We start from the raw sequence: 57,671 nt of genomic DNA on the forward strand, positions 1-57,671 counted from the left end.
TTGGCACCGATGCATTCCAAGAAGCAGACATTACAGGCATCACCATGCCGATTACGAAGCATAGCTATCTGGTACGCGATGTGAAGGATCTGCCGCGTGTCATTCACGAGGCATTCCACATTGCGAACACAGGACGCAAGGGGCCGGTTCTCATCGATATTCCGAAGGATGTATCGGCGGCGAAGACGCTGTTCGAACCGGTATCAACTGTAAATATTCGCGGCTATAACCCTAACGTTCAGCCGAACAAATATCAAGTCGATAAAATGCTGAAAGCGATCGAAGAGTCGAAGTCACCTGTGATTCTCGCGGGAGCTGGAGTTATCCATTCTGGAGCGCATGAAGAACTGTATGAATTCGTGAGCAAGACACAAATTCCAGTAACGACAACGCTGCTGGGACTTGGCGGATTCCCAAGCGGTCATGATCTGTGGATGGGCATGCCTGGCATGCATGGAACCTATACAGCGAACAATGCGATTCAGCAGGCGGATTTGCTCATTAACATCGGGGCTCGCTTCGATGACCGAGTGACGATGAAGCTTGAAGGTTTCGCGCCACATGCGAAAATCGTCCATATCGATATCGATCCGGCAGAAATCGGCAAAAATGTCCCAACGGACATTCCGATTGTAGGCGATATCCGTACTACATTGGAACTAGCCAATAAGACAGCAGCACGTGCAAACCATGCGGATGAATGGCGCGCTCGCATCATGCAGATGAAGGCGGATAAACCGCTTCAATTCATCGATTCGGATGAAGAACTGAAGCCGCAATGGGTCATCCAGCTGATCAATGATACGACCAAAGGGGAAGCCATCGTTACGACAGATGTCGGACAACACCAGATGTGGTCAGCGCAATATTATCGCTTCAATCATCCGCGCTCCTGGATTACTTCTGGCGGCCTTGGAACGATGGGATTCGGATTCCCATCCGCAATCGGAGCACAAATGGCCTTCCCGGATCGTACCGTTGTATCGATCAATGGCGATGGCGGCATGCAAATGTGTGCGCAGGAACTTGCAATCTGTGCGATTAACAATATACCGGTCAAGGTAGCGATCATCAATAACCGCGTGCTGGGGATGGTTCGCCAGTGGCAAGAAATTATTTATGACAATCGCTACAGCCATATTGACCTTGCTGGAAGCCCAGACTTCGTGAAGCTCGCGGAAGCTTACGGGGTAAGAGGATTCCGCGCGACGAACAAAGAGGAAGCAGAACAGGCATGGCAGGAAGCACTGAATACACCGGGGCCAGCGGTTGTGGAATTCGTTGTTCGCAAGCACGAGAATGTGTACCCGATGGTAACGCAGGGCTGCACGATTGACCAAATGATAATGGGGGATTGTGAATGATGAACATAACCAAACATACCATTGCCGTCATCGTGAACGATCAGCCAGGTGTTCTGCAGCGTGTCTCCGGTCTATTTGGCCGCAGAGGATTCAACATTGAGAGTATTACTGTAGGTGCTTCTGAGGAGCAAGGTCTCTCCCGCATGGTCATTGTGACCACGGGAGATGACCATATGCTGGAGCAGATCGAGAAGCAGCTGTACAAGATCGTTGACGTGATCAAGGTACTCAACTTAAGCTCCCAGCCAATGGTTGCTCGTGAACTTGCACTCATTAAGGTGAAGGCTGAGCCACACGTACGTCCAGAGATTCTTGGCGTCGTGGAGACGTTCCGCGCTTCCATCGTCGACATTGGACCAAGCACGCTTATGGTGCAGGTTGTCGGCGAATCGCAGAAGATCGAAGCGATGATTCAATTGCTGGAGCCATACGGAATTCGTGAGGTTAGCCGCACAGGAGTTACAGCCTTGATTCGCGGTCAAGTAACAGATAAGTAAGGAAGCGTCTGGACTTATTCCTACACGTATGGATTGAATCGAATAACGGCCTTCGAATGAGGGGGTATCTCAGGGGACAAGCGGAAGCTGTAAGAGGCCCGTGATTGTCACTTGAAATACCCGCCTCATTCGGGGGAGATTACTACACACTATTTATATAGGAAGAAAGAGGAGGACTCATACTTATGCCAGTTACAATGTACTATGAAAATGACGCTGAATTTAACGTACTGCAAGGAAAAACGATCGCCGTTATCGGTTATGGAAGCCAAGGACATGCTCAAGCGCAAAACCTGCGTGACAGCGGTCTTCAAGTGGTAATCGGTCTTCGTGAAGGCAAATCTGCAGACAAAGCTCGTCAAGACGGCTTCGAAGTGTTGTCCGTTGGCGAAGCTACTTCCCGTGCTGATGTGGTTCAAATCTTGATGCCGGATGAAACGCAAGCATCTGTATACAAAAATGAAATCGAGCCGAACTTGAAAAAAGGCGCAGCCTTGATGTTCTCTCACGGCTTCAACGTACATTTCGGTCAAATCGTAGCACCGAAAGACAACGATGTATTGCTCGTAGCTCCTAAATCCCCAGGACATCTTGTACGCCGTACGTATGTAGAAGGCTTCGGCGTTCCAGGTCTTATCGCAATCGAGCAAGATGCAACTGGCAATGCGAAGGCTATCGGCCTTGCATACGCGAAGGGCATCGGCTGTACACGTGCAGGGGTTATCGAGACTTCCTTCAAGGAAGAAACAGAGACAGACTTGTTCGGCGAGCAGGCAGTATTGTGCGGCGGTGTAAGCGCATTGATCAAAGCAGGCTTCGAAACATTGGTAGAAGCAGGCTACGCTCCTGAAATGGCATACTTCGAGTGCTTGCATGAGCTGAAGCTGATCGTTGACCTCATCTATGAAGGAGGCCTGGCTACAATGCGCGACTCCATCAGCAACACGGCTGAATACGGCGACTATGTTACAGGTCCTCGCATCGTAACCGAAGAGACGAAGAAGGCGATGAAGGAAGTATTGTCCGACATCCAACAAGGCAAGTTCGCACGCGACTTCATCTTGGAGAACCAAGCGAATCGTGCATTCCTGACAGCAACTCGCCGCAACGAAGCAAACCATCCGATCGAAGTGGTTGGCGGTCAATTGCGTGAATTGATGCACTGGATCAAAAAATAGGAAGTAAAAAGTAAGATTTAATCTCATATATATAGTTCAAAAAGTCCATACTGCAGCCTTTTCGGTGCTATTCATGGGCTTTTTGAACATAAACTGATACTTGTAAAGCTCCACAGACTACAGAAGGAGGTGCAGCCGGTGCGCAAAATTTATATTTTTGACACGACGCTTCGGGATGGAGAGCAGTCCCCTGGCGTGAACCTGAATACGAAGGAGAAGCTTGAAATCGCGCTTCAATTGGAGCGCCTAGGCGTCGACCGCATCGAAGCGGGATTCCCTGCGGCATCTCCTGGTGACTTGGCAGCCGTGAATGCAGTGGCAAAAGCGGTGAAGCAATCTACGATTGTCGGCCTGTCCCGTTCCCGTATTCCGGATATTGATGCAGCTTATGAAGCGCTGAAGGGTGCAGAGGATGCTTGCTTGCATCTCTTCCTTGCCTCTTCGCCAATTCATCGCAAGCATAAGCTCCGCATGGAGAAGGAGCAGGTACTTGAGACAGCTGAAGCAGCTATTCGCTATGCGAAGAAGTATTTCAGCAAAGTTGAGTTCTCTCCAGAGGACGCGGGCCGTACGGAGATCGACTTCTTATGCCAAATGACAGAGATGGCGATTAAAGCAGGCGCTACCGTTGTGAACATTCCGGATACGGTTGGATACTTGTCGCCGTATGAGTACGGCAACATATTCAAGACGCTGAAGGAGAATGTACCGGGAATCGAGACGATTCAGCTTAGTGCACATTGCCATGACGATTTGGGAATGGCGACTGCTAATGCGCTCGCTGCAATCTTGAACGGTGCAGATCAGATCGAAGGGACGATCAACGGTATTGGGGAGCGTGCAGGCAATACTGCAATTGAAGAGGTTGCGATGGCGCTTGATACGAGATCGAGCTTCTATGAGGCGAAGACTTCGCTCGTCTTGTCTGAGATTGCGCGTACGAGCCGACTCGTCAGCAAGCTGACAGGCATGCCGATCCCAGGCAACAAGGCGATCGTGGGTGCCAATGCCTTCGCGCATGAATCCGGCATTCATCAAGACGGCATGCTGAAGGAACGGTCAACGTATGAGATTATTACGCCAGAGACGATCGGACTTAAGGAAAGCAAACTCGTGCTCGGCAAGCACTCCGGCCGTCATGCCTTCCGTGAGAAGCTGATTGATCTTGGCTATGACTTGGATGAAGAACAGCTGAACGGAGCTTTCGCCAAGTTCAAGGAATTGGCAGATAAGAAGAAGGAAGTATCGGATGAGGACATCCGAGCCATACTCGAGGAGAAACTGATCGATACGCCTGAGGTGTACTCGCTCGAGACGATATACGTCGCTTACGGGAACCAAGCAATTCCGGCTGCGAAAGTGCGTATCGTAACATGGGAAGGCAGTGTTCTTGAGGAAGAGTCGGAAGGCAATGGCTCTGTTGATGCGATTTATAAAGCAATCGACAAGGCTACGCAGGAAGATGTTGAGCTCGTTGACTATTCCATTAAGTCGGTCACGCAAGGCAAGGACGCGCTCGGTGAAGTGCATGTCGTTCTCGCACAAAATGAAATATCTGTGCTTGGCCGTGGTGTAAGTACAGATATACTCGAAGCGAGTGCACGTGCTTATGTCGATGCGCTCAATCGACTGATTGAGAAACGCAAGCAAGGTACAGCCAGTCGTCGCGACAAGATCGGCCTCGTATAATGGACGACAGCTAATAAGCAAAGCTTCCACGACGATTAAAACAAGTGGTATAAAGTATGCGATTAGTTAGCCATACTTTCCCGTGAAGCGACAAAAGACAAAAGTGTTTTTGTTATTGTAGAACAGAGAGAGTGCCTGATTGAAGGGCGCTCTCTTTTATTTTCGTAAAAATAGATTTTATCGTAGATTACTTGATGTAAATATGTTACATTAATAACAACATAATGTATATTACATAAGAATAATCCAAATATGAAGGGAGTTTCTAAAACATGAAACAAATTCGTACATGGAAAATTGTTCTTGCTTGTGCTATGGTATTTAATGTATTTGCACTTTCGGCAGGTGCAGAAGCAGCTCCTAATGCTGCCATTTCTTTGTCGTCACAAGTGTCTGTGCATGATGTTGTGCCGTCTGAGTATTTTGCTAAATACGCTGGAAAGTACAAGTCTTACGAAGAAGCAGCAAACGCAGCAGGATTTGCGGTAAGCCAGGTATCGCAGACAAGGCAAGGAGTGCTTTCTGACACAGTCGCAAATTATGTCAAAATCAATACGGTCGATGAATATGCTGCTCTGTTAAATTATTACAATGAATTCTCTTCTGCAAAAAATACTGCCACAACAAGTATTTCAAGCGAATTTGCTACCATGGCTGACGGCGATTACACAATTAAACATGAGAAAACGTGGAATGACAACAAGATTTCATGGATGAAAGCATATGTTATTGCAACATATAATAAAGACAGAAAAATTATTGGCACTCCAACTACTGATAGTGGTTTGTACGGATTCCACCCTGGAAATTCATGGGAGCATAAAAGTTCGAGATCAAGTGTTAACGTCAACAGTCAGCGAACTGGTGGAAGTGCTACAATTGTCGGAGAGTTATCTTTGTACATCATTATTGACGGCATTGGAAGAGTGGCAACCAAAGAGCTTGAGTGCTACATGAGCTTCTAAATCTAAAATATCTTGAATATCTGGTTATTACTGTAAATTAAATAACGGGCAACTCATAATGTTGTCCGTTATTTAATATATTTAATGTAGGAGGTGTCCTTATGAATGAGCAGAACGATAACAAAAAAAAATCAAGGAAGAAAGTTATCATCGGTGCCATAATAGCTATTGTTGTCATTTCGGTTGTTATTGGTATAGTTACATATGTCAACAGTACAAGTTCATTTTCTTCGTAAGCAGTCGATAGATAACACAAGGTAATTTAAATGACCATGGAATTATAGCTTTGGCGCTTAACAGGCCAAAGTTATTTTTATTATAATCAAGCCAATATTTTATAGGTGATATCCAATGCTGTTGCCAATGGTTCTAAAGTTGAGAACTCGGGTCGTTTTATTTCACTGCGTACTATTCTCGATATCGTACTTTTGTTAATGTCTGATAATTTCGAGAATGACGTAATTATTATAATCGATGCACATCTAGTGTCTTGGATGAGTTCTCCGATTATTTTTATGATCGCTGCTGCCTGTAATATCAGCGCTCCTCCCAACAAATTAATATATTTTGGTTGCACATCTCATTCATCATTGGCCAAATGGACAGCTTTTGCTTTGCTAGCGAATGGACGAATTTACAGAACCAGCTTTTGCGTCCGTATGGACGATCGCATTGTCCGGATATGTTACAATAAAAGAGTTATGTATGATACGCACGAATGGAAGAAATTCGCCTTATGCGATGGGAGGATAAAGTGATGGATCAACAACAACCAACGGTTCGATTGACAACCTTGTCAAGCAAAGGAGGATGCGGCTGCAAAATAGGGCCGTCCGATCTGTCTCAAGTATTGCGCATGTTACCGCAGACAGAGAAGCATCCGGATTTACTCGTAGGATTGGATACAAGCGATGATGCGGGTGTGTATCGGTTGAATGACGACATGGCATTAGTGCAAACGGTTGATTTCTTTACGCCGATTGTCGATGATGCTTATTCGTTCGGTCAAGTTGCCGCTGCGAATGCACTTAGCGATATTTACGCAATGGGAGGCAAGCCGCTCACGGTATTGAATATTGTGGCCTTCCCAATTTCGAAGCTGGACAAGTCCATCTTGGCAGACATTTTGCGCGGAGCGGGAGATAAAGTGAAGGAAGCGGGAGCAACACTCGTTGGCGGTCATTCCATTGATGACGCGGAACCGAAGTTCGGCATGGCCGTAACGGGCATCATTCATCCGGACAAGGTGCTGACGAATGCGGGGGCTGAACCTGGCGACAAGCTGGTGTTGACGAAGCCGATTGGTGTCGGCATCATGACAACTTCCTTGAAGCGTGAGCTGCTTCAGCCAGAAGAAATTGAGCTGGTAACACGGACGATGACGACACTCAATAAGACAGCAGCTGAAGTAATGGCCGGATACGAGATCCACGCATGTACCGATGTTACGGGATTCGGCTTGCTCGGCCATAGTACAGAGATGGCAGCAGGCAGCGAGGCAGGACTTGTTATTCACGCGGAGAACGTACCATTCTTGCCACGAGTTCGTGAACTGGCTGAGAACGGTGCTGTACCGGGCGGAACGAAGAATAACTATAATCATGTGAAGGATCAAGTTGTATTCGACGAGCGACTTGATGAGATCGCACAGTGGATGCTGTGTGATGCAGTCACATCAGGTGGACTGCTCTTGTCTGTTGCAGCTAGTGATGCGGAAGCGATGATTCATGAGATGCAAGCTCGTGGTGTAGAAGCGGTGTGCATCGGTGAAGTGGTGGCCGAGCATCCAGGTAAGATTCATGTAGTGGGCAGCTTCGTCGGTAGATAACAACAATCAGAGTTAAATAGAGAATACATGTACCAAATACCGCCAGGAGAAGAGGAGAGGTTATCCTCCATTCCTGGCGGTATTTTTGATGTAAGCAAGTGAATTCGGCAAGGCGCCAACGGAAATGGCAACTTACTTTAGAGCGAAGGATGCTGCTGTAGAAAGTGCTGTGCAAGCTGTGACAGCTGTACAGAGTTAATCTGCTGATGAGACGAATTCCAAACGACTTTCTGCTTGTAAACAAGCAGAATTTGCGGGGATTTATGGGGAGTCTGCAATAGTTCCGCTACTTTGCCAGACAGCGCCTTCTCTTCGAGGACACGAACGACAGCGTAGGAGAAGCGGGAAGATACATGCGGATAACGAGTCAAAAATTGATTCAGTGCGAGGTGAGCTACTCTGCTCGAACCGCAGTTTGTATTGTGCTTATAGAGCCACAACGGCCGTTCATCTGTCTGTTGAATCAAGCTGATAAGCTGCTCCTCAGTAGCGATGATGGGGAGTCCCTGCATATATCTTCTTCCTCCTTCTGATTTTTGTTCCCGCTGCAAGGGAGGGTGGCGCTATGTAATGTCCAAGGCAGTGATAGGGAACAGTTCTATCCTTGTCAAGAAGTCCATACAATGAATCTGATCGAAAGAGTATACGAGCGGCTAAGGAGGACTGTTATGCATAACATATCCTGGTTGTCATTGACATTGCTTATTTTGGCGAGCTATCGCCTAACTAGACTCATCGTATTCGATGAAATTACTTCTTTCATTCGCAAACCCTTTGTAGAGGAGCGATATCATACGGATGAGAATGGAGCTATATTTGCGGTGATCGAAGAAAAAGGCGGCCGTTTTCATGCCTTTATGCGCAAACTGCTTACTTGTTATTGGTGTACGGGGGTATGGTCTGCCGCATTTATAACAGTATGTTACCTTCTCATCCCCACTTATGCATTTCCGGTTATTCTCCTGCTTGCTATTGCGGGTGCGGCCGGGATTATGGAGTCTTTTGTCAAAGGCTAAAAGCACCCTCTTCTATATGCTAGGTTTCTATCCACGGGCTTGTTGCACATTTCCTCGTCTATCAGGCTGTTGTCTCTCAAGATTTCGAAAGCCGCATCATAAGATATAGCAGAGCTGATAGAAAATGCGGAACTTGCTAATCGAAGTGGTGAACAAGTTATTCCAGTTCCCGCACTCTACTCAACAAATGCTCCAGACGCTTCGAAAATGTATGCTCTGACCGAGTTCGTTCATAGCCTTGAGAGGCGATGGAGCTCCGCTTGGCATCTTCGTAGAGGTACGTATGAATGAGCTCGGCACATTCCTTCGGCGATTCGAAGCATAGCAATTGCGCGCCTGGTTCATAGAACATGTGAAGATCTGGGCGATAATCAATGATCTGCGCACGCCGGCATGCCGCAATATCGAAGGTGCGATTGTTAATGGTGTGGCCAGGAGCACCTGTCTTATTTTTATCAATTAACGTATCATCTTCGCTGCGGTGAATATTCAGCACAAGCTTGGCACCGTTGTAATAACGGGGCGTCTCAGAGAAGTTGACCCACTTGGTTCGCAGGTGAGGGATACAACCGCCCGACCAATTGACGGTGTCCCAGAAATGTCCGACAAGTTTCACATGCAAGCCAGGATCAAGTTCCTTCAGCATTTGCTGCATCATACGGAGTCGGTTATCGTACCCTGTACCGATGAAGCAGATGTCGCTCTCATAAGAAGGGTGCGCGTTGAAGGGACGGAAGATATCGGTGTCTGTTCCGAGCGGCAAGTGGTGAACTCGCTTGCAGCCGTGGCGCTCATAGTAAGGGACACAACCAGAATCAATGGTGAAGATGATGTCGTATTCGGCTGCTACTTGCAGCGCATTGTCGATGGCATAGGGATCATCAACGAACCACACGCCAATTGGAATGCCCATCCTCCGTATGCTGCGAACTTGATCAACAGGCAGAAAAGAGCGCGGGCCGCAAATGGTCAAGACGAACTCAGGCCTGAATTCGCGGATATCGGGAAGAAGCTGCTGAAGTGGTGCACGATTCAACAGAAATATTTTGCTCTCATGACACTGACCGTACAGAGCCTTCATGAGCGCATTATCGAGGATATCAATTGGCCTCCGATAACCGGAAGCGATATAGTATAGCCGCATTAGCCCCTCCTCGTTCCTGTCATCGAGAAAATAAAAAAGGGGATGGTTTTAGCCACCACCCCAAGCCGATCAGCATTTTGATTATGATGGGAACGGATAAGGTGCACCAGGGAAGATAGTAGGACATTGTTGCGGGAATGTGACAACACAAACGTTCTCAGGGATTGGAATCACAGCACGTGGTTGGCACAGCTCAGCTTCAACAACTAACTTGACAGGCGCTGTTACTTGAATGCTTTGGCAAATCACGATATCTACGTTGACACAAGAGTTGTCGACAATATCGAGAACTTCAATTGTTGTTGTGTTCGGAACGATATCGCAAGATACAGTAGTTCCCGGAGGCGCGCACAACAGAACTTTCTCGAAGCGTACAAAGGTTTTTGTAAACGAGCAATGTACTACGTTAGGGACGACAGTAGTATCAATGATCGTGACTTCAAACGTTCCTGTTTTCTTAATGACAACACGTTGTAGAGTAACTGGTGTGCCACCAACAGTAACTACTACATTTTCTCTGATTGAACCGACTTTCTCGCCGCAGCTTACTGACAGTACCGTTGCTTGAACGCTGAATGAAGCCGGCAATGGCAAGCAGATAGCTGGATCGATGCAGGCTTCATCAACAATTTGCGTCGTTAACAACACCCAATCGAATACTTTAGGAACCTCTATACATTCCAAAGAGGGTAGTGGCAAATATTCGGGGGGCGTTGTTTGCCCTTGAACTAACTTGCTCTCCATGAATGTTTCCTGCCTCCTTTATAGAATCTGAATTCAAATTCAATACAGTCTATGGGGGCGATCTAGAAAAGGTGACACCCCCATAAAATAATTTGGAGGGGATCGCAGTGAGGCAAGAAGTTTGCTTATATTCCTCAGAAGGCGTGCATTGGGTAGAACTTCAATCCGATGGGTCGCTGCTTCATTCCTTATACCGCGGAGTTGAACAGGTCAAGTATCACCTATGGAGGTTCAGCAGTCCCGTGAAGCAGTTCAGCGCCATTCTGCTTCATGGCCATATACATATGTTGATGGCTTATGAATCGGGTATCTATTATGCACGTTGCAGCGTGAATGCGCGTGCAGATGAAAAGCAAGAATTGCGAATAAGCAGGCATCCCAGCTCATCGAATCCGTATCTCTTTAACCTTGGCAGAACCCTCTATTTCGGCTTCACTACAATACTGAACAAGAAGTTTACGTATGTGCTTCGACAGGTTGAGCAGGGGAGGTGGCGAGAGAGGGCTTTTTCCTATGTTCACGAAGATTATGGCGTCAATGTACATATTGAACAAGCAAGCTGCGATATAAGTGAATCAGGGACTTTATATGGGCTGTTCCTGATCCGACATGGAGATACGAATCGACAGCAGCTAATGCTGCTCGAACTCGATATGGAATCAGAGGAGGCAAAATGGCAACACGTCTTTTCTTCTGCGCAAGCAGGGCAGAGTTGGAGCATTACAATATCCGCGGCGAGGGAAGGAGATCCGTATCTCGCGTGGGTCGTACACAACGAAGTCACAGCTACGGTATATTGTGCGCGGGGCATACAAGTTTCGAATTCCTGTATCCCTTTGAAAGTGTTTTTTCAGAATCAATTTTCCGTTCCTCGACTTACGATTGCAGGAGAACATGGTCTGTTTCTCTCGATTACAGGTTCCTCATGGTTAGCCTGTGCATATTCAAGCAATGGAGGGAGGAACTGGGGATCCTTTATGGAAGTACCGTTCGCCCGGGAATCGAGGCTTCGCATCATCCAAGGGGTTCGTTGTTCTGAACAGGATCATGTGCCTGTCCCGCTTCTTGGCATCGGGTATCCATGCTTCCGTCCGATCGAACTCATTGATTTGTTCCATCCGTTCTTGACCATGAATACAATGGGTCCTTCTGTACAGGATGATGTATTGCTGCATTATGCCAAGCTGCAGTTAGGCGTACTGCATGAATTTGCATCTGAGCGAATTGCTGTATGGCAAGAAGAGATGATGCTGCTTGAAGAATGCCTGATGCAAGAGGAGCATGCGCTGCAGCGATTGGAATCGTTTATCGAAGAGATGGAGCGGGAGCAGGTTCGCGTATTGGAGCAGTTGCATGCCCTTGGTTCCAATTTGGCACCATTCGGAATTCGCCTCATACAATGACGTTAGTGAGTACATACAAGAGGGAGGGGCATGGAATGCACATTCAGTTGAATGGCAAGCCATTATGCAAGATTGCGGAGACGCGGTTAGTTGATGTATACCAGCTGCTGGGCAAGTACTCGTTCACATTTCATCTGGACAAACGACAAGGCATGCTCGATATTATGAATCCGCTTGAAGGGTGCCGAGTTGTACTAGAGAGCAAGATGACGGAGATTGTGGATCGGTTGTGGTACCCGATACAATCCACGCTGTCTCAAGCCGGATTGAAGGTCACGATTGTGGATTCAGAGGATACGCGCAAGCAGCTGTTAAGCGAATCGAATCATCAGCGGCAGGGGATATGGATATCAGCAGTACCGGATGATGCAATGGAGGTAAGTGTTCATTATTATTTCCATCATCGCAAACAGAGCAAACAGTTGGCCCAATTACTTATTATGAATATGTTGAAGCACGGTGAGCTGCCTATCCGTGGAGCAAGCTTGAATTGGAAGGATCGATCGAATTATCAGATATCGCTGACAGGGCAATCTTGGACTTCAGTGGCACTCACATACGGCGGATTTCTGCGATTGTCTACGGAACAGCTCGTGCAGCTTGGCAATGGAATCACCCGTGCAGCTGCCTCCTACTTCTCGTATCTTCCGATTCTAGATGTCATTGAGAAGCTTCGAGCGATGGATAATGGCGAGGGATCTGAATCGGATAGAGAGAATGAAAAAAGTCCCGTTACTACTGAGGTGCGGCACGCTAAAGACATTGTATCGCTGCGGGAGGAAGAGGCGACGGTTCCGCATGTGCAGACCTCATTCATGGATGCACCCAATATGCATCAGTCTGTAGAATATTCACGCAGGGATGAACTGGAACCGCACGAACACTCGAAGCAGCGGGGGCATAGGGAGGAGCGGCTTGCTCAAGAAGCGCGTTCTGCTTATGAGGGTTCAGGGGCAAATATCGTTGAGCACAGTGAAGAGCGAGTAAGTGTGCATGAGCTTAAGCATGGGAATGAGTTGAATGAGCAAGTGTATTGGCAAAAGTATAAGGATAATGAGGAACCCGCGGGAGATGATTGGCAGGAAGAGGATATTGAAGAAGCTGTAGATATCGTTGAGGAGAGCCTTAATGACACCGGTTATGATGATGACATGTTCGTGAACAGAAGCGTGTTGGTCGCGGAATATGAATGGGAAGATAAAGAGAAAAGTCACGACTCTCCTACGGTGGTTGAACCCGATGCACTGCATAAGGGGGAGCAATCAGATAGCAGGTTGATCGGAGTTGAGGAGCAAGCACACCGTGAACGGCAAGCTGAGTCGGATGAGTTGGAGGGCCGAGAGCAGGAGCAGGTGAAAGACAAGAAGCGGCAGGCTCCAGCATATTCGACGTTTACATGGCTTCATGCTAATACGGTAAAACGTGCAGACGGAGCAAGCAAGCAGTCTGGTTCACTGCTTAGCTATATGAATCAAAAAGCATTAACGAGCCAGCCTCGCAGTCCGAAAGATCCAGCTCAAGATCTATTGCTCATGCAAAGGGAGCGGGCAAAACGTGAACAATCATCTACCGACAAATCATAATGCTGTGGGACTACAGCTAACGGAGAACACGTATCGAGAGATGGTAGGGCATTGTCTGCGAGAGAAGCCATTGGAAGCTTGTGGACTGCTGTCAGGAAACGACGGGCTGGCTAACCGCTGCTGGATTATCGATAATATTGACCGCAGTCCGGTATCATTTACGATGGATATGGAGCAGCTGGATCATGCACTGAAGCACATGGAGGGGAGTGGAGAACAGCTGCTCGCCGTATTTCACTCTCATCCAGCCTCTGTTCCATACCCGTCCGCCTTCGACATTGAGCATGCTGTCTATCCGTGCTCATACATCATTGTATCTTTGTCACGGCTTCGTCCTCGCGTACGCAGCTATCGGATTGAGGGGCGTCAAGCACAACCTGAGTTAATAAGAATTGTAACACATGGCACGAAGCATGATGCGCTCTAGGAATCGCATCATGCTTCGTGTTGTTTCATTCGATTCAGCTAATCATCTGGTTTGCTAGAGGCAAGCAGCAGCAATTACAGCAAGGACTGATAAATGTCAGCAATGAAAGATAGGCCAGCTGTGTTGACAGCGCCAGTTGTGAAGTAGTTTGTTACTTGGAATTGGAATACAAATTGTACGCTAAGCGCAATTGAGATGAGTCCAAGTGATGCTGGAATTGTATAGAAGCGCACATTTTGCCAGTTGTATGGAGGCGCGACATCTGTAGTTAAGCCAGTAGTTGGATCCAAGGAGCCTCCAATCAATGGTACATTCAATCCAGGAACTGGGAACAAGCTGATTTGCAATGGGCTGAAAGCTTGAATCTGTGCAACCACAGCATTGTCGGCGAATACAGCCATCGCAATGACAAAGTCAGCGGCAATTCCAATAGTAAGCGGAATTGGTACAGAAACAGTAGCAAAACCGTGCGTTTCCCCTGGAACGAATGTGGCTTGGGACCAGATGAATTGCGGATTTGGAACTGCAGCAAATGGACCGTTATCATTGTCGAATTTTGCTATCTGAGGCCAAATACGCGGTGCGTTCCCTACGTTCACTACGTTTGGCGCTGCACCTGCCAATGCTAGAGTCGCTGCAGTTGCGCTTGTAGGAGCAGTAACTACGTTCGCTGTGCTGCTTACGATCCGTTGAATGGGAATAAGGACCATATTAGTAAACCTCCCCTTCATCATATGAGCGAAAGAACCCGCTAGAATTCTTTCTACACTGTTAATGTATGAAGGGGACTCGTCATAAGATTGGATGAATTACTAGATTCATTCGTACAAACTTATGTCAAGATACTCGTCATTCATGTAGTTTAGAATAGACCAATTATGGATGAACGGCAGCTCGGAAGCTGATACTGCTCGGATTCGCGGCAGGGAACTGCTTGCCTCCTGCACATACATAAGCGTGTATGTGCAGCGGAGTGATGAGACGATCGATATCGCACTCTATATGAATATCTCTTATGTCTGACCAGATTCGTGGGGGGAGCAGAAGAGTCTGGACAGGCTCAATCCGGTACTCCCCATTTTTGCGTCCGTATGAGAACCAATCATCACGATCGAATTTCCATCCCGTTTGCTGATTGCCTTTCTTATGGAGACCAAACACCAGAGCATGCTGAGGGGGTACAATTTTCCCGCTCACCACTGAGAATTGGCTTGGAGATAGCGTTAGCAAAATATGAGACAACGACACAGGCTGAGCTGAAATATTGCGAAATTTGATATGGGTAATCAAGCAGATTCTGCGCGTCTCCAGATCAACATCGGCTGCAGTTTGCAGGATCACATCAATGGAAGTTTCCGGATTATTCATCATCACAAGCTCCTCCTTAGCGGGGGTTCGATAGTTTGAATACAATGCGTGATAATTGTTCTTTCATGCCGCTTCGTGCGACTATCTTATCTTCTTTCTTCATTAATAATGTATTCTTCTCACTAAGCTCCTGAATGGCAAGGCGCACTTGAACTTCTTCCTGCAGGGCAGCGATTCGTTCAGTCAGTCGATCCGCTGTGGCTTGCCGTTCCTTCTGGATTTGCTTCAATTGGACAAGTTTCCTCTTTCTTGTTCTGCAACATTCTCTCATGTGTGTGATAGAAGCGATGACTGCTTCGGCTGAATCGATGCTATGAGTGAGGTCGCGCGTTGCTCGGTAGCCCTGGATAACTGCGGGTGCTGTTAATCCAGTGAAGTCGGGCATCGTCTCCTGGTCAGAAGCAATCCAAAAGCTAGGGCCATTGCAACCTGACTGCTTGTCATAGATACATGTCCAGATTGCAGGACACGGAATTGCTGTTGTATATAAGTCGCTCCATTCTTCTTGATGGATGCTGTAATGAATGCGGAACAGCAAGTCTTCTGTTACCCAGCTTAAGCGATACCGCCCCTGATCGTATGCACATATGGCTTGTGCTGCTAGAGTGGGGGGGATGATTGTTTGGTTATGAGCCGTTAATGTCCATTCCTTATGCTTATTCCATTCATATGATGCAAATAAGAGCTTGTTCCCAATGCGCTGAAATTGGAACATTCCAAGTCGCCCTTGTACAGAGTAGAGATCATAGGCTAGAAAATCTTCCCTCGATTCCAGTGGGACAACAGGCAGTGAAGTCGAAGGCAGCCATCGGCTGGATGCTGTATGGAACGATTGCAGGAGCAGTCGTAGTTGCTGATGGGGAGGCGTCGCCGTTATTAATGCAGTGCACAGCCAGATATGATCTTGATGTGAGAATAGACGGAGGGAATGGATTTCTTCGCCATCATATAGGACGTCTGCGGTTGACCAATGAATGCCAGATAACGATACATGTTCAATACGGGAACGGTATTGAATCACAGCATGAAGCTGATTGTGGCAATTCGTCAGTTGAATATGCCTGACATGCTTGAAGAAGCCTGCTATTTCACGCTTGTGCGTCTGCAGGGAACAGGGATTGATTGAGATGTGAATGAGCTGGTCATCCCTATTCACGTACAAGAGATGAACATAATGTGCGTCATCCTGACATACGCCGAACGGGCCGGCCGCATCGTGGAATATCATCGGCTTAGGGCATTTAAGGAGACAATGCTCCTGTGGTTCGAATAATAAGCTGCCGTCTCTCATCTGCAACGAGGAGAAATGATATCGGTTTGATAACAACATACGCGTCATCGGATTACACCCCCTAGGTTCGCACAAGCTCTACATTTCAATGTATTCAAACATCTTCACATCTAGGATTGAAATTCTCGCTCGAACATAGCGAGTCCCATTTTGATCGTCTAGGGAAGAATGTTTATACCAAGTTCGTTGAATCGCATATAGTGATATACGGAGGTGAGTAAGGTGCTTGCATTTTGGGAAAAAATTATACTTCCACTTTTGCAATCATTTGGTGTGAAGAGAATCGTAGAGATTGGTGCGGAGCATGGTTTGAATACGAGCAACTTATTGCAGTATTGTCGTGCGGTGAATGGTGAATTATTTGTTATAGATCCAGCACCGAGATTTGATATTCAGCAGTTTAAGATGCATTTCCACAAGGAATTTCATATGCTGCTGGACTATAGTTTAGAGATTCTTCCGCACCTGAAGCAATTTGATTGTATCCTGATTGATGGGGATCATAATTGGTATACCGTATATCATGAACTGAAGTTAGTTGAGATAATGGCTCAGCAGCAGGAACGGTTCCCGCTAGTTTTTCTGCATGACACACAATGGCCGTATGGCAGAAGGGATATGTATTATTTCCCGGAATCGATTCCCGCAGGTTTTGTGCACCCTTATGCGAAGATGGGGATGGTATCAGGTCAATCGCAGCTCGTTCATGGCGCAGGGGCAAACAATTTACTGAATAATGCACTCTATGAAGGAGGAGCTCGCAATGGCGTGTTGACTGCTGTTGAGGACTTCCTGCAGCAGACGCCTTGGTACGTCAGCTATCATCAAGCCTTGTCCAATAGCGGGCTAGGTATTATTGCACCGAAGCACCCATCGATCGATATACATGTCCAAACGATTCTGGCAGCCTCGGGATTATAATAGCGAGACGAGAGGTGAAGGTTGATTCACTAAGCCCAATTATAGGTGTGACAACGACATATGTGTCAAGACACGACTTCCATATTCTTATCATTACGAATAGCTATCATTGAATCGCGCAGCAATTCAGCTTGACACATAGGGTGTATTCTAGCCGCAGATAAAAGGAGAATCTGTGGCTAGAGATACATAGAACGGTTGCATTACAGACCGGATTGTTCAATTATTCGGCGTATTTCGCGATTGAAGTAATGATGTGTTTCTGAAATGTCTGGCACAATGATGCCTAGTCCGAACTGGCTGCGTACGCGATGCAGCTGGAGCGGGATTTGGGCTTCCTTCATAAAATCTTCTACTGCAGTCAATACTCCGTTACGATCTCCATTTTCATATGCCGCGTTGTGGACAGAATCATTATGTCCATTGTCTACAAGCTCATTGATTCCTGGCAAGATTCCCTTCTTAGCGCTCGGCTTGCGGAACTCCGCCGGAATTGATTCAGGGAAATAATACATATCTCGCCTGCCATAAGGCCATTCCAGATCATGAAGGAAGATGATCGGGAACTTCTTGATGCGCTCGAATTGCTTCAGTTCGTTGTACACGGTATACCAATTATGATCCCCGTCAATAAACGCGGCATCGCATGTGTGAATGTGCGGTAGGACTTTCAGGCTGTAATCTTGCACGAGAAGGAATTTATGGCCATATAACTGCTTCATTCGTTCAATGTCGAACAAGGGAGAGGGATCGATTGCCACAAGCTGACCGTTCTCCATCGGCTTTACATATTCGAGCAAATTAACGGTGTTATATCCTTGGGCACATCCTATTTCTACGATCACTTTCGGCCTTGTCAGCTGAAGGATAGGATGTACGACCTGATTCCAGAAATAAATCACTTCTTTTGCCTCCCATGATCACCACGTTTTGTACGTGCGAATGAAATCCTCGATTCTATTGGAGAGAAGGAGGGGCCAAGCGACTGTGATGTACTCCAGTGGCCAATCCCACCATGCAATACGCTGCAAATCGTCAATGATGGAAGGTGGGAAGCGATAACGAATCACACGAGCCGGGTTGCCGCCGGCAATCGCATAAGCAGGAATGTTCTTCGTAACGATGCTCCTTGCTGCAATAACTGCACCATTTCCAATTGATACTCCAGAAAGAATCAGCGAGTCGAAGCCAATCCATACATCGTGGCCAATCGTAACATCACCCTTTGTTTTGGGATGTCCAAGGAAGCCTGCTGCATTGGGGAATATTGGGTTGAAGGGGTAGGTAGTAACCCAGTCCACGTTATGTTCTCCGCCCAGCATGATCGTCGTATTCGAAGCGAAGGAACAGAATTTTCCAATCGTTAATGTTGCTTTCTCACCCCATGTGAGTACGTTAGGGTAGCCGTAGGACCAATCACCGATTTGGTATTGTTGATAAGCTGGATTTTGGTTCAAAAAGTAGCTCATTGAACTTCCCCTCCCCCGAGCTGTTAATGCTGGTGATAGCTTGCAGCTCTCCACATGTCCAAGTATTGCTGGAGCGAGTTAATCGTCTCGGCAGGTACGGCATTGCCCTTAATGCCGATACCGATGACAGTGTGAGGGAATAGTTCTTCCCCGGCATAGTCGGTTACTACCGTATCGAATGGCTTCAAGATGCTGGCGAATGCTTGGGGTGTGAAGCGCCAATAATCGGCTGGATAATCATGGATTGGGAAATTCATGACCGAGGTAATAATGGCAATGCCATTTGGTTTTAAGATGCGATGAACCTCTTGCATGGCGAGACGGGGATCTTCCACATGCTCAAGCGTATCCAAGGAGATTACAAGCCCTGCTGTCTCCGCAGGGAGGTCAATATGATGGAGATCCAAGATCATATCTACACCTACACCAGGACGCATATCACAGCCGACATAAGGCTTGCCGTGGAAGAAGGGACGCAAATCAGCGAATCCTTCCTGACCTTGCACTTGATACGCTCCAAATTCATATACTGGCACTTCATAGGGGAGAATGTCCGAACATATTTTCACCAAGTTTTTAACGATTTGTCTCATTTCTTCACTCCTTATTCATGTACCATCACCTAAATCTAGTACTCACTGTATTCAGCGATGATGGAGATGTTGATTAGGCGTACATCCAATTGTTATTTCGCGCCCGTTTCTGTCAAATACACAGGCAAATTGGAACCTGTGCTAATACACTAATGTAAATGACCGTATCATCCGTAATGTGTATGGAGGGATCGAGTTTGAATATCATCCAGACGTTACACCAGATGTTCCGCTTGGAAGAGGAAGCATTTGTGTCGGAGCTATATAGACAGGTGTTAAATAGAGAGCCGGATTATCCAGGGTTAAGCCATTTTACTGCACTGCTTCGCGCAGGGCACACGAAGATGACCATTGTTACCCATTTCCTGAAAAGCAAAGAGTTGAAACAGACATTCGCTGGTGAAGTTGCCGTCGATATGGTCGGCACTCCATTTCGTATCTTTCATCGGATTTACACCTTATTGACAATCGATCCAAACGAATTTCCGCATGAGCTGTACCGAGAGATGCTGTGTAGAGAGGTGGAGGACGGCGCATTCCGGCACTATTACTTCATGCTGAGACAGGGGAAGCCGCGAATGTCAATCTTAATGGGGATTCTGGTATCGCCGGAATGCCAGATGCTGCTCCATGCCCCACAGGCCCCAAGACATAATGGTCCGGTTGACTTTGAACGATTCGAAATTATGGAATACCCTCCTGCCAAGACGATCGGCAATCGTGCTCCGGCTCCGCCGCTGCGGCGCAAAGTATCAATTGTCATCCTGACATGGAATGGACTAGAACATACGAAGCAATGCATCGCATCGCTTTCCCCATTGGCTGCGCATGAATTGGTCGATGTCGTGGTGCTGGACAATGGAAGCACGGATGGAAGCGTGGACTATCTTCGAGGTCTGAAGTGGGTTACGTTAATTGAGAGTCCGCAAAATATTGGATTTACGGCTGGAAACAATCTGGCCATTGCTCATTGCGATCTAGACAGTGATATTCTGATGCTGAATAACGACATTCTAATTACGCAGGCAGATTGGCTGGAGCGCTTGCAGGAGACAGCCTTTCTAGCTCCCAATATCGGTGTTGTAGGCTGCAGATTGCGTGGTGAAGACGGAAAGCTTCAGCATGCGGGGACGTATATCTTCGAGGATACATGCTGGGGACAACAGATAGGTGGATTGCAGACCGATATTCGTCAATACGAAGGTGTTCGCGATGTACAAGGGGTTGTATTTGCGTGTGCCTATATAAAGCGTGAGCTGATTAATCTAATCGGTTCACTGGATACCGCTTATTTTGCATATTTCGAGGACACCGATTATTGCTTGCGGGCATTAGCTGCCGGTTTCCGGGTTGTCTATGATGGAAGAGTAACGCTCGTTCATGCGCAGAACACCTCTACGAAGGTAAACAACATCGATTTCAACCAATTATTCTTGCAGTCGCAGGGCATCTTCCATTGCAAGTGGGGCCACCAGCTTGCAGGAGAGTATCATACACAGCTGAATTGGCATTCGATTGTGAACCTGCCAAGCGGTTATGCGAATTCCTCCCGCAACCTCATGATTGCTCTCGACGAACAGCGTGTGAAGATGCATTATCGCTATGTATACGGGCCTGGAACACCGTTCCATACGAAGGAACCGAATATGAGCGATGATTATCGGGTGAATCTATTTAGCGCGCGCAAACGAAATGAATCAGCACCTGAAGTGGTGTACGGACAGGGCGATGTGTTCTTCAAAAATGAAGGCAGGTACAAGATTGGTTACACGATGCTGGAAGTAGACGGTCTGCCTGAAGAGTGGGTGCGTCAGTGCAACCGCATGAATGAAGTGTGGGTTCCATCTAGCTTCAATGTAGAAACCTTCTGCAACAGCGGCGTTCATGTTCCGATTCATGTTATCCCATTAGGGGTAGATCCTAACTATTTCAACCCGGATATTCGTGCTTTCCGGTTCTCTGAGAAGTTTACATTCTTAAGTGTATTCGAGTGGGGGGAACGCAAAGCACCGGAAGAAATGCTGCGAACGTTCGCCAATGAATTCGCCTTCGATGATGTGGTGCTTGTCTGCAAAATTACGAACAAAGACCCGGAAGTAAACGTGCGTGCCGAGATTCGCAAGCTGAATCTAAAGCATGCAGAGTCCAAAATCATTATTATCGAAAATCAGACCATTCCTTCTTATTTGCTTGGCAGCTTGTATCGTTCAGCGGATTGCTTCGTGCTGCCTACAAGGGGAGAAGGCTGGGGAATGCCAATACTGGAATCGATGGCTTGCGGCATTCCTGTTATCGCGACGGATTGGAGTGCGCAGCGGGACTTTTTGAACATCCAAACGGGCTTCCCCATTCAAGTGAAGCGATTGATTCCGGCCGTTGCAAAATGTCCGTACTATACAGGATTTCAATGGGCGGAGCCGGATTTTGAGCATCTAGCTCATGTCATGCGTTTTGTGTACGAGAATCAAGAAGTGGTTAAAGAGCGAAGTCTGGCCGTATCCCAGCTTGTGCTGTCGCACTGGACGTGGGAGAACTCGGCGAAGAAAATAGCGGAGCGGATTCGCCATCTATAAGGCATATGGAACGTTTGATGACTATGTATATGAGGAGTGATCGGCATTGCGTTACGTTGTGGGAATTCCGTACGTGAATCGTAAGGATCTGCTGTATCGGGCCTTAGACAGTATCGAATTGTATTGGAAGCATACTTACGTATTGGATAACTCTCCCGCGCACGATTTGAGATATGATTCTGAATTGTCTCGGCGCGTAACCATATATGAGCCCCCTGTATCGCTGACATTTACCCAATCTATGAATTGGTTCCAGAGGGTGGCTCTCGATCAGGGGGCCGATTCTGTGTTCTATATGCATAACGATGCGGAGGCTCATCCGGGTACGCCAGAAGCATTTCTGAGAGTGCTTGAGGAGTTGAAGAACAGTGGGCGGAAGTGGGGGCTTGCCTTAACGAACTTCGATGCGCTTGCTGCTTACAATATGGAGGCAGTTAGAGCAGCGGGATCATGGGACACGGTATTCAGCAGTTATTTCGCAGATATAGACTATCATCGCAGGCTCAGGTTGGCAGGATATGATGAAGTGTTCACGGGCTTGCCTGTCGATCATCATGGAAGCTCAACAAGGAAGTCGGATGCTCATTACAATTTTATCATTGATACGACTTGGCCCTTGTACGAGCGGTATTATGAGTTGAAGTGGGGCGGCAAAATGGCCGAGGAAACCTATAGGACACCGTTCAACCTTACGTAGTGGAGGAGATTGCCTTGCGATTGTCTGATGTAAAAGGCGAATACGATGCCGTGTACAGTTTGGGGTCGAACTGCTATACGGCTCAACGGCTGGAACGCTATGGCTTGCGGCCGTACAGTGGTGTCGTGGATTGGATGTACTCCAATTGGACACCTGGTGTAAGCTTATTGCTTCGAAATCGCTTTGCCAAGTTCATGCATCCGGATCATTTAGTGGTGGAGAGCATCATTTTTAAACGTCATAATTATTGTATATTAGACCGGGTGTATGGTGTACAATCAGTTCATGATTTTTTGTACACAGAACGTCGGAGAGGGATCGCGTTGAAATATCCGAAATTCATTGAGACGATTCAGCGGAGAATTCATCGATTTCTAGATAAGGCGGAGCATAGCAAGCGTATCTTCTACTTCCGATTTAATGCATCATATGACGAGGCAGCGGAACTGGAAGCAGCATTGGCATCTCTTGTGAAGCATCAATTCAGCTTGTTGGTTGTCAATCCCGGAAACGAGCATCGGATCATCGACAAGGAATGGCCGCTTGCGAATACATGCGGGTTAGAGCTGCCGATCGGATGGGATGCTGCGTGCGATCAAGTATGGAATGAGGTATTTGCCGGCATTCACTATCAAGTGGGAATAAGGAATTAGGATATGCTGCACATAAAGTAAGCCCCGCTCCGAGGTTCGGAGGGGGCTTATTTCATATGCATTCACTGCTGTAATTGAGGCGTCACGGCATGAAATACCGTAAGCAGATTATGCATCACACGCGGCCAATTATAGTGCTGCACCGTTGTCATGGCATTCGTCGTGAGATACGCGGCGAATTGCGGATCGGTTAATATGCGCAGGATCCCTTGTGCAACCCCGGCAACATCTCCTTTGTCTACAAGGATGCAATTCCATTCATTATGGCAGAATTCTTCATTTCCTTCCGCCTTCGTGGTCACGACAGGGGCGCCACAAGCCATAGCTTCCAATATCGGAAGCCCAAAGCCTTCGTGATAAGAGGTTTGGACAAATACTCCGCAGTTGGCATATAAGTAGGCAACATGGTGGTCATCAGGGTGAGAGAAATGACCATGAGGAATGCCATGCAGATGGGGAGGCTCCACGCCAAAGGTGACCATAGATGCTTGTGGCAGTCTGGAGCACACATCCTTCGCAGCTTGAACCGTAATGTCGAATCCCTTCAAGTGTTGGCTGCGGCGGCTGCAGGCAAGAATACGGAATGGATCATAGTCATGAGTGCGATTCGGCTTATAGAGGTCGAAATCAACTGCAATGGAAATGTTGCTTGCATGCTTCTGGAACCGCTCCAGCAATTGTCTGGTCGTCCAATCCGCTATCGTCAGCATATGCACGGGCACACGGTACGTATTGCGAACTCGCTCCTGCATATCATTCCAGTTCGGGTAATAACTCTCCTCAATATCTTGCACCAGATATACCGGCACACCGTTGCCGCCGCGCTTGCGGTCGCAGCTATGCCATACGGCAGCAAGCGTCTTCCACCAGGTGGCGACCTTAATACAATTCATTGGCGTCAGCGCACGCATCATGGATGGATAATTGCCGAAGCGCCGTACGGGCACCTTGAGCGGGAACCAATTAGGCTGCTTATCGAGTGCAAATAGTTGTACGTTGACCCCCATATCATGCAGGCGGTTGACCTGTTCGAATACGTTGCGGATGCCGCCAGACAATCCGGTCAGTTCAAGCACATATACGACTTCCAGAGGAGCTGTCATCGGATGATTTTCCCTCCCCATTTCATCCAGAATTTTTTTCGAGCTTCCATTTCTTTTTGTCTCCAATATGGATTCTTGTTCGCTTTTGTCGTGCCGCGGGTATACCCTTCCGCATGGATGGCACTAGCCGTTCCGCAATACACGACACGGGAGCCGTGCACCTTGGCGCGATAACAGAGGTCAACATCCTCGAAGGCAATGAAGAATTCCTCGGACAATAGCCCAATCTGGTCGAGGAGCTGCTTGCGTATTAGCATTAATGCACCGGTTACGGCATTCATATCTTCTACGGCTAATGCAGGCTCATAATCAGCTGACTGTCGGCGGTAGCGGTGGTCAAAATGCCCCTTCGCTGTCGGGATAACACCGCCATGCTGTATGGTCATATCAGGATAGAGGAGCCTCGCTCCTACGATGCCGATTGCTGCATCACTGTTCATGGTTGCAACCATATGATGGAGCCACCCGGGCTCGTGGAAGAACACGTCATTGTTGACGAGCAGAATATATTGTCCCTTGGCATGCTGGATGCCAGCGTTGACAGTATGGCTGAATCCATGATTATGAGGCTTTGCAATGAATTGCACCTGGAGCGGAGCAGCCCATCGTGCCAGTTCTTCTTGAATCGCGGCAGGACTGCCATCATCGACAACGATGATCTCGTAGGGCAGCTCATGTACGGTATGGATGAAGCTGTGCACACAATGTTTAACGAGATCGGTGTGATGGATCGTAGGAACAATGACGCTGATCATAGCGTTGCCATCTCCCTTTTTAACGCGCGGCTATTTCCGTCAAGCGATGAAGCATGCGGGCTGCGCTTGCTTGCCATGTGAATTGCTCCTTTACTGTGTTTCGACCGAGGGCAGCCTTAGCGGCTGCTTCATCCCGGTTCATATATACATGCCTCATCAGCTGTCTTAGATGCATATTGTCTGGAACTGCCCACAGCATTCTGGAATTCGTGGGGTGGGCGGGAGCGAACTTCTGGACGGAGATGAGGTATCCGTTCGCATCGTTGACGAAATCAAGATGAGCTGACCAGCGCGTTGTAATGACAGGGAGACCGGAGGCCATTGCCTCCATTACGGTTAAGCTCCATCCTTCTCCACGTGTAGGAAGCACATAGCTGTCGGCACTGTTATAGAGCATAGCTAACTGCTGCTCGCTCCAACTGTGAATCGCTGAGATGAGAATGACAGATGAGCGAGACTTTCCGGCTGTCTTGAAGGCGATAGCGTCAATATAGGCTTGCTGTCTGCCGATCTCCTCTTCAGTGGTTGCACGCGTTTTGATAATGAGACATACATCCTCGGACTCCGCGAACTCTTCAAGGAAGGCGGTAAGTAAGATATCAATGCCTTTGCGGTCATCGAAGGAACAGACGGATAAGAAGGTATAGCTTCGTTGGCCCGGAATAGGGAATGGGGGGTGACCGGGAGCAAACAAGTCCGAATCAATTCCGTAAGGCATGACGTGAATCTTGTGCAGCGGGACTCCAGACCGGTGGAAGGTATCTCGATTGAAGGTGGACGGTACCCATACTTCATCCATATTGCTGCATCTTCGAGACCACATGAACGGCAGTCGGCTGCATTCGTACATCGTCATTCCGATTGAGTAATGGCGAATGTCCTTCACAAATTGGATCGCAGGGTAATGCGTAAATACGATATGGGGCTCTGGCAATGGAGTGTGCGATATCGCCTGCAAGGCCGCCTCGATATCGGGGGTCATAGGAACCCTGACTGTTTCGGAATGAACTGGCGTATAGTGAAACTGCACCCCCAGCTTCATCAATTCAAGCACGACATGCCGATTGGCCTTTGCATATCCTGTTGGTTCGTAGATGGTACCGATATTATGAAGAAACATCGAGTCGTATCCACCTTTCTATAAGAACGTGTCGTATCCGCGCTGCTTCAAGTGCTTCACCATCTTTTTTATATCCTGTGTTCGTTCTTTCGGACAGACGAGAACCACATCATCCGTGGCGACGATCACGATGTCTTCAATGCCTACCGTCGCGATTAACTGCTTTGTTGCACCGTAGATAATGCTTCGCTCCGTATCGATCCCCTCATGACGCCCATGAACAATATTCAGGAGCTCATCGGTCTGGTGTATGCGCTCAAGTGCATTCCAATTGCCGAGATCGTCCCAGCCGTAATGGACAGGAATCATGTAGATGGATTCACATTTTTCGATAACGCCATAATCAATGGATTGCTTCTTGAGACTACTGTATGCGGCTGCGAGCTGTTGTTGACCGTTATGTGAATCGTTTAAGAGTGTCTTCATATCAAACAAGGAACGATACAGGTCAGGTAGGTGCAGATGGATCAGATGCATGATGGTTGAAGCTTTCCAAATGAACGTCCCTGTATTCCAATAGTGGCAGCCATCAGCAAAAATATTGTTTGCAACAGACAGTTCTGGCTTTTCGATGAATTTCTCAACTGGGGTAAGTGGAGTGGATATATCGGTTGCTTCATTTCCGTTAGTAGGGGTAGGGCTGTTCTGTTGGATACGGATATATCCGTATCCCGTCTCAGGGCGTGTCGGCTTCACCCCCAAAGTAACGACACATCGTTCCTGATCTGCACGATAGACGGCGGTGCGCAGTGCTTCGTGAAAAGCATCAGGATCCGAAATATAGTGATCGGAAGGTAAGGTAATCAGAATGGGATCTTCATCGTCTGCACTTAATTGAAGCGCGGAAAGACCGATGCATGCAGCGGTATCTCTCGCCATAGGCTCCACAATAATGTTCTGCAGCGGGAAGTCAGGAAGCTGCTTTCGGATAATAGGGATGTATTCTTCAAGGGATACGATATATATATGTTCCAGCGGTAAATATTGAAGCATTCGCTGTACCGTGTCAGCAAGCATCGATTGTTGATGAAGAATCGGCAAAAATTGCTTCGGGTAATCTGCGCGGCTGAAAGGCCAGAAACGAGTTCCGGTTCCGCCAGCTAATATAACTGCCTTAACGGTCGTGATGTGAAACACCTCCTGGGAAACAGACAATGATGGCAATCATGGGTTATTACTACATATGTACCTAACGTAAAAAAGGGCACGGCGATTGTCAGAGTGGATTTCTTGGGCGGAATGCTATAGTCTTAACAATAGTTCGATATCACGAGATTGTATGAGACAACAAGAGGTGAGAGGTATGCACGATATTTCATTAGAGCAGTGTATGGCATTGCGGGACAAGGAGGCAACGCTTGTTGATGTGCGTTCGCCAGGAGAATTCGAGGAATTCCGAATACCGGGAAGCATCAATATTCCTTTGTTCACGAATGAAGAACGGGCGGAGATCGGAACGATATACAAGCAAGTAAGTGTAGAAGCGGCCAAGGAACGTGGGTTAGAGATCGCGTCAGCCAAGCTTCCATCATTATATAAGCAGTTCAAGGAGCTTCGAGGGACGACCATCATCTACTGCTGGCGGGGCGGCATGCGAAGCCGTACGATGGCTACTGTGATGTCTTTAATGGGATTGAAGCCATACCGATTGTCAGGGGGAATACGCACCTACCGACAATGGATACAAGAGTCGCTGGTGAACTATGACTGGCGAATACCGTGCATTGTCCTGTCCGGACATACGGGGACAGGGAAGACAGATATGCTTCGGCAGCTTCAAGCGGAAGGGTATCCTGTCCTTGATCTTGAGGAGATGGCAGGACATCGAGGCTCTGTATTTGGGCATATTGGACAAGTCCCGAACAATCAGAAGATGTTTGATGCGATGCTATTTGAGAAGCTGGAGGAGTTAAAGTCAGCAAGAGTACCTTGCCTCCTATTGGAGGCGGAGAGTCGTCGAATCGGGAAGGTCATACTGCCAGAATTTCTGATGGATGCGAAGAAGGCGGGAACGGTGCTTGATATCCAGCTGCCGATACAGGTACGGGTTAGAAATATTGTGAAGGAATATGAGCCGTCCAAGCACCCGACTGCAATCCGTGAAGCATTCGCCCGCATTCAGCGGCGCATGCATACCCCGCATGCTAACGCAATTGCAGAAGCACTTCGCCTGGAGAACTATGGAGAAGCGGTGTCGCTCATGCTGGAGCATTACTATGATTCCAGGTATGATCATGCTTCGATGGGCTATGAAGGCCAGATCTTTTCCATTAAAGCTGAACATCTGGAAGACGCATTGAAGCAGATTAGGGCACATCTCGGAAGACCGGAGTAATAAAGGCAATAAATACGGGCTTCACCTTCTAGGTAAAGGTGAAGCCCGTTGTACGTGATAGGGCAGTAATGAGATCCTGGGCTGCCTTATCAGGTGAAAAATGAGTGAGCGTATGGTGCATAGCAATTTGGCCCTTGGTAGACGCTTCCGCATAATTGGTAACGACATGCCGCATCTGGCTGCGCAGGGCGTCTACAGAAGCCTCAGCCCACAGCTGATCACTCTGGTATCCTTGGTAATAAGGCTGAGGCCTTACGGGTACGAGGTGGTAGGGGATTAAGTAACTGTTATATTCATTCAAGAAATCAAGATGACCACCCCAGCCGGTTACAATGATAGGCACTCCCCTCATAGCGGCTTCCAATACGGGATAGCCGACACCTTCTCCACGGCTCGGCAGCACAAATGCATGACTGCTTCGATATAAGGCATCCATCTCCATCTCGCTGCGCAGTTCTAAATCGATATAGACCTGAGCAGGATGATGTGTCAGCTGCAGTTCTCTCTTCCAATGCTCCATCATGTGATATACCTCTGCGGTACCTGCTGTCTTAATAATGAGACATACCGGATCAGCCGCCGTAAATTCACTCCAGAAGGCTTTGAGCAAGATGTCTATTCCTTTGCGATCAATCCAAGAACATACGGACAAAAATCGGAATGGCGGTAAATGATTCACGTACTGCGGTGTATGCTCAGGAGCAGGAGGATGATAGGGTTCGGAGAGACAGGGCCGAACGTAATGCAGCGGTACGTTAACGCCGGATTGGCGAAAAACATTGATATTATGAATGCTGGGCAGCAGGATGCCGCTCATTTGATTTGCTTGTTTAATCCAATTATCTGGTATCTTCGACGTTTCCCAGTAGGTAAATCCGAATGAAGCCCGAAGCTTTCTCCGCCAGAGGTCCGGAATATAGTGGTATACACTAACGCGGCGACCAGCGCTGCGTCGCTTTCTCAGCAAGTGCTCCAGTATAGAACGTTGATCTGGGGGAAGTCCTACTTGCGGTAGTCCTTGATAGGTTTCAAGGCTTACATCTACGCCGGCAGCATGCAGTGCGAGTACATATTCTCTGGTTGCCTTAGCATATCCAGTGGAATCGAATACTGTGCCATGCCATATAACTTGCGCCATCCTAATATTCCCTCCAATCTAGCTATCGTTATTGTACTCGGAAGCATGCTTCATGCGTCACGGCTACTCCCACGAATCTTAGTGCAGAATGCAGCATAAGGATTAACTGATTGCTGCGTTCAACAAGATATCGCTTCCGAGGGAGTGTGGATAATGAGAATTATGATATGGTGCGCGAATATGATATCGGCAGGCGGCGGAGCAAGATTGCTATCGAATATGCTGCCTGCGATGGCTCGGCAGGTTGATATTGATCTCGTACGATTAGTCATTGCACCTGACACGAAGTTCAAAGAGAGAATCGATACGGTCAGCTATCCGAATATCAACATTGTGTATTTTAACGGAAGCATTCAATCGCCAGAAGCGAGGGTGCTGTTAGCAGATTGCCATGTTGTGTATTTCTTCTGGCCGCATGGGCCTGCTTATGTGAAGGTAGATCTTCCGACGATATGCACCTTTCATGATGCAACTATCTTTGACTTTGTACCACCCTATGTGTCAGGAGCCGTTATTGAGCAGGCTTGGCGGGAAGCGAAGGAATGGCTCAGTAACATGACCTCAATTGTCGTATCCTCACGCCATGTACAGACTAGGCTGCTCCATCATTTCGGAGAGGTAGGCAACAGCGCGACCATTATTCCGCACGCCATACTGCCAGCAGATCCGATAAGTCATCTCGTCAGCGATAACGTGAGCCCTGATGTGGCCGTCCGTCTCCCGCCGCAATATGTGGTCTACCCAAGTAATATATCTCCGCACAAAAATCACTATAATCTGCTGTTGGGATATTCCAGGTGCACCGCAGTTAACAAAGTCCCGCTCGTACTGTTTGGACATAATACAGAATTGCTGCGAGTTGTCCCTCCACAATGGCCGGAACAAATGTATGTGCCTACGCTGATTTCTTTATTAGCAAGGACAGGGCTTTGCTTGGATGCAGACATCTATCCGCTGGGGTTCATTCATGACTCGAACGTGATTCCTCTAGTTCGCAACGCGCAAGCACTTATTATGCCGAGCATGTCGGAGGGGGGAGGAAGCTACCCCGTAGAAGAAGCGCTGCGTCTTGGTGTACCGGTGCTGTGCTCGGATATTCCTGTGATGAGAGAGCATATGGCAAGACATAGCGCGGAGATCATCTGGTTCGATCCAGAATCCCCTGATTCCATCGCACAAGCACTGAATTTATTTTTTGAACATTCCAGTCATTACAAATCGTCTGCTGTGCAGGGCATGAATGATCCAACAGACACGTGGGATTATATTGCAAGCCAATATATTCATGTCTTCCGCGTTGCCTATTTGAAATATTACGGCATGATTTAGACCGGGTTCGATATAACATGTTGGAGAAGGGCGTAGTATTCGTTCGCAACATCCGACCAGCTTCGCTGCATTGCTCCTTGAATCACTGCCTGTTGTCCTGGCACTAAGGTGTGGCGATATACCCATAGAGCGCGAAGACGGGCTTCGATCTCGTCTACGGAGTATGGATTGAAGGCCAGGAAGGCGCTCATATTGGGAATAATTTCGTTTGTCACCTCTAGATTGGCTGCAGCGACAGGCGTTCCTACCGTTAAAGATTCAAGAATAGGGAAAGGACAGCTGCCTTCAAACAAGGTAGGCACGATTGTGCCGATTGCATATTTGTAGAGAGAAGGCATGTCGGAGGTCGGAATTCTGCCGATGAACATGAGACTGTTTATAATCTCAGGATCTTGTACATGATGCAGCATGCGCATGACATCGGCTTCTTTTGGACTGCTGGACAATTGATCAGTGAAGACGAGTCGCAGACGCGAATGGTATCCGTCTATCGTTAATCGGAATTGAATAAATGCAGCAAGAAGCCGCTCGAAATTTTTGTGAAGGCGAAGTACGGTTGGAAATACGATATATTCATGATGAAGCTGATATTTCGCTCTAAAATGCTGCTGATCCATAAATGAAAAGGTTTGATACTCGTCACTAGGTGGAGCAAGTCGGATGACATGCGTTTTGTGTGCAGGCAGCCCAGCAATGCCAATTGCATGGTGAGTTCGCACATAATTCGAGTTCGATACAACCGCCGCGGCTTTATGCAAAATATAATAGCCATTTCGATCCACACGGTGACAAAATTCTGGGTAGGTAGTGAAATAAAGCTCTTTAAACTGATGATGAACGAGATCATGCAGACATAAAATATACGGCTTTTTTAAAAACATGGCCAAATCGAGCGAGATAATGGGGACGATCCATATCTCAGCGGGTACATTCGTATTGAAATGCTCTACATTATTGGAATGGTGAATATGAACTCTGCCCGGAAACATTGGTCTTAACGGTGAGAAAGACTGTTCTGCATCTGCGTAATTATAGCCAGTAGCAGCAATATGAATGTGCACATGTGGGAAGTTGGACAACATTCCTCGCGTAAGCCGATACAGGAAGCGGCCAATTCCTTCACCATCCATGGCAAGCGGGTGCGGATAAGCTAGGAAAATCCCAATATGCTGAACCGTTCGCGGGGACGATGTCAGGATGGAATAAGGGTTGGGCTCCGATTTCAATGGTAGCTGCGGATGTGCAAGCAATTGTTGAAATTCTGTGGTATTCAAAAATTGCCGAAGCATTAGTTTCTTGCTATGTCTGGCCATTAATCCCTTTAGATGACCTTGCAAGCCCAGTGAGTCTGGATTGCGGCATAACAGTTCATCATATAAGGAATGGATGAAGAAAAAAGGCTCCGCGGCGTAAAAACGCCGAATGAGACTAGCAGCGGAAGTAGCTTCAGTAGGAATAAAACTTGTAGGGGGCCTAAGGTAGTTCTGCTCTGCCTCCTCACTGCACATGACTTGCTCAATAATACTTAGTTTGGTCTGCTGAGAAGTCAACAATCTCATATAGTGCTGATATTCTATCATTCCTGGTTCGCGGTTAAGGAGCTGCCGGAACAACTCGGCGATGAATTGTTGACCATCCTGCCTCCAGATTGCTTGTATAAAATGGATGAGTCGATATTGCAGATCCAATAATGTCTCCTCCTAACAGCTCATTTGTTCGTCACAGTATATCTTGCAAGGATTGGCAGATATACTGAATGTCCTGTTTGGTTAATTCGCCATGGCTGGGAAGATTCATGCCTTGCGAAGCAATTCGGTTGGCGACTGGATATTCTTCATACAGCTGGCCATCGCGATAAGGAGGCAGGATGTGCATCGGATAGAAGAATGGCCGGGTTTCAATTCCTTTGTCCTTCAGCTGCTGCATGACATGATCTCGCTGCTGCTCAGAATAGCCGTTCAGCACAATACTGAACATCCAGAATACATTTTTGGCCCATATTCGCTGTACAGGCAGTGTCAGCCGGCTGTCGTGCTTCAAGTAATCATAATAATGCATCGCTACTCGGATTCGCTCTCGAATATGCCACTCAACCTTCTCCAATTGGGCGCACCCGATGGCAGCTTGAATGTTCGTCATTCGATAGTTGTAACCGATGACCGGATGCCAGTACTTTTTGTTCTTATCTATTCCTTGGCCTCGCAGCAATCTTATTTTCTCTGCAATGGCTTCGTTGTTTGTCGTGACAACACCGCCTTCCCCAGTTGTAATGACTTTATTGCCGAATAGGCTGAATGTCGCTGTATGTCCCAGCGCTCCTGCCATTCTCCCTTTGTACTGCGCCCCAATCGCTTCAGCAGCATCTTCAATGACAAACAGATCATATTTGTGAGCAAGCTCCATGATTGGATCCATGTCGGCGGGATGCCCATATAGATGTACCGCGATAATGCCCTTCGTACGGGAAGTGATTTTTTGCTCGATTGCTCGAATGTCCATGTTCCATGTATCGGCTTCAACGTCAACGAATACAGGTAGTGCGCCGCAATACGTCACCGCATTTGCTGTCGCAACGAACGTAAGTGTAGGTACGATGACTTCGTCACCTGGTCCGACATCATGAGCAAGCAGGGCAAGATGCAGTGCTGTTGTTCCATTGCTGCAGGCGATTGCATGCTTCGATTGGCAGAAGGCAGCGAATTGCTGCTCGAATTGATCCAGATATGGGCCGTTGGAAGAGATCCAGGTCGTATTCAAACAATCCAGCACATATTTCGTTTCATTTCCATTCAAGACAGGGGTTGCTATAGGGTAGTATTTGTTCATGTTATTTCCCTCCAACATTCATGTCTGCAATTAGCTCGATTTAACCGTGAATCTGCTTAATGACGCGAGCTGGAACCCCAACAGCAACACAGGATTCTGGAATATTGCGAATGGCAACAGAACCAGCCCCCAAAATAGACCATGCCCCAATGGTAACCCCGTCGATTACTTTGGAGCCTGTGCCGAGAAAGCCTCCTTCTTTAACATGTACATTCCCAGAGAGTGTGGTGCCAGGAGCAATATGACACGCACGCTCTATCACGGATTCATGATCGATTGTGGCACCTGTGTTAATGACTGCGTAGTGATGGACTTGAGCTTCTGCATTTATGACCGCGTTGTGCATGATTGCAATTCCTGATCCTAACTGTGAAGAGGGGGCAACATAAGCGAACGGGCTGATGGCATTGATCAGGGTAAAGCCCAGCTTCTCTACTTGAACTGCTATTTTGTAACGCAGCTTGTTGTCTCCGATTGCTACAAAGGCATGGCGTATGTCATCCGCGAATAAAGTAGGCAAGATAGAATCATCGCCTAATAGGGGAATCCCCATAATCTGCGGCTTCTCCGATTTATCCGTACATCCAATGATCTCTATCGATGAATCATGCTGCAAAATATCGATAATCACTTTTGCATGTCCGCCTGCACCAATAATTACAGTCTTTTGCTTGCTTGACACGAAGCACTTCCTCCTGACTACAGTGTCTGTAATGATACATTATGATGATGGTGAGAGGGACGACTTAGGCATAACAAATGATTGCGTCTAAAATGGGTGAAATACGGACGTTCGTGTGCCAAAAGAGAGGCAGGGCAGGGGGACTGTCTGCATTCAATAGAAGGCACCTCTGCAAAATAAAGAGAGCCGGGCTTATATCCCGGCTAATTCAAGAGTCTGTTTAAGCTTGTTCATATTCACAATGAGATTATCGGAGCCGCATGCGGGCTTGGGAGGAAGTTCTACGTCGCATATGACCTCATAGTATTCGAGCTGTGCAAGGCAGCTGATTCTCCAAAAGTAATCATCGACAATTGTGTACGGTGTGAGTTCTATGAACTTGGTGCCTGGATTGCAGAAGACAAGATTCGCATTACCGCTGCCTATTGGGGCGATGATTTCCTTGGCGGAAGCAAATAACGAGATTTTGTCTTGCATGGACAATGTGGATAAAGCAACGCGTTGATAACCTTTGGGGGTCAATAGATTCATTACTTCCTCTTCGTTGAGCACATAACGCATTTTTGCATCTTGCCGAGTAATATATATTTTCTCGTAACCCTCTATCCGTTGTGTGGGATGCTTAGGCAGAAGGCGACCACGTATGAACTGGAAGGCCCATTGAGGACTCTTTCCGATGATAACGGGGACGGAGGGCGCTACTAATGTTTTGGCTTGAAGGTGGAAATGATTCGTGTCGACTTGAATAAGTTTGTCCAGAGGAAGACCGAGCATTTGAATCGATTCATATTGAAAAGGGTGACTAAGTTTGCCAATTACATATTTATCGATAGGGATCCCGCTCTGTTCCAGCAAGTAAAGACGTGGTAAAATATCGAACATCCAGTGGCCCAATATATCCTGGGTTCTTGCGACTTCAGCGATATTCCACCCCCAAGCCAGAGCAGCTGCAGTCCCCTCAAAATAGGAGGGAGGTGGCAATGAAGTGAACGAATAAGGATAGGATAATTCCATATCGAGTAGGCGTTTATTATCGGGTGCAACCACGTAGCAGTTGCCTGTAGCAAAGCGGCCATTGGGGATACTGACTACGAACGTCTCATCATAATGGCAGGTCGATGGCCAACGCGGAGGATCGATACCTCTTGAGGGCTGCATTTGCAGATCATGTTGCGGAACGATTACTTTGTACACTTGTTCGATCGAGCAGTGCTGCGTGGACGCATAGGCTTGCACCCAATCGATCGTCTTTCTATGAAATTGATCAGGAATGGTGTACATGCCTCAGTCTTACCTCCCTTTTCAAAATAGAATCGTTAGTCGTAACAGATTCTCTACATGACGAGCATCTCCTATTCGATTCCAGCCAGATGAAGTACGTGCCGCAGCTTATTTAGATCCACATACAAATTATCGGCACCTCCGACTTGCTTTGCAGGGTACTCAATGTCGCAGATGATTTCATAGTAGTCAAGCCCTGCATGATTGCTTATTTTCCAAAAGTAATCGTCCGTAACAGTATGCGGCGTCATTTCAATGACCTTCGTACCGGGATTGCAGAAGGCAAAGTTAATGTTCCCGCTCCCGAAGGGGGCAACGACTGCTTGAGCAGAAGAGTATATCGCGATCTTCTCAGCAGTTGTTAGCGGAGTAAGCACAATTTTGGTAAATCCTTTGGAATGCAACAGCTCCAGCACCTCGTCTTCATTGATCACGAAGCGAGCGAAAGCATCCTGTCTAGTGACGTAAATTCGTTCATATCCGCTGACAGGTTGAACCGGATGGTTGTCTTTCAGTTGTCTCCGTATATATTCATATGCCCAGCGAGGACTTTTGCCTGTCATCCATGGTACTGCCGGGACAAGAAGTCTCTCGGCCATGATATGGAATTCATTTCGATCGGCCTGAATAAGCCGCTCAAGCGGGATACCCAGCATGTCCAACGATTCATATTGGAAGGAATGCGTTAGTTTGCCGATGACATATTTGTCAATTGGTATTCCGCTCTGCTGGAGCAAGTGAAATCGCGGCAATATGTCAAAAAACCAATGTCCGAAAATGGCTTGTGTGAATACGAGATCCGGAATATTCCATCCCCATACAACGGTAGCAATCGTCCCGGGATAATATTCTGGCGGAGGCAGAGCTTGAGAAGCGTACGGATAATAATATTCCACGTCAAGCAGCCGTTTTTGATCCGGTGTGACCACATAGCAACTTCCAGTAATGAGGCGTCCACCCGGAATTGTGGCGACAAAAGCCTCATCATAGCTGCATATAGTAGACCAGCGGATAGGATCGATGCCTTTTGGAGGACGCAGTGCGAGTGATTCTTTTGGATAAATGACTTGGTAAAAGAGTTCGAATGGTAGATGCTGTTGTGCCGCATAGGTGGCAGCCCAGTCTCTTGCTTTCTCGTAAAATTGTTCTGGGATGGTAAACATATTCTCTTCCCTCCCTATTAGATAGAGTTGTGTTCAATCAAGTATTTCCCTTCAGATTCCATTGCTAGCTTACGATATTCTATTCTATGTAGAGAGAGTGGCTTTGAGATACGGCGTATAGGACGGAAAAATTTTTTTCAACAAGTAACATAGAGAGAGAAGCGGTTCTGATATTTTGATAGTTATAGTTTTTACCTATAAAAACAATAGCTTTTATATCTTAGTCAACCTCGTTCATTTGTGATACAACAGGAATAACATTACTTGAACGAGGAGTGGCAGACATGGCAGAAGTGAAGAAGATAGCGATTGTTGCTGGCGATGGAATCGGACCGGAAGTCGTAAGAGAAGCGGAGAAGGTATTGAAGCGTACGGAGGAACTTTTCGGATATTCGTTCGAGACGAGTCATGGACTGTTCGGGGGAGTCGCGATAGACGAGAAGGGAACGCCGCTGCCTGAGGAGACGCTGGCTCTATGCAAGGATGCAGATGCGGTTCTATTAGGAGCAGTTGGAGGGCCGAAGTGGGACAACAATCCGAAGGAGCTTCGTCCTGAGACTGGACTGCTTGGCATTCGCAAGGCTCTCGGTTTGTTCTCTAATATTCGTCCTGCAGTCGTATTTGACTGTTTGAAGGATGCATCCACATTGAAGCCTGAAGTGCTTGAAGGTACGGATCTAATTGTCGTACGTGAACTGACGGGCGGGATTTACTTCGGAGAGAAGTTCCGCCGCGAGGGCGAACATGGACAGGAAGCCGTTGATACTTGTGTCTACAATGTACAGGAAGTCGAGCGCATTGTACGCCAAGCATTCGAGGTTGCTCAGAAGCGCCGCAAGAAGCTGGCTTCGGTAGATAAGGCGAACGTGCTTGAGACTTCGCGCTTGTGGAGAGAGACGGTGAACCGCGTTGCACCTGAATATCCAGATGTGGAGCTGGAGCATGTATTGGTGGATAACTGCGCGATGCAGCTGCTGCGTCGTCCGGCAAGCTTCGACGTTATCGTCACCGAGAATATGTTCGGTGATATCTTAAGTGACGAAGCAGCCATGCTCACCGGTTCTATCGGCATGCTATCCTCTGCTTCCTTAGGGGAAGGCAGCTTCGGTCTGTACGAGCCCGTACATGGTTCGGCGCCGGATATTGCAGGGCAAGGAATTGCGAATCCAATTGCGACCATTCTATCGGTTGCTCTCATGTTCCGATTGACATTCGGCTATGAAGATGCGGCACAATCCATTGAAGATGCAGTGAAGGAAGTGCTGGATAGCGGACATCGGACAGGCGATATCGCTACAGATAAGTCTAAGGCGATCGGAACGGAAGCAATGGGCGATCTGATTGTGGCAGCTATGACAAAATAATGGGATGATGATAAGGCCAACTCTTAGAAGGATGAGTTGGCCTTTGCTTTGTTGCCAGTCATTTTGGACAGACATTCATGGGAATGATCAGCTCTATAAGATGACAATAGCTCCAGTAAGCCGTTGATTGCATGCAGGTTGGTTTGGGGCGTGTCATTTTTGAATCGAACGGGTAGAATGATATAATAAATGACACCAATTCAGTTAGTACTTAGGAGGAATTTAGCTTGGCAGAACGTTTGGTAGGCAGACCTGCTCCAGAATTCAATATGGAAACTGCAAAAGGTGACGGACAAGGATTTGGAGCAGCATCTTTGTCGGATTACCGGGAGAAATGGCTCGTATTTTTCTTTTACCCGCTCGATTTCACATTTGTATGCCCGACCGAGATAACGGCATTGAGCGAAGCTGCGGAAGAGTTCAAAGCATTGAACACGGAAATCTTAGGGGTATCCGTTGATTCCATCCACAGCCACAAAGCATGGATCAATACACCAAGAGAGCTGAATGGTCTTGGCAAAATCAACTTCCCGCTCGCCTCCGATATTACGAAGAATGTTGCACGCGACTATGGCGTCTTAATAGAAGAGGACGGCATTGCACTGCGTGGCTTGTTCATTATTGACCCAGAGGGCGAATTGAAATATCAAGTCGTGAACCATAACAATGTAGGACGCAGCGTAGAGGAGACGCTTCGTGTGCTGCAGGCGCTGCAGTCCGGCGGGTTATGCCCAATCAATTGGAAGCCGGGCGATAAGAACTTGAACGCCTAGACGGTCTGCCACTTGATATATAGCAAGGCAAATGAAAGGAAAGCCCCGCAGAAATCTGCGGGGCTTATTCGTGTATGAAAGAGAGATATCGAATTCAACAGCTAGAGGGAATCGAAATGTGAGGTTATTCAAGCTCAAAGTTCAAGCTAAACCGGCTGCGGCTGCCTCCAATTGCTTGTATTTCTCAATATACTTCAGAACGGTATGAATGTATGTTGCATGTGACCAAGTTAAGGGTGCAACGGACAGTGGAGAACCATCAAATGGATCCAACTGCTCAGGAAGCAATCCGCTTGCCAGACTGTGTGCTTCCACCCAGCGCAAGGTATCATGTGCGGCTTGCAGATCCTTCAGGTTGGAGGCGGTAGCGATGTCATGGTCTGCGAACCAGAGGGTGCATATAATCCACGGATTGCCAGGAGCAAGGCTCGGATCAGTGCTGCGCTGGAAGTAGTAATCCCGCCAGTAGCGCGCAATCCCCCCAGTCTGGCTGCGAATGGACAGCTTGCTCTTCAATACGCGAACGGTTGACAGCACCCGCTCATCGTCAGCAGGAAGTACACCGAACATATAAATGGCTAGAATACTGCTCTCGGGCGTACAATCCTGAGCCCATTTCCCTTCTTTCCGGTACAGTCCGCGTACGAAGCATCCGGCTTCTTCATTCCATAGATGGGCAAGCATCGCTGTCTTGATTTCCTCTGCGGCGCTGCGGAATCGGTCAGCTCGTTCCTCATCCCCGAACAGAGATGCGAAGTTGGAAGCAGCCACTAAGCCGCTGTAAACAGCTGAAGCGGTGAAGGTGAATATTCCATACCGCTCCTCCCATAGATCATAGCTAGGCAGGGGGAGCTTCAATTCGGGATCGCGGTAGTGAATCATGAACTTGGCAGCCTTGCGGATTAAGGATTGATAGAGTGATTGAGGGAGCTCAATGTCACGGTGATGTTCATAATATCTCCACAGTGCCCACAGCACAAGTCCGGTCTCGTCCTCTTGGATCGGCAGTTGCGATTTGCCGTCGCGCAGATAGGGATGCCAGCTGGAACCGACGGTGCCGTCAGGATTATACTTGTGCAGCAAGTATCCCTCCGCAGTCAGCGCATCAGCACAGAAGCGGAAGAAGGGGGCTGTCATCCCATGGTATCCCGCAGCGGACATCGCTTCCGCGACAAGTGCGCCATCCCGAGGCCACATGTAGCTGTAATGATCCCGATTGAATTGCATAATGTCCGTATCATTCGCTGCAATGATTGCCCCGTTCACGTCTGTCTGCGTGCGAATGATAAGCAGGCTGAGCTTAAATAGGCGTATCAGCTCAGGTTCCAGATCGGAGAAATCAAGCTGGTGCTGATTCGACCAACGCTTCCAGTAGGTGCTGACACGCTGGATCAGTTGTGCAGGGCCGCTGTCTCGTACATATCGATCAAGTTGTTTCACCTCTTCAAGCCGTTCACCAACACTGAGCCAATAATAGCTCTCCCGACTGTCTGAGCCGGGGACGATGGTGCGCAAGCAGATCGTGCTGTCAACAGAGCCTTGGGCGATAGGATTTCCCATAAGATGCCCATCCTCTGCGTCCTTCCACGTTCCCTCTGCCTGATGAAATCGCTTGATGCCTGTCGTGTATTGGTGTATGCCCGCTATTTCACCATGATGCTGGGTGATGCAGCCATTGAACATGAAGTAGCGATCTTTTTTGTAATGAAATAACGTGCCATTGTCAGGGTAAAATCCTGCTGTATCGCCAACTTCCGTTTCATTGATGGACAGATCCTGATGGAAAAATAAGCGTACTTCACGTGGGTTTGGATTACCATTCGAGATGACAATCCGCTTCAAGTAGATCGAATCCCGCTGATGAACGGCATCATTCATATGAAGTACAATACCAAGCCCTTCGTGTTCGGCGGTTACATCGGTAACAAGTGAATCTTCTTGATAAGCCAGGCGAATGTTCCATTCTGGATCACCTAGCCAGCTGAATTGACCTTCCACCCATACCCCGAGACGGCTGGGATAGCCGGCTGTATGATTCAGTTGACCAACATACGGATAATAGACATCCCTTACATAGGCGTGCTCGTCAAGGTTCACGAGAAATTTGCCATTTCCAACGACTAGATGGCGCGGCACGTCATCACTTCCTTAACGGGGACTGCGTCTGGATTAACCGTCCTGCATATTCATGAGCTAGAATTCGCGCCTTGGTCATACTGTCTGCTTGTGAAATAACGCGGAACAATGGCTCTTCTTGATCCGGCTGAATAAGAATGGAGCCCTCAGGCGTCTCAATCTTAATTCCATCTAGAAATTCCGCGCGATAGGAGGACTGGCGAACCCACTCGGTCATTTCGCGCATGACACTGCCTTTGTCAGAACGGGGGCAGGTCACTTCTTCAATGGCGGTATGCAAGGCTGGAATATCCGCAACAAGTCCGTTCAGCGGCTGTCCGGTGTCTGCCATGAGCTGCAAAATCAGACTAATCGCATATAAGCGATGTGCCGCAGGCAACAAGGCGATGCCGCTCGTGGCTTCCATCTGGGAGCGAAGCGGCTCCTGCGTCCGTACGACTCTTACCCCGCTGCGACTGACAATCTGCTCTGCTGTAACAGGAGCGCTGATCGGCACCCCGATGCTCGCGTTGACTCCCGTTTGGACAAGCGCCTGCAGCAGTAGCGGAAGAAGATGATTATGATGCATGCTTGTGCCGTCACTCATATAGATGCGGAACCCTTCATCTTCGGTCAGCATGATGCCCATGTCAGCCTGAACATTTCGAATATGCTCAATAACGGCAGCTGGGGATGGCACATCAGATTGGGTATGAAGCAGGATGCCTCCGGTCAGAGAAGACCATTGTTGAACGAGTGCCGATTCTGCACCTGAGCTCTGAACGATGAGCTTGAAGCTTGCAGATTGAATTAGATTGAAGTCAATGGCCTTGGATAGTGTTGTAAAATAGGAGGTTATCGCGTGTTCTTCACTTCTTCTGCGCCCCATATATTCGATTGGTGTTCGCGCAAAGTCTTCTTGGAAGTAGGCATTTTCGATCTTACGCTCCAAGCCTTTCGCGAATGGCATTCCTCTTGCATCCATCCAGTTCATCACCATTTGTTCGAACTTGGCATCCTCGCTAGCGGACAGTACCTTGAAATGAATGCCGCCATCGGCCTTCAATGTGGTAACAGCATGCCGCAAGCATTCCAGAGGAGCGTCTCCGATATCAATGATATGAATGCCCTGTGATTGAAGTCCTGCTGCACAGGCATTCTTCATTATGGTGTCAAAAGGATGCGAAGATGCAGCCAGAACAATAGATGATTCCCGATTGAGGATCGATCCATAAGCACAGGCCAGCTTGCCGATAAATTCTGGGGTCAGCTCGCTATTCGGACTTCCGCATATTTTGCTGCCCTTGAACAGTGAGGCAGCTGCATTGCCCCAGATAAGCGTAGCATTTACGATGCTATGCGCTTCAACCTCTTTGTTCGGCCACAGTTTAACTTGAGAACGGATATGGGATTTATCGCCGATCGTACAGCCGCTTCCAATAACGGCGCCTTCTTGAATGTGTACATCACTGCCGATGTTCGTGCGATGGAGCAGGATCGCATCTTCAATGTCGCAGTGCTTGGCAACGCGGTTTCCGTTCCACAAGATGGAGCGCGTAAGTGCGCTGTGCGGGAACACAATATTGCCGGAGCCGAGAATGGTATATGGTCCGATCGAGCAGGAAGGGTGGAGAATCGAATCTGATCCGATATAGGCAGGTCCGCTCAGTCTAATACGGGAAGGGAGCCTTACGCCTGACTCTACGAATAGACCTGGCATCGGTTCTGCTGCTTGAATGTGCACATCTACGCGGCGATCGAGCATATCGAATTGAGTCTGCCGATATTGCTGTAAGTTTCCAATATCTGACCAGTATCCGGAAGCAGTATATCCGTATAGTCGCTGCTGTTCTTGAAGCAGTCTTGGGAAGAGATGCAGACTGAAGTCATAGCTTTCCCGCTCCGGAATCCAATCTAATATTTCTGGCTCCAATATATAGATGCCAGTATTGACGGTATCGCTGAATATTTCTCCGTAACTAGGCTTCTCAAGGAAGCGGGAGACCCGGCCCTCATCATCGGTCATGACCACCCCATATTCGAGAGGCAAGCTTACTTGCGTCAGTACCATCGTAGCGATTGCCTGCTTCTCCTTATGATAGTGGATGGCCTGGCGCAGATTGAAGTCGGTCAAGGCATCGCCGCTGATAACGATGAACGATTCGTTAAGGAAGGACTCAGCATTCTTAATGCTGCCTGCCGTACCGAGAGGAGCGTCCTCCTCGAAATAATGCAGCTGCACGCCATATTTGGAGCCGTCACCGAAATGGTTGCGAATCACATCGGGCAAATATTGTACGGTAACGGCGATTTGATGAATGTCGTACCTCTTCAACAATTCAATAATGTATTCCATGCACGGACGATTCAATAGGGGAACCATTGGCTTGGGTGTGCCTAGTGTCAACGGTCGAAGCCGTGTACCTTTGCCGCCTGCCATAATCACTGCCTTCATCGAGCGATCACTCCTTCATATACTTGTCTCGTTGACACAGCTATCGTATTCCAGTCGTAGTGCGCTCGAACCTTCTGTTGTGCTTTTGCAGCCATTTGAGCAGCTCGCTCAGGATGGAGGAGGAGATCCGTTACATGCCATGCTAATGATTCAATATGACCTGGGAGTGCTTTGTATCCATCTACAGCATGATCAATGATTTCAGCGAGTCCACCCGTGTCTGATACGACAACAGGTGTTCCGAACCGCATTGCTTCAAGCGCAACGATTCCGAAGGGTTCATATAGACTGGGGAATACACATACCGATGAGGCTGCAATCCACGCATCCCGTGCCTCATCCTGTACAAATCCAGCGAAGAGGATATGTTCTTGCAGTCCTAACTGTGCGGCCTGAGCCTCTAATTGCTGTCTCATGGGTCCAGTACCGGCGATAATCAGCTTCGCTTGTGGAACAGACTGTATAATAAGTGGCATTGCCTCAATGAGAATATGGATGCCCTTCTCATAGACAAGGCGGCCAACATAGAAGAGAAGTTGGGAATCTACTAGATCAGTGCGATGTTCTAGGTTGTTGATCGAACCAGCTGATATAGCTGCGTCAATCGCGTCAACCCCATTTGGTATCATGGTAACGCGCTGCCGTGTAAGATCGAACAGAGATGCGACCTCCTGAATCATGGCATGGCTGCACACAATGGTATGGTCGGCCTCTGCTGTCAAGCTTGCTTCCATGTCATGGATTCGCTGCTGAAGCTCGCCGTGCAGCCGGCCATGATTGCGTCCATGCTCGGTGGCATGAATGGTAGCAACCAGCGGCCAATGGTAAGTCTGCTTCAAGTCTGCTGCGGCAGGGTAGACGAGCCAATCATGGGCGTGCATGAGGTCGAAGGTCAGACCGGCATCTATGAGATCATCAACGAGTAATGAAATGGCAGCGTTCATATGGAACACCCAATCCATGAACTCTAGTGGTGAAGCTGTCTGTATAAGTGGAGCACGATAGACGTGAACCCCATCCATTAGCTCATATTCAGGTGCGCCCGGCACTTCGCGAGTGACTACATGAATTTCGCATTGCTTCTTGCTTAAATGACGGGAGAGATCATATACAGCTCGTGACAGCCCGCCTACAACGAGCGGCGGGAACTCCCAAGCTATCATTAAGATGCGTTTGTTGGAACGATATTGTGGATGATGTGCCAAAATAGGTTGGGGACAGTTGAATGGTATAGTTCGTTTGGTAGGGGGATAGGCTGCATTGAAATGGTACATTCGCTCGATTGAATGCCTAGCTCTGCTGGATAGAAGCCGATAATCAACTGTAGGGAAGCAAGGGTATTCTCTCTCCATCCGCTCGACAAGTACTTGGTCGTATACGCCCCGCTCAATCATGTACAGCAAGTTGTGGCATCTCTCCAGATGCTGAGTCGTTCGCATCCCAGCATACTCGGTCACCGTCCCCGCATCTACGATGAAAGCCCAATCGCTGCTCGCTGCGAGCATCCATTCGGTGATAGCTTGATTGATAATGCGCTCTTGCATGTCATGGAAGCTTGAAGCTGCCTCCTTATCGATATGGGATACAGTGTGCAGGATTCGATCTTCCGTCTCATGAAGACGTGGATACATCCAGTCATTTCCCTGCTGCAGCCAGACATCCGCATATCCGCCGCGTCCCCAACTACAGAACGATAATTGAGCCTTTTCCTGATTGGGGTATCGCGATAGGTAATCACTTGGTGTTACGAACTCAATGCGTTGTGTATGATGGCGGGTTCGTTCCGACTGCTCTCGGAATAATGCTTCTATCCATAGCGGGCCTTCGAACCACCAATGTCCGAATAGTTCCGCATCATAGGGGCTGATGGCGATCGGAAGGCGATCCCCATCTACTTGAGCCGCTTCAAGTTGAAGTTCTCTGTTGTTCAAGAAGTGACGTGCGTGTTCCCTAGCTTTGTGCAGGGCCCATTCTGGTCGGTATGGTTCTTTAGGAACGTCATGTACTCCGGTAATACGATAATATTTGAGTCCTGTATTGATTCGTGCTTCATTTTCCAGCAGGTGAGGACGAATATAATCCCATTCATCTGCACTGTTCCAGCCAAGATCGTAGCCGATGTCGCGATAGTATTCTCGATAATCATGGTCACCCGGATACCCTTCGTGCGTGCTCCATACTTGTCTTGAGGAATCTGGATCGCGTGCGAAGGCGAAGACCCCTCCTCCTGTATCGATAGGAGCATAATGCATGGCTGTTGGCTGCGGCATTGCATTGACGAATCCATGGTGATCGACAATAAAATATTGAATCCCGCATTCCTGGAGTAGCGGGCTAAGTTCTGGTGCATAGGCACACTCTGGCAGCCAGATTCCGTGAGGCCGTCTGCCGAGCAGCCGCTCGTGTTCCCGCATCCCCACCTCAATTTGCAGGTAAGCTAGGGATGGCTGCTTAATTAGAGGAAGGAAGGCATGAGTTGCAGCACATGTCATGCATTCCAAGTTCCCTTTTTGGACATAATGCCGATATCCATTAATGACATTGCCTTCGAGCCGAGCGTAGATGGACTTCAATTGATGCCACCGCTCCACATACATTGCAGCGACGTCCTGCAGGTCATTGCGGCCTGCCAATCTCTTTACTTCGGATTCAGCCAAGTCAATTGAACGCTGCAAGTGGGATTCAAACCGCACTTTCATCTCCGCATCGTTCATCATGGACAGCAAAGTCGGGGTTAACGTCATCGTAAGGCGAAACGGGATGTTGTCTCGCTCAAGCTGGCCGAAGGTATGAAGCAGAGGGAGGTACGTCTCCAACATGGCTTCGAAAAACCAGCGTTCTTCCAATGTGCGCTGTACATGCGGGTGGCGCACATAAGGCAAATGTGCATGCAGAACGAGGGATACTAATCCTTGCGTGTGCATGCTGGGATGAGAGCTTACTGGGACAAATGCGTTCATTCACAAACTCCTTCTCGATTTTCATATAACGTATAAGATGAGAATGATGGAAATGGCGATCCAGCTTCTGTTTGTTCCAAATGTATGGCTTGTAAGGCACCCATCTGCTCAGGGAATTCGCCATATGATTGCAAGTAGGGGGTATGAACGAATGTTGAACGTGCAAGTGGTACAAAGGATTGCGATGCCGGAATGATCCCATAATCAGCTATGTATGAACGATTTGGCTTAACAGGATGCAGATATACGGAGCTCTCATGCGATTCCACGGGATGCAGCAATACTTGGTTAGATGCGCCTAGCTTGCAGTGAGGGAAATCGGCACGCGGTACTTCATACAGCTGTATCGCTTTGGTCATTTCGTTCCAGCCTATTCGATAGTGTCGCTCTACGGCTGCTTGTGTGCGTGCTGTGATGAACCAATAGGCGAATAAGGTAAAGGGGTCTTTAAGTAATAATCGCAAGGCAGAATGTTGACGATAGGATGATGGCGTCCGTGCATCGGCAGCAGGAATAAGCGCTCCTCCTTTCCTGGAAATCACTTCATGCTTCAACCTATACTATCCATGCAATCGGTGTTTCATGTCTGTTCCTTTTATGAATATTTGAAAAAAGGATTGGAACCTTTGAAAATGAAAATGCTTTTACATTTGATTTCAAACTTGGCAATATTGACGCTCATACATGTTCATGACGCTTCTTCAAGCTTGAATGTAACAGACCTTCCGAAAGTTTCATGACATCGTCGTATTGATTGTCAGAATGCATTAACTGCTCGAACCAGCTTGACGATATGGATGAAAATGCGTCTTGCTTCCCATCTGCATAGTGCACAACTAATTTGAGGTTTGATTCGTCATAATGTACGTATTGAATTTGCTTCGAGGCGATGAACAGTACATTTGATTTCATAAGTATGCCTCCCGCTTCTTTGTATTATTTACATCTATATGCCCATGGGCGCACAGTTATACGCGGGGAGCTTAAGGTAGGACGTTTGAAGGAAGTTTTATCAGAATTAAAGGAATTATTAGAGGAGCTATCGAATACACTACAATAATCTTAGCTTACCGCAGAGCGAGGAGGGAGAACATGAGCTTTTGTTGTGGAGCAAGCATGATCGGGACAACGGGTACCCTGCAGCATTATCGAACACGCATTCATAATGTTCCCCTGCTGCTGTGTCCGGTCTGTCATCGCATTGAAGTCCATTACTTAGTTGAAAGCGAATACGAAATACTGGCGGAATATTCATCAGATGACGGCGCTGAAGAAATTGACTTCCGTGACTATGTACACACAGATGATGAAGGTATGTTCGAGAACTGTATTAATCAAGAGCATGATGATCCGCTAGAGCTAGTGAAGACACAAATCGATAATGCGCTTGATTTACTTGCATTGGCCAAGCAGTGGAAAGATACACAATGGGAAGCGGAGCTGAAGCGTCGATTGGCCCTAATGAGTCGTCGCAGAGCGAAGCTGCTGAAGCAGAAATAGAAGCTGTCTGTCATATAGGGATAGAGGAAGAGGCGGCAGCCGATCGTCAAACAGCGTGCTCCGAGGCGCGTTCATCGTAGGGCGATAGGCGCATGGCGCCTCTTTGTCGTGCAATGAGATGGGCATTTTAGCTTACTTTTAAGGGAAATGAGTTTATTTGTCCATTTTCGACATTATCTAGTGTTGACGATTTTGCCAAAAGTTTACTATGATGAAGCTGTTGGGACGAACCTGGATACGGTTACCGTACAAATGAGGTGAGCCACATTGACCACGGACTGCAAGCATCAAGTGCGAAGTGAGAATGAGTGGATTCAAAGATATTGTAGAGGGCTGTGGAATTATATCATGAACGGGGACGAGAAGGAACTGCATGTGGCGAGGGAATTAGCCATGGAGCTACATTCACTGGAACTGCAGCAGGATCTTCTTAGCTTGCACGAGGATGCAATGTTTACTGTTCTGGCCCATGTTGACTGGAATGATGGGGTTAAGGCATTTCATCGTTCGTTCCTATATTTCTTAGAGTGGATGATAGCTATAAAGACAGAAGAGAGAGGCAAGGAGGGGATTGCAGTGGCGCTGAACCCGATACGTGAGCCTTGGATTCAGTCCGCACAAGCTTTATTTTCCACCAAGAGCGTTCGTGACAAATACGAGAACGTGCTTCAGCATATGGATAGCGGAATCGTATTATTTGACTGCAGCGGCGTACTGTCTTTCATTAATGTGGAGACCGCCAAGCTGTTGGATGTACCACGCAAAGCACTTGTAGGTTGTTCCTTGCGTGAAATGCTTTTTCATCCTTTACTCAAAAGGGACAAGCGGAAAATGCTCCTCCGTCTCTATAAAGATACTATCCTCCAAAGAAAGCGCTATCACGAATTCTCCGATCGTCTGGACCGACATTATCTTGTCACCGTCACCTACGGGGATCAGATGGATGGCGATTATTTATTTAGCATTAAAGATGTATCTGACTTCAAGCGCATCGAACAAACGGCATATCAAAATGACAAGCTCGCTATTCTTGGTAAAATCGCCGCAGCTATTGCGCATGAAATACGCAACCCATTAACCTCGATTCGCGGCTTCATTCAATTGCTCAGGCCGCATCTGATGCAGCTTGGCAAGGAAGAGTACGCGAAGATTATTCTCGCAGAAATTGATCGTGCCAATGATATCATCTTTGAATTTCTGAATTCCTCCAAACCATCAGCTCCTATGACCTCAGAAGTTCCTGTCTCATCCCTTCTACGAGAGGTTGTTCTCCTGACCGAAAGCGATGCTGTTATGAAAGGCTGCGTGATTGAATTAGTCGACAACTCCGCTTCGGGCTCATTATATGTATCCATTGATGTGAAGCAGATTAAGCAGGTTATATTGAATATGATACGCAATGCGATTGACGCGATTGATGATGTGGCCGCTGTACGGAAAGGGCATATCCGCATCGTGACGGAGCGGGACGGTCGGTTCGCGAAGATACATATTCGGGATAATGGAAGAGGGATGTCCCTGAAGACGATGGAGCGCTTATTCGATCCATTCTTCACAACGAAGGCCGATGGTACTGGACTCGGGTTGTCTGTCAGTTATCGAATTATTAAAAATCACGGCGGGTTAATTGAGGTAGACAGCCAAGAGGGAGAATGGACGCTGTTTACGATTCGATTGCCGCTCGCATAAATACTTGTAAGGGCAAGAAGCCTCACCAACGCAGCCGATGTCTGCCGTTATGAAGCCACAACGATCAGGGTTGTGGTACAATAAGGGAGACATTGGCATTCATCATTTTTTAATACAAAGGAATGATTACATTATGAAACTAGCAAATGCAACATGGATGAATGATGTACAAATTCAAGCTCAAGCACTTGCATCTGCTCAGATTGAGGCAGACGCTGTTGTAGTAATTGGTACAAAAGCTGAATTCGAGAATGCATCTGGATTCCCAGGGGCCGAAGCCTGTGCGGCAGCAGTTCGTAGCGGATTGTTCGAGGCAGATTGCTGCAAGACTTATGTAGTAGCTACAGGAGAAGAGAAGACTCCTGTTCTGATTGCAGTAGGACGCAAGGAAGAAGCGCTGACAGAGAAGCAAGTACGTCTTAGCCTTGCTGAGGCTGCTCGTGTAGCGGTGAAGCATCGCCTGAGCCGTGTAGCGGTTATCGTACCGGAACAGCTTGTACAGGTTGATGCGGCAGCAGCGCAATCGTTCGCACATATGATGGTGGAAGGCTTCCTCTTGGGGGCTTATCAGCGCGTTACCTATAAGAAAGATGCGAAGCCAGCTCATACCTTTGCATCCCTGAACCTGTACGCAGCGGAACTGGCGACAGAAGCATGGAACGAAGGCATTAAGACGGGACAAGCTTATGCGCTCGGTACAACGTATGCGCGTGACCTGACGAACTTGCCAGGGAACGTGCTTGTTCCTAGCACACTCGCAGAACAAGCGTTGGAACTGGCTGAACAGTTCGGCTTCGAAGCACACGTGCTCGATGAGAAGCAGATCGAAGAGAAGGGCATGGGAGGTCTGCTCGGCGTTGGCAAGGGCAGCGTGAATCCTCCACGCATGATTGTTCTGAAATACCAAGGCACGGACGAGTGGACAGATGTTTATGGCATCGTCGGCAAGGGAATTACGTTCGATACAGGCGGTATTTCCTTGAAGCCTTCTGCGAAAATGGATGAAATGATCTGTGATATGGGCGGCGCAGCTGCAATGCTCGGCACGATGTCCGTAATTGGACGCCTTCGTCCACAGAAGAACGTGATCTGCGTGATTGCTTCGGCAGAAAATATGCCTGCTGGCAATGCGTTGAAGCCAGGTGATGTGATTACATCCTACAGCGGACGTACCATTGAAGTGCTCAACACAGATGCGGAAGGACGCCTTGTACTGGCTGACGGCATGACGTATGCGAAGGAGCTTGGCGCAAGCAAGCTGATTGATGCAGCAACGTTGACAGGTGCTGTCGGGGTCGCGCTCGGTTCGATTACAACAGGTGTTGTAACGAATGATGATGCCTTCTACGATACGTTCAAAGCGGCTGCATCCCGTACAAATGAACTCGTATGGCAGCTTCCTTCCAATCAAGAGTATTGGGATATGCTGAAGAGCGACGTTGCGGATCTGCGCAATGCTATTCCAGGTGGAGCAGGAACGATTACAGCTGGCTTGTTCGTCGGAACATTCGCTGACGAATTGCCTTGGATTCACTTGGATATTGCAGGGACTGCATTCCTCGCATCCAGCCGTGGCGTTGATCCGAAGGGCGGAACTGGAGTTATGGTTCGGACAATTGCAGAGACAATTCTGTCGTAATTTACAATTATGTTATTTAAAGGTGTACCGCTTGCGCGGTACACCTTTTTATTCGTTCGGGGCCTACGTTAGTTCGTGCAAATGAATGGATTAACCAGTTGGTGCATGGGAACGCTTCTTCGGAAGACGGCTTCGCACTTCGGCTGTTGATTTGGCTGTCTTAGTCTCCGCCTCTTCCGATGCACGGCGGCTCAACAGATTGTTCACGATTAGAGCGCTGACGATAAGCAGTGTGCCGAACCACTCTGCAGAAGATACCTCATAACCCTGTATGACGGAGATAATGAACGTTGTTGCAGGCACGAAGTTAATGAACAGCATGCCATTAATCGGCTTCAACAATTGAACCCCTTGAATCCAGCTCAGCAAGGCGAGCAGTCCGGCTACGAGAATCATGAAGCTCATCTCCGGCGCAATCGATACAACCGTGCTCACAGATGGAGCATCGACGATGCCTAGAGCAGTCATGACGAGAACGATAGCCAGTGTTGTAAATCCACCGTACAGCGAGCTCAAGGTAGAGAAACGAAGTGCAGACCATCCAGCGAATTGTCCGCTGCTAACGGTGTAAATAACCCACCCTGTAATCCCTGCAAATACAGACAAGAGTGGAAGCAGCTTCAGGCCCCCATTTGCAAGGGAGTGAAGATCGCCCTTAGTCACGACGAAGATAACTCCAATAAAGGCGGTGATCACACAAGCAAGTGTTGACATCTTTGGCATTTTGCGCGTTACGAGCCATACGAACAGTACAGCCAGCATCGGCATGAACGATTCCATGATGGAGGCGAGCAGAACTCCTGATTTGCCGAGCTGCTGTTGTCCCCAGAATACGCCGAAGTTATAAATAGTGAATCCGAACAGACCAAGCAGCCATATTTTGAAGGTTTGTCCCTTTGTATTGAATGCTGCCTTGCCTTCCTTGAACAATAACAGTGCAGCTAGTAATAGGCCGACGATACAGTATCGAATTCCGGAGAACCAGAACGGATCGATATGATGCAGCGCGCTCTCGGCAATCGGGAACATTGCTCCCCATGCTACTGCTGCAAAGAGGCAAAACATAGCTCCCTGCCAAAAATGTTTCTTACTCATGATGCCACTCACTCCCAATCCACACGATGCCAAGCGTTATCTGTATCTGTAATAGAGATTGCTTAACAATTCCGTTTATAGTAACGTTCGATAACAACTGAAATTCATATTATGACTTTTCTGATATCTTGTAAAATAATTGAAAGTGATTTAAGATATCACTAATAATGATATCTAACATAGAGTGTGAAGGAGTAATTAGGATGGACTTGAGTGACATTCATATTTTCATGTCCGTCGTTGAGCATGGAAGTGTCAGCCGTGCGGCTGAAGAGATGGGGTATGTGCAGTCGAATGTAACGGCTCGCATCCGTGCATTGGAGCAGGAGGTTGGGCATCCGCTGTTTCATCGCCATCGCAGGGGCATGACCTTGAATGCGGAAGGCCGCAAGCTGCTCTATTATGCAGAGCGGATGTCCATGCTCATGAGTGAAATGAGGAAGGCGTTCCAAGACAGTGAGGATCCTGTTGGCAATCTGCTGATCGGTTCAGTAGAGACGGTCGTCGGATTGCCTGATATATTAAGTCTGTTCTATCAGAAATATTCGAAGGTCGACCTGTCGCTTATGGCGGGGGTAACGGACAAGCTGACGGAAGAAGTGCTGGAATACAAGCTGGATGGGGCATTCGTATCCGGTCCGGTAACGGTATCGAACGTAGAACAGTACCCGGTGTTCGATGAGGAATTGGTGCTCGTATGCGGCAAATGTGCCGTAGACGGGAAGCAGCCGTTATTCCATGTGCGGGAATTGCTGCACCGCCCGCTGCTTGTCTTCCGCAAAGGCTGCGGATATCGAGCGAAGCTGGAGCAGTGGATGCAGCTCGAGGGAATTTCGCCAACGAAGGTGATGGAATTCGGGACACTAGAGACGATTATCGGAACGGTTGTAGCTGGGCTCGGCATAACAGTTGTCCCTCGGGCCGCAGTAAGACGTCTAGAGAAAGAAGGCGAGCTGCAAGTATTCACCATACCGAAACCGTTCAATATGGTATCCGTTGTCTATATTCGCCGCAGTGATACGTATATGGGGGAAGCGGAGCGCCGCTTTATGGAGACGATGGAGGAAGTACGCGAGAAGCGTCGGATACAGGAGCATATGCCTGTATAAGAGTAGCTGGAAACTTGAAATTAGTAGTTTATTTCAATTGATTAGTGGCGGTAATCAGGTATAATATGTAATAAGAGCGATACAATAAATAAGGAACGGACTGCCATCCGTTCCCAGTACAAACATCTTGAGTGGATTTTCCCCTCCATAAATTTCATAAAGCTATAGAGAAGTAACCCACGGCGGCTAACCATGAGTGGTTACTTCTTTTTTCTATCCATATACGTCAGTAGCGCGACGAGAAACGTAGCGAACATGATAACATCGGAGAAGGAGAAGTTCATAGACTCACCTCCTTTCCGGAGGGAGCCAACCACTCAAGGTGTGTTGTACATATCTATTATACAAGTTAGAGGAATAAATTGTAATCTGTGATTGCGATGAGTATGATGATTACCATGAAAATAAGAGAAAGGATTGTGCGGAGGCACAATCCTTTTTTTGATATGCATGATCATTTCGCAATGGCTGCTGCTCCAATAGGCACTCTGAATCAGCCTCGCAGATTTTTATCGGTACTGCTGCTTGTACGCAGTCGTCCTGCAATAAGAAATGGAAGATACAAGACAATGAACATTCCCAGCGCAACACCCTCGAGTGATAGAAGATACCACGGGTAAGGCCCCAGCACATCCATTAAGGAAGCAGTTTCCGGCTTGTGAGCCAAGAACATGTAGTTCCCGCCTGTTATATAGTTGACACCCCCAACTACAACGAGCAGAACATTAAGGAACAGCATCGCATAACCGATTGATTTCCACGTAGGCCGCACATTTTCTACCCAGACCATATACAGCACCGCGAGGATGATTGCGATATGGGCGATGAAGAACTGGACGAATCGGAAATGCGGGAACGGATAGTCCAGAGCTGGTGTTAGCAGAGCCTGGAGTGCTCCCCCGATACCGGTAAAATAAACAATATGGAATATCTTCTTGCTACGGAACAGGAGCATGAGCACACACATGTATAAGGAGATGCTGCATAGCTCGAACGGGAGTGTATCCGCCGCACGGAATATCCCTGTTGCCACATACCATATATTCAAGGTTACTTCAGATAGGACGAGCAAACTTATTAGGCCGCATCTGCCGTATCGGTTATGTTTATCCTGTCGAAACCAATGACGCCATCGATATAAGAGGAGCACTGTCACGATAAATAGAAACAGTGCCCCCATATGTGCTGAAGAGAATGCCTTGAACGTGTCTGCTGCCTGTAGAGAGAACCAAGACATGGAGATGCCATCCTCCTTTTCACATGGGATTCTTGCTAAATTTCTTTATGCAGATGAAGCATGAGTTGTGGTAGAGCTAGTTGTAAGTTGTGAGAAGTGAGTAGAGCAATCCACTAGGAACTGATCAGTTCCTCCTTCGGTACTTCCTCCGTAGAGGAATGCTCGCCTTGCCAGAGCAGCTGCATTTCTGCACATGTTGCGAGCAACTCATGCAGTGTCCCTTCTGCCTCGATGCGGCCATCCTTCATTACGATAATATGATCAGCCCTGCTTAAGGCAGCGCGGCGGTGCGACACGGCAATGCAGGTGACATCACGCTCGGTGAATAATCGCTCCCAGAGCAGCTGCTCGGTCTCCACATCAAGGGCGCTGGACAGATCGTCGAACAAATACAGATCAGATTGTGTCATCATCATCCTTGCAGTTGCCGCCCGTTGAATTTGTCCGCCGGAGAGCATTACCCCGCGAGGCCCTACATACGTATCAAGACCATTTTCAAGCTGTTCCATATCCCGCTCCATGACTGCTAGACGAATGGCGTGCTCCAATGCATCTTTCTCTCGATCATGACTGCCCATAATGATATTCTCCCGCAGCGGGTCGCTGAATAAGCGAGGCACCTGCGGTGTATAGGCTGCTTTGGGCGGGGTGAGAAATGATGCAGGATCAATCTCCTTCCCGTTCCAGCGTATTGTTCCTGCTGATTTCTTCAAGAGACCAAGCAATGTACGCATCAGCGTGGATTTCCCCGAGCCGATCCTGCCGGTAATGACGAGGAACTCGCCTCGATTCAAGTGAAACTGAATATCTTGAATGCCATGTTCAGAATCCGGATAGGTGAATGATACCTGATCGACCTCCAAGGATTGCAGCTGTTCTGAATCAGTAAGGGTGCGAACAGGTGGAGCCGGAGGATCTTCATTCAGATAAATTTCGCTGTGTTCCACGACTCGATCTTCTTCTCCCGGCTGGAATAAGATGCGCATTCGATCGAGAGATACTTGCAGGCGCTTATGTTGAAAGACCATATAGCCGAACAAGGATATGCTGAAGGCGAAGTTCGTCAAGTAGGAGGTAAATAGAGCGAAGTCTCCTACAGAGAACCGCCCTGCCTGCATTTCTGTTGCGCACATCAACAGAATTCCGCCCGTGCTGATGGTAAGCACATGCTGATTCAGCGACTTCATCCATTGCGTGAACAGCGTATCCTTAAGGGCAGCTTGACGACGATTCTCGTTCAGCCCGACGAAGCGCTGGTGCACATGGCGTTCAGCCTGCCCAAGCTTCAGTGCCTGCACTGCTCCGAATATCTCCGCGATGAATCCTGTAATCTTCGATGTTGCTTCTCGATTCTGCTGGCTATAGCGCCGTGCGCGATTGCCCGATAGGTTGTTCAGCACGGTAACAGCAAGCAGTGGCAGGATTGCAACTACGGTAATTTGCCAATTGATGTTGGCCATAATGATGATGGATACGATGGTGAAGGCCAATCGCCCCCAGAAGTCGACCCATGATTCCACGTAATCCACGACTTCATTCACATCGTCGCGGAAGCGGCTGGCAGCATCTCCGGGGGAAGCCGGAAGATGCCGTCCCGGCCAACGCATAATGCCTGCCAGCATGTTGGTGCGTAGTACTGCTTGGATATGGTAGATATAAGTGACCCACTGGTAGAATGCTGCAAAAAACACGCCAACCCGCAGTATGCGTACAAGTGCGATAACAATTAACGGAACCGCAAGCCACATATAATCATGAGATTGTGAAGTGGCGCGATCAAAAAACCACTGCATGCCGAGACCGATGAGCAGGGGGATTGCGTGAAACATGCCCCACATGATTCCGTTTACAAAAAAGAGCATCGGTCGGAACTGGAACAATCGGGTGATAAAGCGGGTTACGGTCATGCCAATTCCTCCTCCATTCCCGTTCGAAGCAGTCTCGCATAATGCGAGGATGGGGTGTTCGCAAGCTCCCCGCGTGAGCCGAACTCGACAATTCGTCCATGCTGTAACACCATGATCGTATCGACCTGCTCGAGCGTTGCCAAGCGATGGGCGATGACAATGCCCGTACACTGTTCCATCAGCTGATCGACTGCAACTTGTAGCATTGCTTCTGTTGCGGCATCCAGCCGTGATGAAGGCTCATCAAGCACAATAATACTTGGATTCGTCAGAAATACACGTGTCAAGGCGAACAATTGAGCCTCACCTGCGGATAGCGAAGTACCCCCCGAGGACAAATGGGTATCGAGTCCATTAGACAGTCCATCGATCCATTGCCGCAGCCCGAGCTTCGCGGTTGTCTCCAAGATGCTCTCGTCCGATACATTCGGATCGAATAAGGTTAGATTGTCGCGCAGCGTTCCGTCAAAGAGCTGCACGTCTTGCGTCACCATTCCTACGCGGCGGTACAGCGTCTCCAGCTTCAAGCTGCGAATATCCTCGCCGCCAATTCGAATGGTTCCGCTGTTGATGTTGTATAGACGAAGCAGCAGACGGCTAATGCTGGACTTGCCGCTTCCCGTACGGCCAATGATGCCAAGTCGCTGGCCTGGCTGAACGTCGAAACTGATGTCGTGAAGCACGAGCTTATCT

The 57,671-nt window shown here is 48.1% G+C and carries 52 protein-coding genes (2 of these 52 cut by a window edge); 23 read left to right on the forward strand and 29 right to left on the reverse strand.

The window, feature by feature from the left end:
• The 6 genes from ilvB to BP95_RS34200 form a co-directional block, all read left to right on the forward strand.
• Positions 1-1,364, forward strand: the 3' portion of a protein-coding gene (gene ilvB / locus BP95_RS0107515) for a biosynthetic-type acetolactate synthase large subunit (RefSeq protein WP_021254477.1). It extends 382 nt beyond the left edge of the window; the window shows 1,364 of its 1,746 coding nt (coding positions 383-1,746); its start codon lies beyond the left edge, outside the window; the stop codon is at positions 1,362-1,364.
• On the forward strand, positions 1,364-1,861 hold the full coding sequence (ilvN, locus tag BP95_RS0107520) for an acetolactate synthase small subunit (RefSeq protein WP_028531812.1): 498 nt from the start codon (positions 1,364-1,366) through the stop codon (positions 1,859-1,861). The genes ilvB and ilvN overlap by 1 nt, the downstream gene beginning before the upstream one ends.
• Before the next feature lie 185 nt (positions 1,862-2,046).
• Positions 2,047-3,039 carry a ketol-acid reductoisomerase gene (gene ilvC, locus BP95_RS0107525; RefSeq protein WP_021254479.1) on the forward strand — a complete coding sequence of 331 codons (993 nt, stop codon included), beginning with the start codon at positions 2,047-2,049 and terminating at the stop codon, positions 3,037-3,039.
• Between the two features lie 138 nt (positions 3,040-3,177).
• Positions 3,178-4,728 carry a 2-isopropylmalate synthase gene (locus tag BP95_RS0107530; RefSeq protein WP_028531813.1) on the forward strand — a complete coding sequence of 517 codons (1,551 nt, stop codon included), beginning with the start codon at positions 3,178-3,180 and terminating at the stop codon, positions 4,726-4,728.
• 272 nt (positions 4,729-5,000) lie between these two features.
• The gene (locus tag BP95_RS0107535) at positions 5,001-5,693 is read left to right on the forward strand and encodes a hypothetical protein (protein WP_021254481.1); all 693 of its coding nucleotides are present in this window, start codon (positions 5,001-5,003) and stop codon (positions 5,691-5,693) included.
• 101 nt (positions 5,694-5,794) lie between these two features.
• Complete coding sequence (locus tag BP95_RS34200; RefSeq protein ID WP_021254482.1) at positions 5,795-5,929, forward strand: hypothetical protein; 135 nt, start codon at positions 5,795-5,797, stop codon at positions 5,927-5,929.
• A gap of 86 nt (positions 5,930-6,015) precedes the next feature.
• Here the strand turns inward: BP95_RS34200 and BP95_RS34205 are convergent, their stop codons facing one another.
• On the reverse strand, positions 6,016-6,270 hold the full coding sequence (locus BP95_RS34205; protein ID WP_269321437.1) for a helix-turn-helix domain-containing protein: 255 nt from the start codon (positions 6,268-6,270) through the stop codon (positions 6,016-6,018).
• A 180-nt stretch (positions 6,271-6,450) separates the two neighbouring features.
• Here BP95_RS34205 and selD point away from each other — a divergent pair, with 180 nt between their 5' ends.
• A complete protein-coding gene (selD, locus tag BP95_RS0107545) occupies positions 6,451-7,521 on the forward strand; it encodes a selenide, water dikinase SelD (RefSeq protein WP_021254483.1) in 1,071 nt (356 codons plus the stop codon).
• A gap of 137 nt (positions 7,522-7,658) precedes the next feature.
• On the opposite strand, the gene ytxJ is transcribed toward selD, so the two are convergent.
• Positions 7,659-8,033, reverse strand: coding sequence for a bacillithiol system redox-active protein YtxJ (gene ytxJ, locus BP95_RS0107550; protein WP_021254484.1), 375 nt, complete (start codon positions 8,031-8,033; stop codon positions 7,659-7,661).
• Positions 8,034-8,189: 156 nt separating this feature from the next.
• Here ytxJ and BP95_RS0107555 point away from each other — a divergent pair, with 156 nt between their 5' ends.
• Positions 8,190-8,537 (forward strand): DUF1360 domain-containing protein, encoded by a 348-nt coding sequence (locus tag BP95_RS0107555; protein ID WP_021254485.1) that lies wholly within the window; start codon positions 8,190-8,192, stop codon positions 8,535-8,537.
• 157 nt (positions 8,538-8,694) lie between these two features.
• On the opposite strand, the gene BP95_RS0107560 is transcribed toward BP95_RS0107555, so the two are convergent.
• Together BP95_RS0107560 and BP95_RS0107565 are read right to left on the reverse strand one after the other, a co-directional pair.
• Positions 8,695-9,681, reverse strand: coding sequence for a CgeB family protein (locus tag BP95_RS0107560; protein ID WP_021254486.1), 987 nt, complete (start codon positions 9,679-9,681; stop codon positions 8,695-8,697).
• Positions 9,682-9,762: 81 nt separating this feature from the next.
• Positions 9,763-10,425 carry a BMQ_0737 family morphogenetic spore coat protein gene (locus BP95_RS0107565; RefSeq protein ID WP_021254487.1) on the reverse strand — a complete coding sequence of 221 codons (663 nt, stop codon included), beginning with the start codon at positions 10,423-10,425 and terminating at the stop codon, positions 9,763-9,765.
• Positions 10,426-10,532: 107 nt separating this feature from the next.
• Between BP95_RS0107565 and BP95_RS0107570 the strand changes: the two genes are divergently transcribed.
• From BP95_RS0107570 to BP95_RS0107580, 3 genes are read left to right on the forward strand one after another with little or no spacing between them, the layout of a single operon-like run.
• Positions 10,533-11,828 carry a hypothetical protein gene (locus BP95_RS0107570; protein ID WP_021254488.1) on the forward strand — a complete coding sequence of 432 codons (1,296 nt, stop codon included), beginning with the start codon at positions 10,533-10,535 and terminating at the stop codon, positions 11,826-11,828.
• 35 nt (positions 11,829-11,863) lie between these two features.
• Complete coding sequence (locus tag BP95_RS0107575; protein ID WP_021254489.1) at positions 11,864-13,411, forward strand: hypothetical protein; 1,548 nt, start codon at positions 11,864-11,866, stop codon at positions 13,409-13,411.
• Complete coding sequence (locus BP95_RS0107580; protein WP_021254490.1) at positions 13,383-13,838, forward strand: M67 family metallopeptidase; 456 nt, start codon at positions 13,383-13,385, stop codon at positions 13,836-13,838. The genes BP95_RS0107575 and BP95_RS0107580 overlap by 29 nt, the downstream gene beginning before the upstream one ends.
• A 74-nt stretch (positions 13,839-13,912) precedes the next feature.
• Here the strand turns inward: BP95_RS0107580 and BP95_RS0107585 are convergent, their stop codons facing one another.
• The 3 genes from BP95_RS0107585 to BP95_RS0107595 all read right to left on the reverse strand — a co-directional run bounded on the left by BP95_RS0107585 (position 13,913) and on the right by BP95_RS0107595 (position 16,545).
• The gene (locus BP95_RS0107585; RefSeq protein ID WP_021254491.1) at positions 13,913-14,548 is read right to left on the reverse strand and encodes a hypothetical protein; all 636 of its coding nucleotides are present in this window, start codon (positions 14,546-14,548) and stop codon (positions 13,913-13,915) included.
• A gap of 166 nt (positions 14,549-14,714) precedes the next feature.
• The gene (locus BP95_RS0107590; protein WP_021254492.1) at positions 14,715-15,209 is read right to left on the reverse strand and encodes a hypothetical protein; all 495 of its coding nucleotides are present in this window, start codon (positions 15,207-15,209) and stop codon (positions 14,715-14,717) included.
• A gap of 13 nt (positions 15,210-15,222) precedes the next feature.
• The gene (locus BP95_RS0107595; RefSeq protein ID WP_028531814.1) at positions 15,223-16,545 is read right to left on the reverse strand and encodes a hypothetical protein; all 1,323 of its coding nucleotides are present in this window, start codon (positions 16,543-16,545) and stop codon (positions 15,223-15,225) included.
• 174 nt (positions 16,546-16,719) lie between these two features.
• Between BP95_RS0107595 and BP95_RS0107600 the strand changes: the two genes are divergently transcribed.
• The gene (locus tag BP95_RS0107600; RefSeq protein WP_021254493.1) at positions 16,720-17,418 is read left to right on the forward strand and encodes a class I SAM-dependent methyltransferase; all 699 of its coding nucleotides are present in this window, start codon (positions 16,720-16,722) and stop codon (positions 17,416-17,418) included.
• Positions 17,419-17,621: 203 nt separating this feature from the next.
• On the opposite strand, the gene BP95_RS0107605 is transcribed toward BP95_RS0107600, so the two are convergent.
• Genes BP95_RS0107605 through BP95_RS0107615 form a run of 3 tightly spaced genes read right to left on the reverse strand, consistent with a single transcriptional unit; the run spans position 17,622 to position 19,480 of the window.
• Positions 17,622-18,320: a class I SAM-dependent methyltransferase gene (locus BP95_RS0107605; RefSeq protein ID WP_028531815.1), complete on the reverse strand. Its 699-nt coding sequence runs from the start codon at positions 18,318-18,320 to the stop codon at positions 17,622-17,624.
• An 18-nt stretch (positions 18,321-18,338) separates the two neighbouring features.
• Complete coding sequence (locus BP95_RS0107610; protein WP_021254495.1) at positions 18,339-18,887, reverse strand: CatB-related O-acetyltransferase; 549 nt, start codon at positions 18,885-18,887, stop codon at positions 18,339-18,341.
• A gap of 23 nt (positions 18,888-18,910) precedes the next feature.
• Positions 18,911-19,480: a class I SAM-dependent methyltransferase gene (locus BP95_RS0107615; RefSeq protein ID WP_028531816.1), complete on the reverse strand. Its 570-nt coding sequence runs from the start codon at positions 19,478-19,480 to the stop codon at positions 18,911-18,913.
• A gap of 197 nt (positions 19,481-19,677) precedes the next feature.
• On the opposite strand from BP95_RS0107615, the gene BP95_RS0107620 reads away from it, so the two are divergent.
• From BP95_RS0107620 to BP95_RS0107630, 3 genes are read left to right on the forward strand one after another with little or no spacing between them, the layout of a single operon-like run.
• A complete protein-coding gene (locus BP95_RS0107620; RefSeq protein ID WP_036666837.1) occupies positions 19,678-22,053 on the forward strand; it encodes a DUF4214 domain-containing protein in 2,376 nt (791 codons plus the stop codon).
• A gap of 46 nt (positions 22,054-22,099) precedes the next feature.
• Positions 22,100-22,750: a glycosyltransferase family 2 protein gene (locus BP95_RS0107625; RefSeq protein ID WP_021254498.1), complete on the forward strand. Its 651-nt coding sequence runs from the start codon at positions 22,100-22,102 to the stop codon at positions 22,748-22,750.
• 20 nt (positions 22,751-22,770) lie between these two features.
• On the forward strand, positions 22,771-23,403 hold the full coding sequence (locus BP95_RS0107630) for a DUF1796 family putative cysteine peptidase (RefSeq protein ID WP_231515072.1): 633 nt from the start codon (positions 22,771-22,773) through the stop codon (positions 23,401-23,403).
• A 62-nt stretch (positions 23,404-23,465) separates the two neighbouring features.
• Here BP95_RS0107630 and BP95_RS0107635 read toward each other — a convergent pair whose 3' ends face one another.
• The 4 genes from BP95_RS0107635 to BP95_RS0107650 are packed head-to-tail and all read right to left on the reverse strand — an operon-like array spanning position 23,466 to position 27,536.
• Positions 23,466-24,506, reverse strand: a complete 1,041-nt coding sequence (locus BP95_RS0107635; protein WP_028531818.1) for a glycosyltransferase family 4 protein — start codon at positions 24,504-24,506, stop codon at positions 23,466-23,468.
• Complete coding sequence (locus tag BP95_RS0107640) at positions 24,503-25,261, reverse strand: glycosyltransferase family 2 protein (RefSeq protein WP_028531819.1); 759 nt, start codon at positions 25,259-25,261, stop codon at positions 24,503-24,505. Before BP95_RS0107640 ends, BP95_RS0107635 begins: the two co-directional genes overlap by 4 nt.
• A gap of 19 nt (positions 25,262-25,280) precedes the next feature.
• A complete protein-coding gene (locus tag BP95_RS0107645) occupies positions 25,281-26,381 on the reverse strand; it encodes a glycosyltransferase (RefSeq protein ID WP_028531820.1) in 1,101 nt (366 codons plus the stop codon).
• 18 nt (positions 26,382-26,399) lie between these two features.
• Entirely contained in the window at positions 26,400-27,536 is a 1,137-nt protein-coding gene (locus tag BP95_RS0107650) for a mannose-1-phosphate guanylyltransferase (protein ID WP_231515073.1), read from the reverse strand.
• A 148-nt stretch (positions 27,537-27,684) separates the two neighbouring features.
• Between BP95_RS0107650 and mnmH the strand changes: the two genes are divergently transcribed.
• Positions 27,685-28,716, forward strand: a complete 1,032-nt coding sequence (gene mnmH, locus BP95_RS0107655; protein WP_021254504.1) for a tRNA 2-selenouridine(34) synthase MnmH — start codon at positions 27,685-27,687, stop codon at positions 28,714-28,716.
• A gap of 28 nt (positions 28,717-28,744) precedes the next feature.
• Here mnmH and BP95_RS0107660 read toward each other — a convergent pair whose 3' ends face one another.
• A complete protein-coding gene (locus tag BP95_RS0107660; RefSeq protein ID WP_021254505.1) occupies positions 28,745-29,854 on the reverse strand; it encodes a glycosyltransferase family 4 protein in 1,110 nt (369 codons plus the stop codon).
• Between the two features lie 153 nt (positions 29,855-30,007).
• Here BP95_RS0107660 and BP95_RS0107665 point away from each other — a divergent pair, with 153 nt between their 5' ends.
• The gene (locus BP95_RS0107665; protein WP_021254506.1) at positions 30,008-31,183 is read left to right on the forward strand and encodes a glycosyltransferase; all 1,176 of its coding nucleotides are present in this window, start codon (positions 30,008-30,010) and stop codon (positions 31,181-31,183) included.
• Here the strand turns inward: BP95_RS0107665 and BP95_RS29865 are convergent.
• From BP95_RS29865 to BP95_RS0107690, 5 genes are all read right to left on the reverse strand, one after another.
• Entirely contained in the window at positions 31,180-32,871 is a 1,692-nt protein-coding gene (locus BP95_RS29865; protein WP_021254507.1) for a DUF4214 domain-containing protein, read from the reverse strand. The two genes, BP95_RS0107665 and BP95_RS29865, sit on opposite strands and share 4 nt — an antisense overlap.
• A 31-nt stretch (positions 32,872-32,902) precedes the next feature.
• A complete protein-coding gene (locus BP95_RS0107675; protein WP_021254508.1) occupies positions 32,903-34,009 on the reverse strand; it encodes a DegT/DnrJ/EryC1/StrS family aminotransferase in 1,107 nt (368 codons plus the stop codon).
• A 40-nt stretch (positions 34,010-34,049) separates the two neighbouring features.
• The gene (locus BP95_RS0107680) at positions 34,050-34,691 is read right to left on the reverse strand and encodes an acetyltransferase (protein ID WP_021254509.1); all 642 of its coding nucleotides are present in this window, start codon (positions 34,689-34,691) and stop codon (positions 34,050-34,052) included.
• A gap of 192 nt (positions 34,692-34,883) precedes the next feature.
• Entirely contained in the window at positions 34,884-35,972 is a 1,089-nt protein-coding gene (locus tag BP95_RS0107685; RefSeq protein ID WP_021254510.1) for a glycosyltransferase family 61 protein, read from the reverse strand.
• A 71-nt stretch (positions 35,973-36,043) separates the two neighbouring features.
• On the reverse strand, positions 36,044-37,135 hold the full coding sequence (locus BP95_RS0107690) for a glycosyltransferase family 61 protein (RefSeq protein WP_021254511.1): 1,092 nt from the start codon (positions 37,133-37,135) through the stop codon (positions 36,044-36,046).
• A gap of 284 nt (positions 37,136-37,419) precedes the next feature.
• On the opposite strand from BP95_RS0107690, the gene leuB reads away from it, so the two are divergent.
• Complete coding sequence (gene leuB, locus BP95_RS0107695) at positions 37,420-38,499, forward strand: 3-isopropylmalate dehydrogenase (protein ID WP_021254512.1); 1,080 nt, start codon at positions 37,420-37,422, stop codon at positions 38,497-38,499.
• Positions 38,500-38,726: 227 nt separating this feature from the next.
• Positions 38,727-39,272 carry a peroxiredoxin gene (locus tag BP95_RS0107700; protein ID WP_021254513.1) on the forward strand — a complete coding sequence of 182 codons (546 nt, stop codon included), beginning with the start codon at positions 38,727-38,729 and terminating at the stop codon, positions 39,270-39,272.
• A gap of 141 nt (positions 39,273-39,413) precedes the next feature.
• Here the strand turns inward: BP95_RS0107700 and BP95_RS0107705 are convergent, their stop codons facing one another.
• The 5 genes from BP95_RS0107705 to BP95_RS0107725 form a co-directional block, all read right to left on the reverse strand.
• Positions 39,414-41,408, reverse strand: a complete 1,995-nt coding sequence (locus tag BP95_RS0107705) for a glycoside hydrolase family 15 protein (RefSeq protein ID WP_021254514.1) — start codon at positions 41,406-41,408, stop codon at positions 39,414-39,416.
• Between the two features lie 4 nt (positions 41,409-41,412).
• A complete protein-coding gene (locus BP95_RS0107710) occupies positions 41,413-43,842 on the reverse strand; it encodes a sugar phosphate nucleotidyltransferase (protein ID WP_021254515.1) in 2,430 nt (809 codons plus the stop codon).
• Positions 43,839-46,802 carry a 1,4-alpha-glucan branching protein domain-containing protein gene (locus tag BP95_RS0107715; protein ID WP_021254516.1) on the reverse strand — a complete coding sequence of 988 codons (2,964 nt, stop codon included), beginning with the start codon at positions 46,800-46,802 and terminating at the stop codon, positions 43,839-43,841. The genes BP95_RS0107710 and BP95_RS0107715 overlap by 4 nt, the downstream gene beginning before the upstream one ends.
• Positions 46,799-47,344 (reverse strand): DUF4912 domain-containing protein, encoded by a 546-nt coding sequence (locus tag BP95_RS0107720; protein WP_161627136.1) that lies wholly within the window; start codon positions 47,342-47,344, stop codon positions 46,799-46,801. Before BP95_RS0107720 ends, BP95_RS0107715 begins: the two co-directional genes overlap by 4 nt.
• A 136-nt stretch (positions 47,345-47,480) precedes the next feature.
• A complete protein-coding gene (locus tag BP95_RS0107725) occupies positions 47,481-47,714 on the reverse strand; it encodes a KTSC domain-containing protein (protein ID WP_021254518.1) in 234 nt (77 codons plus the stop codon).
• Positions 47,715-47,894: 180 nt separating this feature from the next.
• Here BP95_RS0107725 and BP95_RS0107730 point away from each other — a divergent pair, with 180 nt between their 5' ends.
• The 3 genes from BP95_RS0107730 (at position 47,895) to BP95_RS0107740 (ending at position 51,630) form a co-directional block, all read left to right on the forward strand.
• A complete protein-coding gene (locus BP95_RS0107730) occupies positions 47,895-48,302 on the forward strand; it encodes a hypothetical protein (protein ID WP_021254519.1) in 408 nt (135 codons plus the stop codon).
• A gap of 267 nt (positions 48,303-48,569) precedes the next feature.
• Positions 48,570-49,991, forward strand: a complete 1,422-nt coding sequence (locus BP95_RS0107735; RefSeq protein ID WP_021254520.1) for an ATP-binding protein — start codon at positions 48,570-48,572, stop codon at positions 49,989-49,991.
• Between the two features lie 133 nt (positions 49,992-50,124).
• Positions 50,125-51,630, forward strand: coding sequence for a leucyl aminopeptidase (locus BP95_RS0107740; protein WP_021254521.1), 1,506 nt, complete (start codon positions 50,125-50,127; stop codon positions 51,628-51,630).
• Between the two features lie 90 nt (positions 51,631-51,720).
• Here the strand turns inward: BP95_RS0107740 and BP95_RS0107745 are convergent, their stop codons facing one another.
• Positions 51,721-52,725: a DMT family transporter gene (locus tag BP95_RS0107745; RefSeq protein ID WP_028531824.1), complete on the reverse strand. Its 1,005-nt coding sequence runs from the start codon at positions 52,723-52,725 to the stop codon at positions 51,721-51,723.
• Positions 52,726-52,928: 203 nt separating this feature from the next.
• Here BP95_RS0107745 and BP95_RS0107750 point away from each other — a divergent pair, with 203 nt between their 5' ends.
• The gene (locus BP95_RS0107750; protein WP_021254523.1) at positions 52,929-53,834 is read left to right on the forward strand and encodes a LysR family transcriptional regulator; all 906 of its coding nucleotides are present in this window, start codon (positions 52,929-52,931) and stop codon (positions 53,832-53,834) included.
• A gap of 493 nt (positions 53,835-54,327) precedes the next feature.
• Here BP95_RS0107750 and BP95_RS0107760 read toward each other — a convergent pair whose 3' ends face one another.
• From BP95_RS0107760 to BP95_RS0107770, 3 genes are all read right to left on the reverse strand, one after another.
• Complete coding sequence (locus BP95_RS0107760) at positions 54,328-55,071, reverse strand: YwaF family protein (protein ID WP_021254524.1); 744 nt, start codon at positions 55,069-55,071, stop codon at positions 54,328-54,330.
• 113 nt (positions 55,072-55,184) lie between these two features.
• The gene (locus BP95_RS0107765; RefSeq protein ID WP_021254525.1) at positions 55,185-56,978 is read right to left on the reverse strand and encodes an ABC transporter ATP-binding protein; all 1,794 of its coding nucleotides are present in this window, start codon (positions 56,976-56,978) and stop codon (positions 55,185-55,187) included.
• On the reverse strand, positions 56,975-57,671 hold the 3' portion of the coding sequence (locus tag BP95_RS0107770) for an ABC transporter ATP-binding protein (RefSeq protein ID WP_028531826.1). 1,049 nt of this gene lie beyond the right edge of the window; 697 of the gene's 1,746 nt are visible here — the last part of the coding sequence; the start codon falls outside the window, past its right edge — the gene reads right to left on this strand; the stop codon is at positions 56,975-56,977. Before BP95_RS0107770 ends, BP95_RS0107765 begins: the two co-directional genes overlap by 4 nt.

Origin of the sequence: Paenibacillus sp. UNC217MF (assembly GCF_000686865.1) — a bacterium.
Taxonomy (GTDB): Bacteria; Bacillota; Bacilli; order Paenibacillales; family Paenibacillaceae; genus Paenibacillus_B; species Paenibacillus_B suaedae.

What these genes read in the sequence shown, in the direction of transcription:
- BP95_RS0107665 (WP_021254506.1), top strand. Translation starts at nt 30,008, where the DNA reads ATGAGAATTATGATATGGTGCGCGAATATGATATCGGCAGGCGGCGGA.
- BP95_RS0107710 (WP_021254515.1), bottom strand. Translation starts at nt 43,842, where the DNA reads ATGAAGGCAGTGATTATGGCAGGCGGCAAAGGTACACGGCTTCGACCG.
- BP95_RS0107765 (WP_021254525.1), bottom strand. Translation starts at nt 56,978, where the DNA reads ATGACCGTAACCCGCTTTATCACCCGATTGTTCCAGTTCCGACCGATG.
- BP95_RS0107590 (WP_021254492.1), bottom strand. Translation starts at nt 15,209, where the DNA reads ATGATGAATAATCCGGAAACTTCCATTGATGTGATCCTGCAAACTGCA.
- BP95_RS0107610 (WP_021254495.1), bottom strand. Translation starts at nt 18,887, where the DNA reads ATGAGCTACTTTTTGAACCAAAATCCAGCTTATCAACAATACCAAATC.
- ilvN (WP_028531812.1), top strand. Translation starts at nt 1,364, where the DNA reads ATGAACATAACCAAACATACCATTGCCGTCATCGTGAACGATCAGCCA.
- BP95_RS0107555 (WP_021254485.1), top strand. Translation starts at nt 8,190, where the DNA reads ATGCATAACATATCCTGGTTGTCATTGACATTGCTTATTTTGGCGAGC.
- ilvC (WP_021254479.1), top strand. Translation starts at nt 2,047, where the DNA reads ATGCCAGTTACAATGTACTATGAAAATGACGCTGAATTTAACGTACTG.
- BP95_RS0107635 (WP_028531818.1), bottom strand. Translation starts at nt 24,506, where the DNA reads ATGACAGCTCCTCTGGAAGTCGTATATGTGCTTGAACTGACCGGATTG.
- BP95_RS0107740 (WP_021254521.1), top strand. Translation starts at nt 50,125, where the DNA reads ATGAAACTAGCAAATGCAACATGGATGAATGATGTACAAATTCAAGCT.
- BP95_RS0107645 (WP_028531820.1), bottom strand. Translation starts at nt 26,381, where the DNA reads ATGTTTCTTCATAATATCGGTACCATCTACGAACCAACAGGATATGCA.
- BP95_RS0107715 (WP_021254516.1), bottom strand. Translation starts at nt 46,802, where the DNA reads ATGAACGCATTTGTCCCAGTAAGCTCTCATCCCAGCATGCACACGCAA.
- BP95_RS0107750 (WP_021254523.1), top strand. Translation starts at nt 52,929, where the DNA reads ATGGACTTGAGTGACATTCATATTTTCATGTCCGTCGTTGAGCATGGA.
- mnmH (WP_021254504.1), top strand. Translation starts at nt 27,685, where the DNA reads ATGCACGATATTTCATTAGAGCAGTGTATGGCATTGCGGGACAAGGAG.
- BP95_RS0107685 (WP_021254510.1), bottom strand. Translation starts at nt 35,972, where the DNA reads ATGTACACCATTCCTGATCAATTTCATAGAAAGACGATCGATTGGGTG.
- BP95_RS0107660 (WP_021254505.1), bottom strand. Translation starts at nt 29,854, where the DNA reads ATGGCGCAAGTTATATGGCATGGCACAGTATTCGATTCCACTGGATAT.
- selD (WP_021254483.1), top strand. Translation starts at nt 6,451, where the DNA reads ATGGATCAACAACAACCAACGGTTCGATTGACAACCTTGTCAAGCAAA.
- BP95_RS0107730 (WP_021254519.1), top strand. Translation starts at nt 47,895, where the DNA reads ATGAGCTTTTGTTGTGGAGCAAGCATGATCGGGACAACGGGTACCCTG.
- ytxJ (WP_021254484.1), bottom strand. Translation starts at nt 8,033, where the DNA reads ATGCAGGGACTCCCCATCATCGCTACTGAGGAGCAGCTTATCAGCTTG.
- BP95_RS0107745 (WP_028531824.1), bottom strand. Translation starts at nt 52,725, where the DNA reads ATGAGTAAGAAACATTTTTGGCAGGGAGCTATGTTTTGCCTCTTTGCA.
- BP95_RS0107760 (WP_021254524.1), bottom strand. Translation starts at nt 55,071, where the DNA reads ATGTCTTGGTTCTCTCTACAGGCAGCAGACACGTTCAAGGCATTCTCT.
- BP95_RS0107575 (WP_021254489.1), top strand. Translation starts at nt 11,864, where the DNA reads ATGCACATTCAGTTGAATGGCAAGCCATTATGCAAGATTGCGGAGACG.
- BP95_RS0107560 (WP_021254486.1), bottom strand. Translation starts at nt 9,681, where the DNA reads ATGCGGCTATACTATATCGCTTCCGGTTATCGGAGGCCAATTGATATC.
- BP95_RS0107535 (WP_021254481.1), top strand. Translation starts at nt 5,001, where the DNA reads ATGAAACAAATTCGTACATGGAAAATTGTTCTTGCTTGTGCTATGGTA.
- BP95_RS0107690 (WP_021254511.1), bottom strand. Translation starts at nt 37,135, where the DNA reads ATGTTTACCATCCCAGAACAATTTTACGAGAAAGCAAGAGACTGGGCT.
- BP95_RS0107595 (WP_028531814.1), bottom strand. Translation starts at nt 16,545, where the DNA reads ATGACGCGTATGTTGTTATCAAACCGATATCATTTCTCCTCGTTGCAG.
- BP95_RS34200 (WP_021254482.1), top strand. Translation starts at nt 5,795, where the DNA reads ATGAATGAGCAGAACGATAACAAAAAAAAATCAAGGAAGAAAGTTATC.
- BP95_RS0107675 (WP_021254508.1), bottom strand. Translation starts at nt 34,009, where the DNA reads ATGAACAAATACTACCCTATAGCAACCCCTGTCTTGAATGGAAATGAA.
- BP95_RS0107725 (WP_021254518.1), bottom strand. Translation starts at nt 47,714, where the DNA reads ATGAAATCAAATGTACTGTTCATCGCCTCGAAGCAAATTCAATACGTA.
- BP95_RS0107615 (WP_028531816.1), bottom strand. Translation starts at nt 19,480, where the DNA reads ATGAGACAAATCGTTAAAAACTTGGTGAAAATATGTTCGGACATTCTC.
- BP95_RS0107640 (WP_028531819.1), bottom strand. Translation starts at nt 25,261, where the DNA reads ATGATCAGCGTCATTGTTCCTACGATCCATCACACCGATCTCGTTAAA.
- leuB (WP_021254512.1), top strand. Translation starts at nt 37,420, where the DNA reads ATGGCAGAAGTGAAGAAGATAGCGATTGTTGCTGGCGATGGAATCGGA.
- BP95_RS0107565 (WP_021254487.1), bottom strand. Translation starts at nt 10,425, where the DNA reads ATGGAGAGCAAGTTAGTTCAAGGGCAAACAACGCCCCCCGAATATTTG.
- BP95_RS0107585 (WP_021254491.1), bottom strand. Translation starts at nt 14,548, where the DNA reads ATGGTCCTTATTCCCATTCAACGGATCGTAAGCAGCACAGCGAACGTA.